Raw genomic sequence first — 57,092 nt, forward strand, 5'->3', positions numbered from 1 at the left:
CGTGTGCGCTGGCCCACCTGATCAACGACTTGATCCAGGCAGTGCTGCCGTCGATCTACCCACTGCTCAAAGCCAACTACGACCTGAGCTTTGCCCAGGTGGGCATGATTACCCTGACGTTCCAGGTCACAGCATCGCTGTTGCAACCCTGGGTAGGCTTCTATACAGACCGCAAACCGATGCCGAACCTGCTGCCGCTGGGTACGCTGTGTACGTTGGTGGGGATCGTCATGCTGGCTTACGTCGGCAGTTTTGCCATGATCCTGCTTGCGGCGGCCTTGATAGGTATCGGTTCTTCAACCTTCCATCCGGAAACTTCGCGTATTGCCAGACTGGCCTCGGGCGGTCGTTTTGGCCTGGCGCAGTCGACTTTCCAGGTGGGTGGCAATGCCGGCTCGGCTTTCGGCCCGCTGTTGGCGGCAGCGATCATCATTCCGTTTGGTCAGGGTAATGTGGTCTGGTTCGGCCTGTTCGCGGTCTTTGCGGTGCTGGTTACCTATGGTTTGAGTCGTTGGTACCGCGAGCACTTGAACGTGTTCAAGGCCAAGGCTGGCCAAGCGGCGACTCATGGTTTGTCGCGCGGTCGAGTGACCGGAGCGCTGGTGGTGCTTGCGCTGTTGGTGTTCTCCAAATACTTCTACATGGCCAGTTTCACCAGCTATTACACCTTCTACCTGATCGAGAAGTTCGATCTGTCGGTTGCCAGTTCACAGATGTACCTGTTCCTGTTTCTTGGCGCTGTGGCCGCCGGGACGTTCTTCGGTGGACCGATTGGTGACCGTATCGGACGCAAGGCGGTGATCTGGTTCTCCATCCTCGGTGTTGCCCCGTTCACTCTGCTGCTGCCTTATGTCGACCTGTTCTGGACCAGCGTCCTCAGCCTGGTCATTGGCTTCATCCTGGCTTCGGCTTTCTCGGCCATTGTGGTGTACGCCCAGGAATTGGTGCCGGGTAATGTCGGCATGATCGCCGGGATCTTCTTTGGTTTGATGTTCGGTTTTGGCGGTATCGGTGCCGCATTGCTTGGCTACCTGGCCGACTTCAAAGGCATCGAATACGTCTACAGCTTGTGCTCATACCTGCCGTTGTTCGGCCTGCTGGCGATTTTGCTACCGTCTACCGCAAAGCGCTGAAGGCTCAAGATCGGGCTATTGACGGGTGGCATTGGTTCTCCTAGAGTGCCGCCCGTCCTCACATGTGTAACCGATTGATGAATCGCTCCCAACACTCCTACCAGTTCTGCCAGCCGGTCATCCTGACCCGCTGCTGCGATTGGCCGAGCGATACTGTCCTCAAGCGTCGGCGCAGTGTGCTGTTCGCCTTTACCTTCTCCCCACACCTCCACGCCCTCTAACAAGGCCGTTATTCGCCCGGTGTCTAGCCGTGGCCGGTCGTTGTGCACCTGAACATTTTCATGGTCGTGTCTAGCCGCGCCCGGGAGCGATATCGCGCCGGAGGCGGTGAGTGGAGTAGTAATGAACAAGCGTTTTCTGGCGGGCCTGTTGTTCGCCGTTTCGGTGGTTGGTTTCAGTCTTGGGGCAAGCCTGCCATTGGTGTCCCTGCGACTGCTCGAGGCAGGTGCCAGCACCCTGCAGATCGGCATCCTCTCGGCGATTCCGGCGGCAGGAATGATGCTCTCGGCTTTCATGGTCGATGCCTGTTGTCGACATCTGACTCGGCGCACTATCTATTTGCTCTGCTTTGGTCTGTGCACCTTGAGCATCGGCCTGCTCGAATGGGCGTTCTCATCGCTCTATTTGCTGGGGTTGCTGCGCCTGGGGCTGGGTGTCGGTATGGGCATTGCGATCATTCTCGGCGAGTCATGGGTCAACGAACTGAGTCCGGAGCACAACCGCGGCAAAATCATGGCCCTGTACGCCACGGCCTTCACCGGCTTCCAGATGCTTGGCCCGGCAATGCTGGCCCTGGTCGGCGCGCAAAGCGCCTGGGTGACAGCAGTGGTGACTGCCTGCTATGGCGTGGCCCTGATCTGCATTGTGTTGACCGTGCCAGACGACCACGTGGAACATGGTGAAGAAGCCGAGAAGAGTTTTTCTCTGGCAGGGTTCTTCAAGGTGGCACCGGCCCTGTGCATGGGCGTGCTGTTCTTCTCTTTCTTCGACGCGGTGATTCTTTCGCTGATGCCGGTGTATGCCTCAAGCCATGGCTTTGCGGTGGGCGTGGCAGCGTTGATGGTCACGGTGATTCTGACCGGTGACATGCTGTTCCAGTTGCCGCTTGGCTGGCTGGCGGACCGCAGTGAGCGAACCAGAGTGCACCTGATCTGTGGCGTCGTGGCGATGCTCATCGGCATTGCCTTGCCATGGCTGTTGCAAGTGCAATGGCTGCTGTGGCCGGCGCTGGTGGTGCTGGGTGCTGTTGCCGGTGGGGTCTACACTTTGGCGCTGGTTTTGATTGGCCAGCAGTTCAAGGGGCAGGATCTGGTCACGGCTAACGCTAGTGTTGGTTTGCTGTGGGGCGTCGGCAGTCTGGTCGGGCCGTTGGTGAGTGGCGCGGCAATGGAAGTTGCTCCCCATGGCTTGCCCATGGCACTGGCGGCCATGGCGGCGCTGTTCGTCTGCTTTGCTCGCAATGCCAATCGCAAGGCCTACCGGCTCAGAGCAGCGGCTCGGTAGGCGATGCTATTTAAGGTTGTGGCGGCATGGGCTGCGTAGAGTCTGGTGTCAAAAGGTTCCGCGCAATGTCACGTTGAAGTTGCGAGGGTCGCCAAAGTAGTAGCCGGTTGCTGTCGGCCGAGCTTGGCGATAGTACTTTTTGTCGAAAACATTGTTGGCGTTGAACTGCAGCGAGTAGTGCTCGTTGAAGCGGTAACCGAGCAGGGCGTTGTACACCGCATAGCCCGATTGCGAGGCTTCGGCATTGCCGCTGCGTGCATAAATATCACTCTGGGCCTGGACACCGCCGCCGACTGTCCATGCACTCAGCTCACCCGGCAAACGGTAGCTGGTGAACAACTTGAGCATACGCTTGGGGTCGGTAGTGCGGATTGCGTTGCCGGTGTTGCTGACGGTGTCTTTCAGGTACTCAGTGGTGTTGTAGGTGTAGCCACCGGAGACCTGCCAGCCCGGCAGCACTTCACCTGAAACTTCCAGTTCGAAACCATCGCTGCGGTTTTTGCCCCCTGCCACTTTGCAGTAGCCGCTGGCGTAGTTTGGCGGGCAGGGGAAGGGCCCGCTGAGATCATCGAGAGGATTGCCGACCTGGTTGATACGGAAGATCGCGAACGAAGTGTTCAGCCGACCCTCATAGAACTCACCCTTGATCCCCATTTCGTAGGCTTCGCCCGTTACCGGGTCGAGCACGCCGCCGCTGATGTCGGTGGCGGTCTGTGGGTTGAAAATCTCCGTGTAGCTGGCGTAGGTACTGAAATTGTCATTGAGGTCGTAGATCAGTGCGGCATAGGGCACGATTTTATTGTCGACGCTGAATTTGCCATTGCTACGGGTGTTGTTTTCCTGCTCGTAGTCATACCAGTTGGCACGAGCACCGATGATTGCGGTCAGCGGTTCGGCCAGTGAAATACGCCACGTCGCATAGGCGGCTTGCTGCGTAGTACGCGTTCGCACGGGATGGGCGGTGATATTGATGTCCGGTTCAGGCAGGCTGTACTTGGGGTCCCATTCGCGAATGTCGAATACACCTGAGGTGGTGAAATTGGTGGCCGAGGCGTAGGAGTCGTTGCGGATACGCTCAACCCCGACCATCAGTTCGTGTGTGCGGCCGAACAACTGGAAGGGGCCATTGAGGGTGGCGCTGAGGTTGTTCTGCTTGCTTTCACCACCATCGCCTTCAGTGACCTGATAGTTCATCAGGTAAGGATTGTTGGTCGGGTTGGCGGTGCCGCTGGCGCGGGTGAAATAGGTTTGCTTGAAGCCGTGGTCATCCAACTGGAAATGAGTTTGGGTGGCCATCAGTTTCAGCCGCCAGTCGTTGTCGAAAAAGTGCTCCAGCTCGGCGAAGCTTTGCAGGTTGCTTCGGTCCCAATGGTTCCAGTCGGCCCCCAGGTAGGTGCTGCGACCCAGTGGCAGGGGAGATCCGTCGTAATTGGCCGGTAGGTTGCCCCAGGCCCCGGTAGCGTCCAGAGATGCATATTCAAGGCCGGTGGTCAGGGTGGTCTGCTCGTCCAGATCGAACGCGAGCACTCCGTAGAAGGTTTCCTTGCGCTCCATTCGCGCATCCTGGAAATGGTCCTTGTCATCATGCACGGCGATGACCCGTCCGCGCACGTTGCCTGTCTCGGTCAGTGGTCCGGAGAGATCGGCAACGTAGCGCTGGGCATTCCACGAACCAAGCGTGACGCTGCCTTCTCCCTGGAACTCGCGCGTAGGGCGTTTGCGCACCAGGTTGACAGTGCCCGAAGGGTTACCAGCGCCGCGTAGCATGCCGGTCGCTCCGCGCAGGATTTCGGCGCGGTCGATGATCGCAGCATCACTCTGGATGAACGACCCGCCGCCACTGCCCTGCACCACAGTCGCGCCGTCGTACTGGATGGCGTCGATTGTATAGCCGCGGGAAATGTAATTGACCCGCTCACTGTCGGTGAAGTCCACCACGACGCCAGGGGTTTGTTCGAGCAGGGTGGTGAGGTTGGTGATGTTCTGGTCATCCAGGCGCTGGCGGGTGATCACCGTCACCGATTGCGGGGTTTGTCGCAGGCTTTGGGGCATCTTGCCGATGGTCACCGCCCCGGTGGTATATGAGCCGGTATTCTCGGTGGTTTCACCCAGGCGTTCGGCACCAATGCTGGTAGGGGCCAATTGCATGGCGCTGCCCGCATCGATCGGAGCAAGCAACAGATAGCTGCTGGCACCTTGTTGCTGGATCTGCACGCCGGTGCCTTGTAACACCAGGCTCAACGCCTGGCTGCTATCGTAATTGCCCCGTACGCCGGAGGTGTGTTTACCCTGCAGATTGCTGGCGTCAAACGACAGATTCAGATGGCCCTGGCGCGCCAACTGGTCCAGTGCCGGGGCCAAGGGGCCCGCGGCGATGTTCCATTGTTGGGTCTGGCCGCTGCCCTCGGGGGCAGCATGGGCCAGCTGCGGAACAACAACGGCACTGGCTATCACTGCACCAACCAGTGCGGCATGTACGGCCCGTCGCAAACGGGTGCGTTGAATGAATCGAGGGGACATCATGCACAACTCCTGAAGGTACAAAGTGGCAGCGTTTTGGCTTTATTCCTTCAGGCCGAACAGAAATGAGATTCCACCTCATTTATTTTTCTGCAATTTTCAGGATGCTGAAATGCTTACCCAAAAGCGCGTGCGGTAGTCGACGCGGATTGGCAGCGATTGGGCAATCAGGTTGAGGATCTGGTCGGTATTGGCCAACTGGTAGGTGCCTGAGACCTTGAGCGCCGCGACCTCATCGGCGCAACGCAGCAGCCCCGGCCGATAACGGCCAAGTTCAGTGACAAACTCGCCCAACGGCATCTGCTGGACGCTGAGCACGCCATCGCTCCAGCCCCAGGGGTCACTGTGAGTCAAGGCTTGGCGAACTTGTCCCTGGGCATCGAACAACAGCGTTTCGCCCGGATAGACGATACGCGGCACATTGCTCGCCGAGGCGGCGCCTGGATACATCTTCACTTCGCCGCGCTTGATTGCCAGGAGCATGCCGTTGGAGTTTTCACGTACCAGCAGATGGCTGTCGCGAGTTTCCAGATAACCATCTCTGGTCTGGATACGAAACGGCCGGGCGTTGCCATGGGCAGTATCGTTGCTGACATCGACAATGATTTCGCCACGCACCAGCGTCAGCAAACGTTGGTGCGGATTGAAATGCAGATCGATAGCGCTGTCGGTGTTGAGTTTGATCTGGCTGCCATCCTGGATGTCGAGCGTACGCTGCTCGCCAGTACCGGTGTGATTGTCAGCCAGCAGCGGTGAGAGCCCGAGCCGATCACGATTGATCCAGCCCAAGCTGCTAGCCACTGTGAGTAGACCCAGCAGCTTGAGGCTGTCCCGCCGACTAATACGTCGGCGTTCGGTGGTTTGCAGGGTGTTGCGAGCGAGCGACGCAGGCAGGCTGGTGATTTCATCACTCATCTGGGCAACCCGTTGCCAGGCCTGAGCGTGTTCGGGCTGCTCCAGCCAGCGTTGAAAGCGCTGGTTGGTCTGTACTGTCGGGGTGTCGAAACGCAACTTCACCAGCCATTCGATAGCCTGGTCGACATGCTGCTGCTTGGGAGATGAATCAGGCGTCGGCATAGCGCATCCGATAACAGGTGGACAGGGCCTTGGCTAGGTCACGCTCCACCGTTGCCCTGGACACCCCCAATTGCTCCGCGATATTCGGACAGCTCATGCCGTCGAGTTGGGCCAGTAGAAAGGCTTGGCGCGTGCGCGGTTTGAGTTGCTGTAACAACTGATCAAGACGTTCCAGGGTGTCGAGAATGATCAGGCGTTGTTCTTCGCTCGGCGTTTCGCACTGCGGTAGTGCCGCTAGGCTTTCAAGGTAGGCCTGCTCCAGTGCCTTGCGCCGGAACTGGTCGATCATCAAACCCCGGGCGATGCTGCTCAAGTAGGCTTTGGGTTGCTTGAGTGGCGCAGCGTGGCGTGCCTTGAGCAGGCGAACGAAGGTGTCCTGGGCAAGATCGGCAGCATGCTCCTGGCACCCTACTTTGCCTCGAAGCCAACTGCGCAGCCAGGAATGATGGGTGCGGTAGAGCAGGTCGACATCGGTCGACTGCAGTGTCTCACTGGACTGCATCGTCGCGGGAACCTTGATAAAAACATGATTGTTAATCGTTCTCATTCTAGCAATCATGATCCGCAAGCAGCAATGCTTTTGCTGCATGTGATCGTACAACCGATTGCGCTATCATCCGGGTTGAAGAATATTCGGGACAGATGTTCGATATGAAAGACCACAGTGCACTGCCGCGAGCCCGCAGAAAGCCGCGTAGCCTGGCTCAGGAGCTGGTGACCATCCTCACCGAGCGCATTCGCGACGGCCACCTCAAACGCGGCGACAAGTTGCCGACCGAATCGGCGATCATGGAAGAGCAGGGCGTCAGTCGTACGGTGGTCCGCGAGGCAATTTCCCGCTTGCAGGCTGCAGGGCAGGTGGAGACTCGTCATGGTATCGGCACCTTTGTGCTCGATACTCCGAGCCCCAGTGGCTTTCGCATCGACCCGGCGACTATCGTTACCTTGCGCGAAGTGCTGGCGGTGCTGGAGTTGCGAATCAGCCTGGAAACGGAGTCGGCGGGTCTGGCTGCCATGCGCCGTAGTGCCGAACAGCTGGCAGCGATGCGCGAGGCGCTGGATACACTCAATGAAAGCGCGGCCCATGCCAGCGACGCGGTGGCTTCAGACTTTCAGTTTCACTTGCAGATTGCCATGGCCACCGGCAATCGCTATTTCACCGACATCATGTCTCACCTGGGTACCAGCGTTATTCCGCGCACCCGCTTGAACTCGGCACGGCTGGCCCATGATGACCAGCAGCACTACATGAGCCGGCTGAGCCACGAACACGAAGCCATTTATGAGGCCATCGCCCGCCAGGACGCTGATGCGGCGCGTGCAGCCATGCGCCTGCACCTGACCAACAGCCGCGAGCGCCTGCGCCTGGCTCACGAAGAGGCCGAGGCGCAACAGCAGTAGGCATGAGGGCGGTTCCAACCGCCCCTTGCGAGGTGCCCGTTCTTGGCGGGCCGGACCTGAAGCTCATTCAGGCAATCGGATCTGCCGACCATTCACCGTTGACCAGGCGTTTCAATCCCAGTGGATTACTGTTGCGCAAGGCGTCTGGCAGCAAGGCCTCCGGATAGTTCTGATAGCACACTGGGCGCAGGAATCGGTCTATTGCCAAGGTGCCAACCGAGGTGCCACGGGCATCGGAAGTAGCTGGATACGGGCCGCCATGGACCATGGCATCGCAGACTTCGACCCCGGTTGGATAGCCGTTGACCAGAATCCGCCCAACCTTCTGTTCCAGCAGCGGTACCAGCCACTGATAGTCCTGCAAGTCGCCGGGTTCGCCAATCAAAGTCGCTGTCAGCTGGCCGCGAAGGCCCTGCAGGGCAATCTTGAGTTCGGCATCATCGCGCGCTTCGACAACGATGGTGGTGGGACCGAACACTTCTTCTTGAAGCAGCTCATCACCTTCAAGCAACAGCGCAACATCTGCTTTGAACAACTGCGCGTGAGCTTGATTGCCCTCTTGAGGCTGTCCTGCCAGATGGCTGATACCTGCATGAGCGTGCAAGTGTTCCAGGCCTTTGCTGTAACTGCGCAAGCCTGCGGCATTGAGCATGGTCTGTGGCGCCTGAATTGCCATCTGCTCCTGCAGATGCGCTTGGAAAGCGCTGAACGCTGGTGAGCTGACACCCAGCACCAGTCCAGGATTGGTGCAGAACTGGCCGCAGCCCATGACCACCGAGGCTGCCAACTCGCGAGCAACGGTTTCACCACGACTGGTCAGCGCCTCGGGCAGCAGGATGACTGGGTTGATGCTCGACATTTCGGCGAATACTGGAATCGGTTGCGGGCGTTCGGCGGCCATTTTACACAGGGCATTGCCGCCGCTCAGTGAGCCAGTGAAGCCAACCGCCTGGATTGCTGGATGCTTGACCAACCATTCGCCGACACCGGCACCGAAAATCATGTTGAACACACCTTTAGGCATACCTGTACGCTCGGCGGCGCGAACGATGGCGCAACCAACGTGGTCAGCCGTGGCCATATGGCCGCTATGCGCCTTGAACACCACTGGACAGCCCGCGGCCAGAGCGGCGGCGGTATCACCACCGGCGGTGGAGAAAGCCAGTGGAAAGTTGCTGGCGCCGAACACTGCGACCGGGCCTACACCCATGCGCACCTGGCGCAGGTCGGCCCGTGGCATTGGCTTGCGCTCGGGCAGCGCAAGGTCGATGCGCGCGCCAAGAAAGTCGCCGCGTTGCAACACGTTCGCGAACAGGCGCATCTGTCCGCTGGTACGCGCGCGTTCGCCTTGGATACGTGCCGGGGGTAGGGCGGTTTCCTGACAGACAATGGCGACGAAGTCATCGCCCAGGGCGTCTAGCTCGTCGGCGATGGCCATCAGAAACTCACCGCGATGGGCCGGGCTCAGTTGACGGAATTGTACGAAAGCGGCTTCGGCTGCGCGCGCAGCACTGTCCACTTCAGCTTCAGTGGCCTGGATGAAGGTGAACGGCAGGACTTCGCCACTGTGGGCGTCGCGGCTTTGCAACTGCTGGGTACCTGCAGCGCTGCGTGCGCCGGCAATGAAGTTGTGGCCGAGAACGGTGGGCATGGAAATCTCCTGGCTCTGTAAGTAAGGTTGGATAACCGACATCGTATGACTCTACGAGACTCAAGCGGTGCGCAAGGCTGTGTACAGCGCCTTGTGGCTAATTTGCTGTCAGGTGATGGGTGCAGGATTGAACAGGGTTATGTCGTTATGCAGCTTGTAGCGTTCGGCCCAGGTTTGTTGGCGGCCGCTGGCTACATCAAGGTAGTAGTGGAACAACTCCCAGCCCAGCTCTTCGATGCTGGCGCGCCCGGTTGCGATGCGCCCGGCATCGATGTCGATCAGGTCAGGCCAGCGCTCGGCAAGCTCGGTACGGGTCGAGACCTTGACCACCGGTGCCATGGCCAGCCCGTAAGGTGTGCCGCGCCCGGTGGTGAACACATGCAGGTTCATCCCGGCCGCCAGTTGCAGCGTACCGCAGACAAAATCGCTGGCCGGGGTGGCGCAGAATACCAGGCCCTTGCCGGTAACACGCTCGCCAGGGCCAAGCACACCGTTGATGGCGCTGCTGCCGGATTTGACGATCGAGCCCAGGGACTTCTCGACAATATTCGACAAACCGCCTTTCTTGTTGCCTGGCGTGGTGTTGGCGCTACGATCGGCCTCGCCGCGTTGCAGGTACTGATCGTACCAATCCATCTCGCGTACCAGCGCCTGCGCGACTTCCGGCGTTTGCGCCCGAGAGGTGAGCATGTAGATGGCGTCGCGTACTTCGGTGACTTCCGAGAACATCACCGTCGCGCCAGCGCGAACCAATAGATCCGAGGCGTAGCCCAGTGCAGGGTTGGCAGTGATGCCGGAAAATGCATCGCTGCCGCCACACTGCATGCCGAGGATAAGCGCCGAAGCCGGGACTGTTTCGCGGCGGCGCTGGTCGAGTTTTTTCAAGCGAGTTTCAGCCAGCGCCATGATCTGCTCGATCATTTCGCCGAAGCCATGACTGGCGTCCTGCAGGCGGTACAGCCAAGGTTCGCTGAGGTCGACGCTAGCATCATCCTCGTGCATCACTTGCCCGGCTTGCAGCTTCTCGCAGCCCAGGCTGATGACCAGTGCTTCGCCGCCCAGGTTGGGATTGCGGGCCAGGTTGCGCACGGTGCGAATCGGAATGTAGGCATCGCGGGCGTTGATCGCCACACCGCAACCGTAGCTATGGGTCAAGGCGACCACGTCATCGACATTGGGGTAGCGGGGCAGCAACTCGTTGCGAATGCGGTTGACTGCATGATCCAGTACCCCGGTCACACACTGCACCGTCGTGGTAATACCGAGGATGTTGCGGGTACCGACGGTTCCGTCGGCGTTGCGGTAACCTTCAAAGGTGTAGCCTTCCAATGGCGGCAGTGCAGCGGGGACCGCGTCAGACATCGGCAGACTGTCGAGTGCTGGCGCCGATGGCATGGCCAGCTGGGTTTCCTTCACCCAGCTACCTTGAACCAGGTCTTGCAGCGCGTAGCCGATTACCTGGCCATAGCGCACCACCGGTTCGCCCTTGGCGATGTTTACCAGTGCCACCTTGTGGCTTTGCGGAATCCCTTCGACCACCGTCAGGCCATCGGCAAAGCGGCTGCCTTCAGCGACCCCCTGATCATTCACCACGACAACAACGTTGTCCTGTTCATGCAGGCGTACGTAGCGTGGTGAGTCAGCGTGTTCGATCATGTGCATGGGTTGGCCCTTCTTGTACTTTATTCAGGCTGATCAGCAGGCCTGCAACCGCGGTCGCAGGCGTTTTACTCAATGACGGGATTCAGCCAGGGTACCGCTGGCTGGTTGCGCCTGGGCATTACCGTTCTTGCTGGCATCTTCGCGCAGTTCGATGCGCTTGATAGGACCGACTATCACGAGGTAGCTGAACACGGCTACCAGGGCGTTGGCGCCGACGTATACCAGTGCCCACTTGAACGACCCGGTGGCGCTGATGATGTAACCAATGATGATCGGCGTGGTAATCGAGGCGATGTTGCCGAAGGTGTTGAACATACCCCCCGACAAGCCGGCGATCTGTTTTGGCGAGGTGTCGGATACCACTGCCCAGCCGAGCGCACCGAGGCCTTTGCCGAAGAACGCCAGGGCCATAATGGCGACCACCATCCATTCGGCATCGACATAGTTACAGATGATCATCGACGTCGAGAGCAGCAGGCCGATAACGATCGGTGTCTTGCGTGAGAAGGTCAACGAGTGGCCACGGCGCAGCAGGTGGTCGGAAATTATCCCGCCCAGCACTCCGCCGACGAAGCCGCAGATCGCTGGTAAGGAGGCAATGAAGCCGGCCTTGAGGATCGACATGCCTCGCTCCTGCACCAGGTACACCGGAAACCAGGTGAGGAAGAAATAGGTGATTGCGTTGATGCAGTACTGTCCCAGGTAGATACCGAGCATCATGCGGCTACTGAGCAACTGTTTGATGTAGTCCCATTTCGGTCCGCTCTTGCCAGCCTGCTTGGGTTTGTCCATGTCCACCAGGCCGCCGTTCTGCTCGATGTACTCAAGCTCGGCAGTACTGACCATCGGGTGTTCCTTGGGGTTGTAGATCAGTTTGAGCCAGGCGACGGAGAACAGAATGCCCAGCACCCCCATCACGATGAATACGTGCTCCCAACCCCAGGAGTGAACGATCCAGCCCATCAACGGGGCGAACAGTACGGTGGCGAAATATTGCGCTGAATTGAAGATTGCAGAAGCCGTGCCGCGTTCGGCTGTCGGAAACCAGGCCGCGACGATTCGGGCGTTGCCAGGGAACGACGGCGCCTCGGCGAAACCGACCAGAAAGCGCAGCATGAACAGAGCAATGATCGCATTGGCCACCGGCAGATAGCCGACAAAGCCTTGCAGTACGGTAAACGCAGACCAGGTGAAGATGCTCAGAGCGTAGACCTTCTTTGAACCAAAGCGGTCAAGCAGCCAGCCACCGGGAATCTGTCCCAGCACATACGCCCAACCGAAAGCCGAGAAGATGTAGCCAAGGGTGACCGCATCGATACCCAGATCCTTCTGCAAGCTGGAGCCAGCAATGGAAATGGTGGCTCGGTCGGCGTAGTTGATCGTGGTCACGATGAACAGCATGAACAGGATCAGATAGCGTACATGCGTCTTTTTAGTCGCTTGCATGCAGATGTACTCCCACTAATTATTTTTGTGCGGGGTTCTGGTTGTGTGGAGCCGAAGCGCTCAGGCTTCGGCTCCGGCGACCCTTGGCCGCCAGGGTGCGTCAGCCGTTATTGCGCACCCTGCTTGTCGATCAGCGCGGCCAGCATCTCGTACTCCTGGGTTGTCAGTTCGGTCAGTGGCGTACGTACCGGGCCGGCATCGTAGCCAGCGATCCTGGCCCCGGCCTTGACGATGCTCACGGCGTAACCGGCCTTGCGATTACGGATGTCCAGGTAGGGCAGGAAGAACTCGTCGATGATCCTGGCCACGGTAGCGTGATCGTCCCGGGCGACGGCGTGATAGAAATCCATCGCTGTTTTCGGAATGAAGTTGAACACTGCCGAGGAGTACACAGGCACGCCCAGGGCCTTGTAAGCCGCGGCGTAGACCTCGGCAGTCGGCAAACCGCCGAGGTAGGTGAAACGATCACCGAGGCGGCGGCGAATCGACACCATCAACTCGATGTCACCCAGGCCATCCTTGTAGCCAATCAGGTTCGGGCAGCGTTCAGCCAGTTGCTCCAGTTGCGTGGCATTCAGGCGGCAGACGTTGCGATTGTAAACCACCACACCGATATCCACCGAGCGGCACACCGCTTCAACGTGGGCGGCAACGCCGTCCTGGCTGGCTTCGGTGAGGTAGTGCGGCAGCAGCAGCAGGCCTTTGGCGCCCAGGCGCTGCGCTTCTTGCGCGTACTCGATGGCTTGACGGGTCGATCCGCCGACACCGGCCAGAATCGGCACGCTGGTGGCGCAGGTGTCGACCGCAGTTTTGATGATTTGCGAATATTCACTGGCAGCCAGGGAGAAGAATTCGCCGGTACCACCGGCCGCAAACAGGGCGCTGGCGCCGTATGGGGCCAGCCATTCCAGGCGCTTGATGTAGCCCGAGCGGTTGAAGTCGCCCTGGGCATTGAAGTCGGTGACCGGGAAAGACAACAGGCCGCTGGAGAGGATGGATTTCAGTTCTTGTGGATTCATTGTTGTAGAACACCCTGTAGGACACATTGGGAAACGCAGTGGTACTCGAGTAGAGATACGTTATCGTACAACTAAAAATGTGCCTAGCCCCGCTGGTCCTCTTTTTTCACTCTGCGGTAGTGAGTCGCCGGTGCGCGGGTGGCGCTGATGAGGCAAACAAGCCTCGTCTTGCACGCCACCGAGACAGGCCTTAAATCAGTAGCTCAACAACGCCGTATACCTTCGCCTTCCAGGACTCTCGGCCCTGGGCCTTCTTTGCCCAAGGTGTCATCAGGGTTGCGCAGCGGGCAGTCATCCAGGGACAGGCAGCCGCAGCCGATACAATTGTCCAGGCTGTCGCGCAACGCTTCCAGGGTACGGATGCGGGCGTTCAAGTCTTCTCGCCAGGCTGATGACATTTCCCCCCATTGAGCCGCCGTCACTTTGCTGTTGGGTGGGTACTTGCCGATGGCGTTCTTGATCTCCTCCAGTGGAATACCGGTGCGTTGCGCCACTTTGATAATGGCGATGGTGCGTAGCACCAAGGCTGGGAAGCGCCGTTGATTGCCGGCGCTTCGCGTACTGGCGATCAAGCCTTTGGACTCATAGAAGTGCAGGGTGGAAACAGCCACACCGCTGCGTCTGGCCACTTCACCGATGGTGAGTGACCGCGAGCTATCCGTTCTTTCGTTCCCCGCCACAGTTGTTGACCTCAAGTTAAGTTGAGGTTTTATAGTCCGCTCCGATCTTTCCTGCAACTGGCAGTGAGCACACCCCTGAGGATCGGAGCAAGGCATGGGCAAAAGGATGTATTTGGCTGTGGGTGCCGCAGTGGTCGGCGGACTGGCCAGTGTGTATGCATTTACTGGCAACCGTTCGGCAGAGCAGGAATTTGCTGCGTGGCCGGCAACCAAGGTGGCACTGGCCAAGGTCGTGCGCCTGGATATTCCACGCCAGTCCCTTGCCGCAGGAGAGTTGGAAGCCGCCAGCCAGGTTCTGGTGGCGGCGGAGGCGGCGGGTCGTATCACTCGCATTGCCTTCGAATCCGGGCAAGTGATCAAGGCTGGGCAGTTGCTGGTCCAGCTCAACGACGCGCCGGAGCAGGCCCAGCGTGTGCAATTGCGAGCCAAATTGCATAACAGCGAGACGTTGTTGCAACGTACACGCAAGCTGCGAGCAGAAAATGTCGCTACGCAGGAGCAGTTTGAGAGCGCGTCGACCGCTGTGGAGGTGGCCAAGGGAGAGCTGCTTCAGATCGAAGCGTTGATTGCGCAGAAGGCGATCCGTGCACCTTTTGCTGGAACGGTCGGAATTCGTCGAGTTCACCTGGGGCAGCATTTGAATGCTGGCGAAGCCGTTGTCAGCTTGGTGGACGCACGTTATCTGCACGTCAATTTCTCGCTGGATGAGCAAGATGCGCCAGTGCTGCGCGTCGGACAACCGTTGGCACTTGCGGTCAATGCGTTTGCACAGCGGCAGTTGTCCGCCGAGGTGACGGCGGTCGATCCGATGATCAGCCAGGCACGCCAGGTGCAGGTGCAGGCAACCTTGGCCAATCCGGATGGGCAGTTGCAGCCCGGCATGTATGCAAGTGTCCGTCTCAATGCGCTGCGACCGTCTTCGGTGCTTGCCGTGCCTGAGACGGCGATTACCTACACCGCTTACGGGCAAACGGTATTCATCGCTACCGAGGATGATGAGCGCGGCATTGTCGTCAGTCGCACCGGGGTCACCACGGGGGAGCGCTGGCAGGGACAGATAGAGGTCAGTTCGGGATTGAAGGAAGGTGATCGGGTGGTCGTTTCCGGTCAGCTCAAACTCAGTGATGGCATGCACGTTGAAACGGTGCCCGCGGACACTCTGCAAAGCGCCGTCGGGGAGCACCGTCGTGAGGTTCACTGACCTGTTCGTTCGTCGCCCAGTGCTGGCGTTGGTGGTCAGCAGTCTGATCGTGCTGGTGGGGCTGTTCGCCATGGCCAAACTGCCCGTTCGTCAGTACCCACTGCTCGAAAGTTCGACCATCACCATCACCACGCAGTACCCGGGGGCGTCCGCCGAGTTGATGCAAGGCTTTATCACTCAGCCGATCACTCAGGCCGTGTCCTCGGTGGAGGGCGTTGATTACTTATCTTCTTCGTCGCTTCAGGGGCGCAGCCTGATCACCCTGCGCATGACCCTCAATCGGGACTCGACCCAAGCCCTGGCCGAAACCATGGCCAAGGTGAACCAGGTGCGCTACCGGTTGCCGGAGAAGGCATACGACCCGGTCGTGGAACTGTCCGCGGGCGACTCGACAGCGGTGGCCTACGTAGGCTTTGCCAGCGATACATTGTCGACCCCGGAACTGAGCGATTACCTCTCACGCGTGGTCGAGCCGCAGTTTTCAGGCATCGAGGGTGTTGCCAAGGTGCAGACCTTTGGCGGGCAGAACCTGGCCATGCGTTTGTGGCTGGACAGCGAGCGCATGGCGGGGCGTGGGGTAACGGCCGCAGATATCGCTCAAGCCGTGCGCAACAATAACTACCAGGCCACGCCGGGGCAGGTTCGCGGGCAGTACGTACTTGCCGACATCAGTATCGATACCGATATGACCAGCGTCGAAGAATTTCGCGACTTGATCATCCGCAACGACGGTACCGATCTTGTGCGCCTGCGTGATGTGGGCACCGTCGAGCTTAATGCTGCCGCAACCCAGACCAGTGCAACGATGGATGGCAAGCCGGCAGTGCATCTGGGACTTTTCCCCACGCCGTCGGGCAACCCCCTGGTCATTGTCGATGGCATTCGTGAGCTGCTGCCGCAAATCGAGAAAACCCTGCCTCCTGGGGTAACTGTTGCGCTGGCCTACGAGACGGCGCGCTTTATCGAGGCTTCGATCCACGAGGTAATTCGTACACTGCTCGAAGCGATGCTGATTGTGGTTGTGGTGATTTGGCTGTGTCTGGGCTCGCTGCGTAGCGTGGCGATACCGGTCATGGCTATTCCGCTGTCGATGCTGGGGGCTGCGGGGTTGATGTTGATGTTTGGCTTCAGCCTCAACTTGCTGACCTTGCTGGCGATGGTGCTAGCCATCGGTTTGGTGGTGGATGACGCCATCGTCGTGGTTGAAAACGTTCATCGGCATATCGAGGAGGGTCAGTCGCCGGTTGCCGCTGCCTTGGCCGGTGCGCGTGAAATCGCAGGTCCGGTGGTCGCCATGACCCTGACGCTGGCGGCTGTATACGCCCCGATCGGCTTGATCGGCGGGCTGACCGGTACGCTGTTTCGTGAATTCGCCCTGACTCTGGCGGGTGCAGTAATCGTTTCTGGGGTGGTGGCGCTCACCTTGTCGCCGGTGATGAGTTCGCTGTTGCTCAAACCGGGTCAGCAGGATGGACCAATGGCCAAGTTGGCCGAGAAGCTCTTTGGAGGGCTGGCGGCGGTTTATGGACAGGCACTTGGCCATTCCCTTTCCAGGCGCTGGATCAGCGGTGGTGTGGCGTTGCTGGTGTGCATGAGCCTGCCCTGGTTGTACCAGTTGCCGCAGCGCGAGCTGGCGCCACCGGAAGACCAGGCGGCGGTGCTGACTGCAATCAAGTCGCCCCAGCATGCCAGCCTTGAATACGTGGAACGCTTCGCCAGCAAGCTGGATCAAGTCATGAAGTCGATTCCGGAAACCACCGACACCTGGATCATCAATGGGACGGATGGACCGGCCAGCAGTTTCGGCGGTATCAACCTGACGACCTGGGAAGCGCGCAAGCGCTCGGCGGCGCAAATTCAGGCCGAGCTGCAGCATGCGGCGAGTGACGTCGAGGGCAGCAGCATTTTCGCTTTCCAGGTGGCTTCGCTACCAGGCTCCAGCGGTGGCTTGCCCGTGCAAATGGTGTTGCGCAGCGCTCAGGATTACCCCGTGCTGTATCAGACTATGGAAACGCTCAAGCAGCGCGCTCGCGAGAGTGGCCTGTTCAGCATGGTCGACAGCGACCTGGACTACAACAATCCGGTGGTGAAAATCAGCATCGACCGAGCCAAGGCTGCCAGCCTGGGTATCAGCATGGAGGATATCGGCGAGTCGCTTGGCGTGTTGGTCGGCGAGCAGTACATCAATCGTTTCGCGCTCTATGGCCGTTCCTATGACGTTATTCCGCAAAGCATCCATGATCAGCGATTGAGCCCCGCGGCGCTTGCCCGTCAATACGTGCGTGCCAGTGACGGTCGACTTGTGCCGCTGTCGGTGGTGGTGCGCCTGGAAATGACGGTGGCGCCAAACCGCTTGCTGCAGTTCGATCAGCAGAATGCAAGCACGCTGCAGGCGATAGCCGCACCCGGTGTCTCAATGGGCAAGGCCGTGGATTTTTTGCAGCAGCTCGCTGCCGAGTTGCCGCCGGGCTTCAGTCATGACTGGCAATCGGAATCCCGTCAATACGTGCAGGAAGGCTTTGCCTTGATGTGGGCTTTTCTTGCCGCCTTGGTGGTGATCTATCTGGTGCTTGCTGCGCAGTATGAAAGCCTGATGGACCCACTGATCATTCTGGTGACGGTGCCCTTGTCCATTTGCGGCGCCTTGCTGCCACTGGCACTGGGCTGGGCCACGCTCAATATATATACCCAAATAGGCCTCGTTACCCTGATTGGCCTGATCAGCAAGCACGGCATTTTAATGGTGGAGTTTGCCAACGAGATACAGGTTCGTGAAAACCTCGATCGAACGGCAGCAATTGTTCGCGCTGCGCAGATTCGCTTGCGTCCGGTACTGATGACCACGGCGGCGATGACATTTGGTGTGGTGCCACTGTTGTTTGCCAGTGGGGCCGGAGCCAATAGCCGTTTCGGCCTTGGCGTGGTGATCGTCTGTGGCATGGTGGTGGGGACCCTGTTCACCCTGTTTGTACTGCCGACGATCTACGTCTGGCTGGCGCGGGATCACCGAGTCCACAGCCCGCGCCAACAGCAACTTGAAGAAGCCGAACGGCGTCTTGGCATCCGTGCTGTCTGAGGAGCGACCATGAACAACCTGAAACGTTATCCGGTCCTGCTGAGTGCGCTGCTGAGCCTTGCTGCTTGCTCGGTCGGCCCCGAAGGCAAGGCCCCGCAGGTGGCGCCAATCGAATACGTCAGTCCCCAGGTGCGGGAGTTTGCAAACACGGCCATACAACCTGACGCAGCCTGGTGGACGTTTTTCGACGATGCTCAGCTGGAGCAACTGATCGCTACCGCTGTGGCGCACAACCGCGATGTACGTCAGGCCCGAGCGAGCCTGTTGCTGGCGCGGGCGAACTTCGATGAGCAAGCGCTGCAACGACTGCCGGTGGTTACCAGCGAGCTCACCTATCAACGCAGCATTGAGCAACGGGAAGCGCCGGACACTCGACCGCAGCGCAGTTTGTCCGAATCATGGCGAGCAGGGCTCGACGTGCAGTGGGAGCTGGATCTGTTTGGCCGTCTCGATCATTTGAGCAGCGCTGCGCAGTCACGAGTCGAAGCGTCGCAGGCCGATGTCGAACAGGTGCAACTGAGCATTGCCGCTGAAGTGGCGCAGACCTATTTCGCGGCGCAAGGTTTGCGCCAGCAATTGTTGTTGGCCAATGATGAAGTGCGCAGTTGGGGGGAGACTGTGCGCATGGTCGAAGCACAGATGCTGCTGGGCAGTGGCTTGCCTGAAGACCGTGAAAGCGCCCAGAGCAAGTTGCTGCTTGCGCAGGCGGCGATTGCGCCACTCCAGGGCCGATTGCAAAGAAACCTGTATCGCCTGCAAGTGCTATCTGGCCAGCGTCCAGGCAGTGCTCCTGTGCCGCTTGAGGACGCGCCACCACTACCATTGGCCCGGCAGATGCCACTCGGGGATCCGAATGCCCTGATTCTCAATCGTCCTGATGTGATTCGCGCTCAGCGGCTGCTGGCGGCGCGGGTCGAGGAAGTGGGCGCGGCAACCGCAGATTTCTATCCCCGACTCAGTCTTGGCGGCTTTATCGGCTTTTTTGCCTTACGCAATGCTGATGTCGGCAGCGCCTCGCGCGCGTTCGAACTGACCCCCGGAGTGACCTGGCCGGCGTTTGATCTAGGGAGCGTTCGGGCGCGTCTGCGCGCTGCGCAAGCATTGTCCGAAGCTGAAACCGAACGCTTCGAGCAGGTGCTCCTGCTCGCTATCGAAGAGGTGGAAGGGGCGATTGTGCAGCTCACCGAGCATCAGCGGCACCTGCAAACCCTGGTGCGTTCAGCCCGGCATGCCGAGGTCTCGTTCGATATCGCCAGTCGGCGTTATGACAGCGGATCGGGCAGCTATCAGGCAGTGCTGGAAAGCCAGCGCGAGTTGCTCCGAATGCGCCAGGACATCTCCCAGGCAGAAACCGCGTCTTATCGAAATGTCGTCGATCTGTACAAAGCACTCGCTTGGAGAACGCCTGCAACCAGCACGCAGCTCCAGCAGGCAATGGCCTCTCAATAATTAATTTGCAAGGACTTGTGATGGATACGGAAACCTCGCAGCTGTTTTTTCTGGCTGTCCACTTCCTGGGGTTCAGCCTGTGGCTGAGTATTGCTCTGATCAACAACCTTCAGGCGTTTTCCGCTTCGGTGGGGGCCGTTGGCGCCACCTTGTCGATGGCTCCGCTCAAGCAGCACCCGCGGATCGATATTCCGTTGCTCAAGCGAAGCATGGACTCTCCTGCTCTGCACAAATTGGCCCTGTCGATCATTGTGTTGCTGCAGTTGGCAGCAGTCGTCAGCGCGTGGACGGGCTGCTACAACCTTGTATTTGGCGATAGCTTGGAAGTCGCTCGGTCGTGGCTGAATCTTTCCTTGAGTGCAGCGCTGGGTTCTATTTTTGCCATGTTGCTGGGAGGACTCTGGTTTGGCTACTGGATACGCCAGGAGGGCCTGCAGTTAACCCATCTGGCACTCGTATTATGGATGATGCTCAGCTTTATATTGCTCAACTCGAGTTGGCTGAGTTAACCCAGCGAGTCGCCGGATTGTTACTGTTTCATCAACATTGTTTTCCAGTCTTTTGGAATTATCCCAAAAGGCCATCGCGATAAACTGTCCCTAGAGTCAGGGCGCGCAGCTATCTATCCAAACCGGTAGCGGCCGCCTTGACTCCATCTTGAATATCGAACTCGCGTCGAGTTTCGATTCCAGACTGCCGGGTTGCGGCGACCTAACGTCAGCATCCGGGCCTAAACGTATTGGCGGCAATGTGCGCCGCTGATCTTCCATGCTTACTTGCCTCGGCAGGGTAGTGCATAGGGATTTTGAACTAACCACGCGTAGCCAGATACAGGACGGTCCGATCATTCGGCCGATTTTCTCACCTTCTGTGGGAGCCGTTCTGTATTCACCAACAGGGCATATTTACATATGACGGACGACAATCTTTCCCATAAGGGAAGACGCTCAATCAGTGACGTCGCAAGGGTGCTGTTTTCTTTGCTGGCTTTTATCGTGGCGCTTGCATTGATCTATGGCGGGATCAAATTGCTGGCGTTGGGCGGATCAAGTTATTACTTGATAGCAGGCTTGGCGTATTTGCTGTTAGCTGCACTTTATCTACTTCGCAAGCGACTTGGCCTTGCACTTTCTGTGGTTATATTCCTGGCGACATGTGTCTGGGCCTTTTACGAAGTACGCCAGTTCAGTTACTGGCAATTGCTTCCGCGCCTGGTCGTTCCGGCCGTTATTCTCACGCTTAGTCTGTGGGTAAGTGCAGCACTTGCTGGCACTTCCTTGCGCACGCGGCGCTTGGCTAATCGTTTTGGTTTTGCCGTGTTCCTGGGACTGATCGCCACATTTGTTGCGGCGTTTTTTCCGCACGGTGCGGTCTCCAACCCAGTGGCTACGACGGCCATGCCTGCTTCGAAGGCATCCCAATCAGCCCCGGAAAACTGGGAGTTCTTTGGCCGCAATGCGTCGGGCACCCGGTTTGCACCCTACACGCAAATCACTCCGGAAAACGTCAATAAGCTCCAGGTTGCCTGGACTTACAGAACAGGCCGCAGAACCACTGGCGCGGGCGCGGGTGTGGACGAAAACACCCCGCTGCAGATTGGTAGTGTTCTGTACTCCTGCACCCCGGAAAATCTGATTACAGCGCTCGACGGTGACACAGGCAAGCCGATCTGGAAGTTCGATCCGCATGCCAAAAGTGAAGAGCACGTAACCTGTCGTGGCGTCGGTTACTACGATATCGACAAGGACGACAGTCTCACGGCCGAGGTCAAGGCGTCGTACAGCAACGACCAGCAATGCCGCCAGCGCATTCTGGTGTCGTCGGTGGACGCCCGCTTGTTCGCGCTCGATGCCCACACCGGCGAGCTGTGCCCAAGCTTTGGCGACAACGGCTATGTCGACCTCAAGAAAGGCATGGGCCCGACAGAGAACAGCAAGCGCTATCACCCAACCTCGCTGCCGGTGGTCATGGGCCACCTGACCGTCGTGGGTGGCTGGGTACGCGATATCGTCGCAAACGAGCCTTCAGGCGCTGTGCGGGCGTTCGACGTGCTCACCGGCAAGTTGGTATGGGCTTGGGATGTAGGCGCGCCTGAGAGCGCAGATGCAGCCGCCGACGATCATCAGTTCTCGCTCGAAACGCCGAACGTATGGACCATTCCGACCTACGATAAAGCGTTGAACCTGGTCTACCTGCCAACCGGTAACGGCCCACCCGACTATTGGGGGGGTGATCGGAACCAGGCCAAGGAAAAATACGGCTCGGCAGTGGTCGCCGTCGACGCGTCCACAGGCAAGGCCAAATGGGTCTACCAGATCGTCCACCACGATGTGTGGGACTACGATCTGCCTTCGCAGCCTGTTCTTTATGACATGAAGAATGCTCAGGGCGAGACCACCCCGGTGCTGATCCAGACTACCAAGACCGGTCATATCTTTGTATTGGATCGGCGTACCGGCAAGCCGGTGACTGAAGTTCAGGAGCGTCCAGTACCGACCTCGCCAGCAGCCGAAGGCGAGCACCTGTCGCCGACGCAGCCGTACTCGGTTGGCATGCCGGTGATCGGTGCCGAGCCACTGACGGAGGAGTCCATGTGGGGCGTGAGTACCTTCGATCAACTCTATTGCCGAATCATGTTTAAGGACTCGGTCTACGTTGGACCCTTCACGCCGCCAACTGAAAAGCCCTACATCGAATGGCCAGGCTTGTTGGGTGGCATGAACTGGGGTGGCATCTCCATCGACGAAAACACCGGCATGATGTTCGTCAATGACATGCGTGTGCCGCTGCGAATGTCCTTGGTCACCAAGGAAAACACCAAGAAATTCAAAGTTTCGACTGATGAAGTACCAGGCTTCATGGGCACAATTCGTCCACAAGTTGCCGGTATCTATGGTGGTATCAGAATCGACATTCTGCAGTCGCCACTGGGCGTGCCATGCAACAACCCGCCTTTTGGCAGCATGAGCGCCATCGATCTGAACACGCAGAAGCTGGCCTGGCAGGTTCCATTGGGAACCGTCCAGGACACCGGGCCTCTGGGTATCAAGACGAAGATGCCGATCCCCCTGGGCATGCCGACACTCGGTGGCCCAACCTCGACCGCGTCCGGCTTGGTGTTCTTCGCCGGTACCCAGGACTACTACCTGCGTGCACTCGATTCGGCAACCGGTAAAGAGGTGTGGAAAGCGCGTCTGCCAGTTGGCGCAGTGGCGGCTCCGTTGATCTATAAGTCACCCGCCACAGGCAAACAGTACGTGGTCATCTCCGCCGGTGGGATGAGCCATTCCCCGGATGTGGGCGACTACATCATCGCCTATGCGCTGCCCGACAGCGTTAGCAAGTAACGCCTCGGCTGACCTTGTTGAAAAATAATCCCCGTTTACGGGGATTATTTTTGCAGCACCCACATCTTTGAAACGGAGCACATCTGGGATGTTTTTTTCTTTCCGCGCACTGCTGACCAGCAGCCTGTGCAGCGGTCTGTCGCTATGCATCTTGCCACTATCCTCAGCACAGGCTGACACTTCCGACCTGATGAGTCGTTCGACACTCACCGGCGACTGGGGGGGCGAACGCCAGAAACTGGCCGACGCGGGGGTCAAGCTCACGGGGGACTACAGTTCTGAAACCATTTCCAACCTGCACGGCGGAATCAAGCGCGGTACACGCTATGCCCAACAAATTCGCATTGGCGTCCAGTTCGATCTGAGCAAACTGCTGGACACGCCTGATGCGGGAGTGGTGCAGATCATCGTCAATGATCGTCGCGGACACAGCGCTACGGAAGACTTGCTCGGCAATCGCCTTTCAGCGCAGGAGAACTACGGTGGCCAGTACACCCGCCTGACCGAGTTCAGCTATCAGCGCAATCTGTTCTCGCCAGACCTGTCGACCAAGGTTGGCTTCATGGTAATGGGCACCGACTTTGGCGGCATGCCAATCCTGGCCAACTTTGTCAGTGCAGGCTTCTGTGCACATCCGCTGACCATGGGCAGCGGCAGTGGCTGGGGCAATTATCCGACGGCACATTGGGGCGGTGAGTTGCGCTACAACGTCAACCCATCACTGACCCTACAAACGGCTGTATTCCAGGTTAACCCTGAGTACAACATGCGCTCCTCCAAAGCCTTTTCCATGCCCAGCAACGGCACCACCGGTGCAATTTTGCCCCTGGAAGCGATCTTCAATAACGATGATTTTCTTGATGGCCAGTACAAGGTGGGGTGGTACTACGACACCTCCGACGCTGCCAAAATTGGCAGCACGGAAAAAAGCAGCAACCGCACAGGCGCCTACGTGTTGATGGACCAGGCAATCTGGAAAGATGAGCAAGATCCGGAAAGCGTGCTGCGCCTTTTTGGCCAGGCGGCCACCAGCAATGCGGCAACCTCGCCGATGCGCCGCTGGTACTCGATAGGACTGGTCAAGCAAAAGCCTTTTGCAAGTCGTCCGAAAGACTCCATCTCGTTTGGTTACGGCCGTGCGGTGCTCAACTCGCGCACGCGAGACGTACAGGAGGCGGCTGCCGGCAGCCCGGGGGAATACGACATGATCGCGGGGCTGGACAATGCAGAGCAGATGCTGGAGCTCAACTATGGTGCGCAAGTCACACCCTGGCTGCTGCTGCGTCCCGACCTGCAGTACTACATTGAACCTGGTGCGTTCTTTGGCAAGAAAAGGGGTAATGCATTGGCGCTAGGGTTACAGGTCAAAGCGACGTTTTAACGGCATCCAGAAACAGAAAAACCGCGACCAGGCGCGGTTTTTCAGGGAGCAGTTTCTCAGTGTGTGAGTTAACACACTGAGACGGGATGCTCCAATCAGACGTTGGCTGCGCACCGACTAATGTGCAGTCATGGACATTAACGTAAATTATTGATGTAGAAGAAAATCTTTCTTGGGTGATAGTGTCCACAGACACTTACCTTTTTTTGAGGATTTTTGTGCCGGATGTCCACACCCACTTTATTGCTACCAAGCTGGCAGTAGTAATTGTGGGGCGGGCGCTTTAATCAGTATTTATCTACAGCGACTTACTCTGGTAACCGATCCGCTTTTCCTGCCAGACGATGTGGATGGTCGTGTGCTGTTCGAGAGGGTTACGGAACGCTGGAGAGCCCAGAGGGAAGGGCGAGTCATTGATCAGCACGTCGGGGGGGGGATGTCGTGATGGTGCCGCCTGTGGTCGAGGCACGTGAGCGGGACGTACTGCACGCTGTGCGCCCCTTTGTGCGCTTTACACCTGATGGTGTGGTCTGGGCCGATGGTTCGGAGACGGCAGTCGATGCGGTGATCTGGTGCACCGGATTCAAGCCAGCTTTAGGGCACCTGGCCAGCCTTGGGGTGGTTACCGAGGAAGGGCGTGTGGAGGTCGAGGGGACTCGTGCTTTGAACGAACCCAGGCTATGGCTGGTGGGCTATGGCGAGTGGACGGGATCGGCGTCGGCGACTTTGATCGGGGTTACCCGTACAGGCTGCAGCACCGTCACTGAAATCGAACAATTACTGGTAAAGGCGGAGGCATGAGAGCCCCCGCCTGATGGTCGCTGGTCAGCTTGGCTGCTGTGTGGTGTCGCCGTGCCTGGGCAAAGCGATCGAGATGAGGGCGGCAGCCAGTACAAAAGCGCTTGATACCCACAAGCAGGCCTCTAGGCCATAAGCTTGGAACACCCAGCCGGAAAGCAGCGTGCCGACCAGCCGTCCCAGAGCGTTGGACATGTAGTAGAAGCCCACGTCCAGGGATACCCCATCCTCCTTGGCATAGCTGACGATCAGGTAGCTGTGCAGAGATGAATTCACTGCGAACAGTATGCCGAACAGCATCAGCCCACCAAGCAATACCACCTGAGCCGACCAGCTTGTGGTCAACCCCAGAGCAATGAGTACGGGCAGTCCGGCCAGCGCGATGGCCCAGGTAAAGGCTGCTCGGCCGTCCGGCACATGACCGCGCTTCTTGCCGGTGATGTTGGGGGCAAACGACTGCACGATGCCGTAGCCGATGATCCAGGCGGCAAGAAAGCCGCCGACCAACCAGAAGTCCCAGCCAAACGCGGTGCTCAGGTACACCGGCAGTGCCACGACGAACCACACGTCTCGGGCGCCGAAGAGAAACAGTCGTGCAGCTGAGAGGATGTTGATCGCCCGGCTCTTGGACAGCATGTCGCGGAACTTCGGCTTGGCTTTGGCCTTGCCCAAGTCCTTTTTAAGCAGGATCAGACTGCCGATCCAGATCAGGGCCAGTACTGCCGCCATGGCCAATACCGCCTGGGGGAAGCCGAGCAGCGCGAGCAATGCTCCCCCGAGGAAGAAACCCACACCTTTGAGCGCGTTTTTCGAGCCTGTGAGGATGGCCACCCATTTGTAGAGGGTGCCTTGCTGGCTGTCCGGTACCAGGAGCTTGATGGAGCTCTTGGCGCTCATCTTGTTCAAGTCCTTGGCGATACCGGAAAGCGCTTGGGCGGCCATCACCCACGGCACCGTCAGCCAGGCTGCCGGTACCGTGAGCATCAGCAGGGCCAGGACCTGCATGCCCAGTCCGATGTTCATGGTGCGATTGAGCCCCAGGCGGGCGCCGAGGTAGCCGCCCACCAGGTTGGTGATCACGCCGAACACTTCGTAGAACAGGAACAGCGCCGCGATCTGCAGCGGCGTGTAGCCCAGCGAATGGAAGTGCAGTACCACCAACATGCGCAATGCGCCGTCGGTTAGGGTGAAGGCCCAGTAGTTGCCGGTAACCAGCAGGTACTGACGCACTTCCGCAGACAGGGCTGACAACGCCTTCATGATCGCCGCTTACTCCGCGATGCCGACCAGTCGTGCCAGTTCCGCCGCACGGTTGGCGTACCCCCACTCGTTGTCGTACCAGGCGTAGATCTTCACCTGAGTACCATTGACCACCAGGGTCGACAGCGCATCGATGATCGAAGACCGCGGATCGGTGCGGTAGTCGATGGACACCAGTGGGCGTTCTTCGTAGCCCAGGATGTCCTTCAGCGGGCCTTCGGCAGCAGCCTTCAGCAGCGAGTTAACCTCTTCAGCCGTGGTCTCACGCGCCACCTCGAACACGCAGTCGGTCAGCGAGGCGTTTGCCAGCGGTACGCGCACGGCGTGACCATTCAGCTTGCCGCGCAGTTCGGGGAAGATCTCGGCGATCGCTGTGGCCGAACCGGTGGTGGTCGGGATCAGACTCATGCCCGAGGCACGGGCGCGGCGCAGGTCCTTGTGCGGTGTATCAAGGATGCTCTGGGTATTGGTCAGGTCATGGATGGTGGTGATCGAGCCGTGGCGGATGCCCAAGTTCTCGTGAATCACTTTGACCACCGGAGCCAGGCAGTTGGTAGTGCAGGACGCGGCGGTGACAATGCGGTGCTGGGCCGGGTCGAACAGGTGCTGGTTTACGCCCATCACCACGTTCAGCGCGCCTTTTTCCTTCACCGGGGCACAGACCACCACGCGTTTGACGCCCTGATCCAGGTAGGCCTGGAGCACGGCTACCGACTTCATCTTGCCGCTGGCTTCGATGACCAGGTCGCAGCCCGACCAGTCGGTGTCGGCAATGGTCTTGTTCGCCGTGACCTTGATGCGCTTGCCATCGATCACCACCGAGTCGCCGTCTGTACCTGCTTCGCGGTGCCAGCGTCCGTGGATCGAGTCGAAGTTGATCAGGTGGGCGTGAATCTCAGCGTCTCCGGCCGGGTCATTGATCTGCACAAATTCGAATTCAGGCCAGTCCCAGGACGCGCGTAGCGCCAAGCGACCGATGCGGCCAAACCCATTGATGCCTACTTTGATTGCCATGTTCTTGTTCTCGAGTCGCGGTTCGCGAGCGGTCAGAGGGTATTGGTGAACTGATTGATGTAGCTGACGTGTGCAGGGTTTTGAATCGCTCGCGGGCGCAAGGCCTGAACCTGAGCGATGGCCTCGTCCACAGGGATGCCGCACTCGATCATCAGGCGGGCTGCGAACAGGCCGGTACGGCCCGAGCCACCCTTGCAGTGAATAGCGATCGATTTGCCTGCCATCACCAGCTCTTTTAGGCGCTCCCGATGGGTTTCCCAGGCAGCAGCAAAGGGCTCGCCGGGAGCCTGATCATCCTCCACCGGCAGGTGGAACCATTCGAGGCCCAAAAGCTGGCATTCCTCAGGCAACAGATCGACTTCGTTCTGCAGCAGTTCTTCATTTGGCATCAGGGTTACCAGTGCGCTCGCGCCGGCATCGCGCAGTGTCGCCAGAGCCTGGGAGACCGATGTGTCCTTGGTGCCAGGGCACGGGGTGAAGATCAGTTGGCCGATCAACTGGGGAGTAGTCAGCACGGAATACGGGTGCAGTTGCATGCTCAAAAGCCTCAGATGGAGCGTTGATTGACGCGCTTCGACAGTTCTTCAGCGGACTCTTTACGTTCGGAATAGCGATCAACCATGTAGTCCGCACGATCACGAAGCAGCAGGGTGAATTTCACCAGTTCCTCCATCACGTCGACGACACGGTCGTAGTAGGCAGAAGGCTTCATGCGGCCCGCCTCGTCGAACTCCAGATAGGCCTTCGGCACTGACGATTGGTTAGGGATGGTGAACATGCGCATCCAGCGGCCAAGCACGCGCAGCTGGTTGACCACGTTGAACGACTGCGAGCCCCCGCAGACCTGCATCACAGCGAGGGTTTTGCCCTGCGTCGGTCGCACGGCACCCATGCTCAGCGGAATCCAGTCGATCTGCGACTTGAACACGCCGGTCATCGCACCGTGGCGTTCTGGCGAACACCAGACCATGCCTTCCGACCAGAGCACCAGGTCGCGCAGCTCTTTGACCATGGGGTAGTCGTCGGGTACGTCATCCGGCAGCGGCAGGCCGGACGGATTGAAGATCCGCGTCTCGGCACCGAAGTGCTCCAGCAGGCGGGCTGCTTCCTCGGTCAGAAGGCGGCTGAAAGAGCGTTCTCGGGTTGATCCATACAGCAGCAGGATGCGCGGTTTGTGAGTGGACTGCTGCTCGATAGCCAGCTTTTCGGAAGACGGCAGATCGATCAGATCACTGTCGATGTTGGGGATATGGTGTTCGGTCATGATTTCACTCCTGGGACAAGGCACCAGATGGCTGATCGAACCAGCGACGCTTGAGCCACAAGGCAACGCCGACCAGGGAGATCAGTACCGGTACTTCCACCAAAGGCCCGATGACGGTGGCAAACGCTACCGGCGAGGCAAGGCCGAAAGTGGCAATGGCCACGGCAATGGCCAGTTCGAAGTTGTTACTGGCAGCGGTAAATGCCAGCGCGGTGGTGCGTGGGTAGTCGGCCTCCAGCAGCTTGCCCATCCAGAAGCTGATGAAGAACATCACCACGAAGTAGATGGTCAGTGGGATGGCGATGCGCAGCACATCCAGAGGCAGTTGCAGCACCATGTCGCCTTTCAGGCTGAACATAGCGACGATGGTCAGCAGCAACGCTACGAGTGCCAGCGGGCTGATCTTCGGAATGAAGCGCTCCTCGAACCACGCGGAGCCCTTACGGCTGATCAGGATCTTGCGGGTCAGGAAGCCAGCCAGGAATGGGATACCCAGATAGATCAGTACCGATTGGGCAATTTCGAGGAAGCTGGTTTCGATGATGCTACCTTCCAGGCCGAACAGAGGCGGCAGAAGGCCCAGGAAGATCCAGGCATACACGCTGAAGAACAGAATTTGGAAAATGCTGTTGAAGGCGACCAAGCCCGCAACGTACTGGTTGTTGCCGCCCGCGATCTGGTTCCACACCAGCACCATGGCGATGCAGCGTGCCAAGCCGATGAGGATCAGGCCGGTCATGTACTCGGGCTTGTCGGAGAGGAATACGACAGCCAGCCCGAACATCAGCACCGGGCCAATCACCCAGTTCTGAATCAGCGACAAGGCGAGGATGCGCTTGTCTTTGAAGACCTGTGGCAGCTCCTCATATTTCACCTTCGCCAATGGCGGGTACATCATGACGATCAGGCCAATGGCAATGGGGATGTTTGTCGAGCCAACCGACAGGCTGTTCAGCCATGCAGGCAGTCCCTGGAAGAGACTGCCGAGGCCAATGCCAAGGCCCATGGCCAAAAAGATCCAGACCGTTAGGTAGCGATCGAGGAATGAAAGGCGGCTCTTGCTCATGGTGAATCTCCCTTAACGTCAGAGCGTTCCGATGCGTGCCAGCTCGGCCTTGAGCTGGGCGGCATCCAGTTGTTCAAAAGGCAATGCGAGGAATGCCGTAATGCGGCGCTTGATGTGCTCAAGCGTGGCGTCGAAAGCCTCATCCAGTTCGGCGGCGCTACCTTGCAGGTCCGACGGATCAGAAAGGCCCCAGTGGGCCTTCACTGCCGGCCCAAAGAACACGGGGCATGCTTCGCCAGCGGCTTTGTCGCAGACGGTGATGACAAAGTCCGGGGCGAGCTCGGCGTGTGCATCACTGGACTTGCTGCTGAGACCATCGGTGGAAATACCGGCGCGCTGCAGCGCGGCGATGGACAACGGATGCGCCTCGCCCTTGGGCTGGCTGCCGGCGCTGAAGGCCTTCATACCGGTCGGGGCCAGGTGGTTGAACATGGCTTCAGACAGGATGCTGCGGCAGCTATTGGCGGTGCAGAGGAACAGAACTTTCATCGGCTTTTCTCGGCAGTGATCAGCAGCAGGAGGCCACGCGCTGTGGGCGGTCACCCATGGTGTCCAGTCGTTTGGAGCTGGTGCTCAGCCATTCGCGATTGGCCTCCAGCGTCGTTGCCAGGACCTCGCGTACCCAGGCGGGCAGCTCGGGATGTAGCCGGTAGTAAACCCATTGACCCTGGCGGCGGTCTTCCAGCAGGTCACACGTGCGCAATTGCGCTAGGTGCCGGGAAACCTTGGGCTGGCTTTCTTCCAGCGCACAGGTCAGTTCACAGACGCAGAGCTCTTCCTCGCGAGCGATCAGTAACATCATCCGAATGCGGGTCTCGTCGGCGAGACATTTGAAAACCTTGGTTGGGGTCAGCGAGTCAGTCATAGCGGTTCTCAGTGTTTGGTTTTCACGAGGACGAACATCTTGATGCGCTCATGAATCTCGTGGAGCGTGTGGCGGAAGGCGTCGTGTTTGTCGCTGGTGACAGGGTCTTCGAAGCTCCATACCAACTGCTCGCCAAAAGCCGGAAGCGTTTGGCATTCCTGGGCGGCCTTGTCACAGAGGGTAATGACGTAGTCGAAGTGATCACCGGCGAACTCGCCGATGGATTTGCTACGCAGGGCGCTGGAGTCGATGGCGAGGTGCTCAAGGGCGGCATAGGTTCGCGGGTCGACTTCGCCAGGCTGAGTACCTGCGCTGAAAGCCTCGAAGCGCACAGGGTCTGTGTGTCGGAGCAATGCTTCGGCGAGCTGGGAGCGAGCAGCGTTGGCGGTGCAAACAAACAGTACGCGGATCTTGCCAGTCATCACTAGATACTCTGCGTGCATATGGTTTTCCGAATATACGCTTTTCCGAATGTATCGCAAGCTTGTTATGATGGGTGGCTTTACATGTGCGTCTTCATGCACATATATTGCTCTCATGACGACTACCGATAATCTCCGCGCCCAAGCTATCGATGCTGCCATCGAGTCGCTGGATGAAGCCTTCTTCAAAGCGCTCTGCGAACCCTCTAGGGTCGCGGTGTTTAAGCGCGTGCTTCAGTTAGGGAGGGCGGATGTCGGCGAAATCGCCAAAGCCTTGCCGCAGGAGCGCTCTGTGATTTCAAGGCACTTACAGGTGCTGCACGACGCTCACATCGTGAAAGCCACCAAAGTGGGCAGACAGGTTTTCTATGAAGTGAATGGCGGGGCGATCGTCGAGCGTTTGGAGGACCTCCTCCAGCGAACCAAGGGTCTGGTTTCGCTGTGCTGCCCGTAGCTAGGCTTTTTTTCTCTTGATATATGCATGAGTGTGCACATATGAATGAATTGAGTCGTACTTTGGATGTGGTTGTCATTGGGGGAGGCCAAGCAGGTTTGGCGCTTGGTTGGCACTTGCAGCAACACGGCTTGGATTTTCTCATCATCGATGAGCAGGCACGCCCAGGCGGAAACTGGCGTAACTACTATGACAGCCTGCAGTTGTTCTCGCCGGCGGAATACTCGGCGTTGCCAGGGCTGCCGTTTCCTGGTGACCCCAAGAGCTATCCACTACGAGACGAGGTAGTGAAGTACCTGGAAGCCTACGCTGCCGAGTTTCGACTTCCTTTTCAGGGAGGTACCCGAGTGGTGGGCGTAGCGCAGAAGGAAAAGGTGTTTGAGATTCGCTGCGACACCGGAGTGATCTTCACCGCACGTTCTGTGGTCGTAGCATCGGGAGGATTTAGTCGTCCGTTTACGCCCAGTATTCCTGGGCTGGAGGGTTTTACAGGGACTTGTCTGCACAGCTCGGCTTATCGAACGCCAGAGCCCTTTGCTGGCCAGCGCGTTGTAGTGGTTGGAGCTGCGAACTCGGCTGTTCAGATTGCCTATGAGCTTGCAGGCGTCGCTGAGGTAGTGCTGGCTACCCGCGAGAAAATCCGTTTCTTCCCGCAGCGAATACTCGGACTCGATTTTCATACCTGGCTGAAATTTACCAGGTTGGAGCAAACGCGATGGTTGAGTGACCAGAGCACGCCCGTGCTCGACACCGGCAAGTACCGGAAGGCCTTAGACACCGGCCGATTCCAGCGCAGAGCCATGTTCCAGCAGGTGCTGCCCGACGGTGTGGTCTGGCCAGACAGAAGCACCACCCAGATCGGTGCGCTGATCTTTGCGACGGGCTTCCAGCCAAACCTCGATTTCCTGTCAGACCTCCCGGTTGAAGACCGGAGTGGGCGTGTGTTGCAGAACAACGGTGTGGCCAGCCAGATGCCCGGCTTGTACTTCGTGGGCTTGCCTAAACAAAGAAACTTCGCTTCGGCAACACTGAGGGGCGTGGGTGCTGACGCGGGTTACCTGATGCCCCGACTGCTTCAATACCTGAGCAAGGGGCGTTCGTCTCACCTGTCAGCTTCGCCCCGTCAGGTTTAACCTCTGGTAATCCGAGTCCCACCACGGTGATGATGAGGACGCTGACCAAGAGAACCAGCGCAGTAAATTGAACTGCACAGCGCTGGCCATCAGGTCATTTCCGGAAAATAGCCTGCCTAACCCGGATGCAAGATTCATAACGAATCCCTGTCTTGAGATAGACGGTTTATAGCGCAATTCGGTCATTTACCTATATGACTGATTGCACTTAGCCATTAGAGATTTTTTGGCGCTTATCTCTATCCGCAATTGATCATTGTGACCAAGGCAAGGTTGAGACCGCGTTACGGTCTCAACCACTGCCAATCAGTCGTGCGAATGCCCATGGCCTCCACTGTCGGAGGTCGTCTCTGTTTCGCCGCCACTGCAAGCAGTCATCAGGCCAAGAAAGCAGATCAACAAAACGGAGCGAAGCAGCACTGCTGGGGTTTTCATATAGTTCTTTTCCTAAAAAAAGCGAAGGCAAATGGCGCCCCAGCGGTTCGCTGGGGCGCAGTGTCGGAGGGTTACTTTTTGACAGTCAGGTAGTCGCCAGAGGTTTTTAGCGAGACTGTCACGTCACTGTTGGTGCGGTTACGCCAGAACCATCCATGTGTGCCGTCGAATAGAGCGGTGATCTCTCCTTTGTCACTCTTCACCTGCTTGGCTTTGCTGTAGCTGTGGAAATCGCCTTGAGCTGCGTTATAGGTTTCACCATGAGTGTCATGGTTGACCGGCCCAGTCGTGGTCCACTCGTAACTGGCTGTACTACCCTTGCGCATCTCCAGCTTGATTTCTCGGCCTTCGCCTGGCTTTAGCGTCAACGTCATGTAATCAGCCTTCACCCCAGGCGTTGCTGTGGTGGGTTGTACAACCGGAGTGGCTTGAGGCTGCACTTGAGCCACTGGTTGCGGCGCTGGTGCGACCACAGGAGTTGGAGCAGCAGCGCTCGGTTGTGGTGGCGCAGCATCGGCCAATGCCTCTTGCGCCAAGATGATTTTCAGCTCACCCATTTGTGTCAGACCCAAAGCTCGACCAACCCCGGTGGGATCAATCGCGTACTCAGAGGGCATCACTACCGTCACCAGCAACCCCAAGGCAGTGGCCAAAGCAATGACGGTGGAACGGACGAGCTGACGGCTGCTGGGCAGCTCACTTGCAGTTGGAAGCGGGGTATTGAACATAGTCAGAATTCCTTACGAGGAAACAAGCAGGCCGGTCAGCTGGTAACCCATAAGCAGGAAACCGGCACTCATCATGGCGACGTTGGCGGTGTAGGCATGGCGCCAAAAGCTGGCTGTCCGCCGCCAATAGCCCATCAGGATGAGAATGCTGCCAAGCGCCAACAGTTGGCCAACCTCAACGCCAACGTTAAAGGCAATCAGGTTGGGGATCAGGCCATCCGCAGAGATTTCGTACTCCTGGATCTTGGTCGTCAGGCCGAAGCCATGCAGCAGGCCAAACACCAGCGTGGCCACCTTGGTATTTGGCTGGAAGCCAAACCAGCGTTGAAACGCGCCAAGGTTGTCGAGCGCCTTGTACACCACAGAGAAACCGATGATGGCGTCAATCACATATGAACTGATGCTGATTTCCGTGAGTACGCCCAGTAAGAGGGTGACCGAATGCCCAACGGCAAATAGCGTGACGTAGAGCCCGACGTCCTTCATTCGGTACAGGAAGAAGATCACTCCGAAGAGGAAGAGCAGGTGATCGTACCCCGTCATCATGTGCTTGGCGCCCATATAGATGAACGGCAATAACATCACGCCGGAGCTTTCCTGGATGAAGCCTTTATCACCCTCGGCGACGGCATGAGCCAACGCCTCGGGCATGACTAAACAAAGCGATGCAACAAGTATAAAGAGCAGCAATAGAGGTCGGCGTGAGCGCATAGCGAACACATCCCCGCTACTCGTTGGGTGCAAGTGCATGGATCAATCCTACGTTGCAATGAACTTAAGCCGCTGTGCGGCCATGGTCAGGAAGCAATCGGAGGACGGGGGGGACGCTCGATCAGGAATATTGGTGATCGGGGAAGTGAATGTCCTGGCGCGGCGAGCCGTAGGAATGGCTTCTGTTGCGCAGCAAGCTGCGCCGTAGAGCTCAGCTGAGGGGTTTCGTGCTGGTGATCAGGGGTAAGTGGCGAGTGGTAATGGTCGGAGCACTGCGTACAAGACGATGCACCATGGCTGTGATCACTCTCAGCTCCTTGCACCACCTCTGCTACAGGATGTTTGCCAGGTACTGACAACGTATAGGCATGCCCCGTCCAAGCCGAGATAACGGCCAGAGCGAGAGCAAGAATCACCATCGTTGAGAGAGAACGACTAAACATCACAGGTGCCTTTCAGGCCAATTCCAAAGAATCTGAAGCGCGCTTGACCTATCCCCCCCAGGGGGATAAGATGCCAGCGTAATTCATCGGAACCAGAGACTCAAGTCATGACTGAGCATGAGCACCTCCATGCCCATGACCACCCGCATGGTCATACACACTCTCACCAAAGCCACGAAGCAATCATCAAACGCCTCAAGCGTGCGGACGGCCACCTGCGAAGCATCATCACGATGATCGAGGAAGGCCGGGAGTGCGTCGACATCGCACAGCAGTTGCATGCTGTTGAAAAAGCGGTTTGCCAAGCCAAGCGGACACTTATTCAGGATCACATCGACCACTGCCTGGAAGACACCGTTGCGGCATTGAGTAACGGTGATCGCTCCTCGCTTGAAGAATTCAAGCAAATCACTAAGTACCTTTAGGTTCCCCATGCCGAATTTCGCAGAGTTGCTGCAGCAGGGCGGAGCCCACGCCTGGCTTTATTTCCCCAGTGCCATCCTACTTGGTGCTCTCCACGGGCTTGAGCCTGGTCACTCTAAAACCATGATGGCCGCGTTCATCGTTGCTATTCGTGGATCGGTGAAACAGGCGATTCTGTTGGGCCTTGCTGCCACGATCTCCCACACGTTGGTGGTATGGCTGGTTGCTATTGGGGGGATGTACCTGGGTAAGGGGTTGGATGCACAGACTACTGAGCCTTACTTCCAGCTCGCGTCTTCTGCCCTGATCATTGTGATTGCCCTGTGGATGCTCTGGCGGACATGGCGTGGCGAGCAGATGTTCAAGTTCGAGCAAGGCGATCATCACCATCATGGCGATCATGATCACGGCCATCATGATGAGACTCACCGTATTGATACCGGCCATGGCCGGATCGAGCTTTCCATCTTCGAAGACGGTGTACCCCCGCATTGGCGGATGAAAGTACTCAGTGGCCATGCCTGGTCGGCTGCCCACGTTCTATTGACTACCACCAGGCCCGACGGTAAGTCCCAGCAGTTCGCCTTCGTCGAGCGAGAGGGGTACCTCCAGTCCACGGTTGATATTCCTGAACCCCATGAATTCAGCGCACGACTCAGCCTCGGCCATGCAGGTCATTCGCATGACTATGATCTCGCTTACCGCGAGCACGATCATGGTCACGTCAACTCTGAGCTTGAGGGTTTAGAACTGTCAGTCGATGGCTACCAGGACGCGCATGAACGTGCCCATGCCAACGACATCCGTAAGCGCTTTACCAACCGAGAAGTGACAACAGGTCAGATCATCATGTTTGGCCTGACCGGTGGCCTCATTCCATGCCCTGCCGCCATCACCGTATTGCTGCTCTGTCTTCAGGTTAAAGAGGTCGCACTGGGCGGCATGCTGGTTCTGTGCTTCAGCATTGGGTTGGCGCTTACCCTAGTGGCCGTAGGAAGCGCAGCAGCAATTGGCGCAAGACAAGCCTCCAATCGCTGGCCATGGCTGGGTACCGTGGCGCGGCGTGCGCCGTACCTCTCCTGCGTCCTGATTATCGGTGTCGGCCTCTATGTGGGCTTCCATGGCTGGATCGGTCTGAACAGCTGAGGGGGGCTGCACAGTGTTCGAACTGACCAGCTACATCGGCCTGTTTCTGGCGGCACTCGGGGCCGCCACCCTGCTGCCCATGCAGTCAGAGGCAGTGCTTGTCGGCATGCTTGTCTCCGACAAATTCGTGCCCTTGACACTGCTGCTGGTGGCTACTGCTGGCAACGTCCTGGGCTCGTTGCTGAACTGGATACTTGGGCGCAGCATCGAGCACTTTCGGCATAAGCGTTGGTTTCCGGTCAGTGAGAGCAAGCTCGAAAAAGCCCAACAGTTCTATCAGCGCTACGGCCACTGGTCCTTGCTACTCAGCTGGGCCCCCATCATTGGCGATCCACTGACACTGGTCGCAGGCATCATGCGTGAGCCTTTGTGGCGTTTCCTTCTGATTGTCACCCTGGCCAAGGGAGGGCGGTACCTGTTGCTAACTGTGCTGGTTCTGGGAGGCTCGTGATGAGCGCGTATGAGCCAACAGCACCAGCTTTCAAGCACCGCAATGCTGGCCAGGACCTAATCAAGTGGTTGGCCATGATCACAATGGTCATCGATCACCTGCGTTTGGTGTGGCCCGAAATGGGCGACTTATTTATCGTCGGGCGGCTCGCCTTTCCGCTGTTTTGCGTAGCAATTGCCGCCAATGTGGCGCGCACAAGACCCGGTGAACTGCTGACAGCGACCAATAGCAGATACCTCATCTTGATGATCCTGTTCGCGATCATCTCCGAGGTGCCCTATCGATACATCAGCACGTCCGGCTTGTTCAACGTACTGATTACCCTGACATTGGGACTGCTGGTCACCTGGGGGGTTCACCACCGCACATGGCTGGCCGGAGCCATGGCTATAACTACGGGCGTGCTTGCTTACCTGCTCGACGATACGCTGATGTACGGGCTCTACGGCGTCCTTGTACCAGCGGTAGTGCTCGTTGCAATCAAGCGGCCAGGTATACTGTGGTTACTGCCTGCGCTTCTGTGCGTGTTAATCAATACGCGCAGCAGCATCGTTGCCAAGGCTCTGGATTTCGACCCTCCGTCGATTTTAGCCTTGGGCACCGCTTTTGCTGCTCCGCTTCTAGGACTGTGGCTGCTACGTCAGAGCCTGCATTTTAATGTGCAACCGGTTCGCCAGTGGGGGTATTGGTTCTATCCTGGGCACTTGGTTGCGTTGCAAGCCCTTCGCTTGTGTCTTTGAGGCACAAAAATGCCTTTCATCGGCTTACCCATAACCGAGTCCGCAAATTCTTGTCGGATAAAGGCGATTGGCCATAACCTGTGCGCGGTGGAAGGTTCCACCTACAAAAATTACGCATGGAGTTAGCCTGATGAAAGTCGTTTCCCTCGTGATTGCCGCTGTCCTTTCGTTCTCCTCGGTAGCCGCATTCGCGCACAGTGGTGGTACCGACGCTAAAGGTTGCCACACCAACCACAAAACTGGCGGCTACCACTGCCACTAAGCGGCAAAGCCCAGCGGTTGCTGGGCTTCTCCAATGGTGGTCATCAGGGAAGGTCGAATCAACCATCCATGCCATTGTTACTTCAGGGGCTTGATCGACACGATAGTGGCTGCCATTCCCTCGGCACGAAACTCAAACGCTACTTGATCCCCAACTTTCAGGCCTGCCAGTTGCTTGGTTGTCGCATTGAATGCCATGGTCATGGCGGGCCACTGCAGGGCTGGCACGGCGCCATGCGCAATCGTCACTGTGTGCTTCGTGGTATCGACAGCCTTGATCGTTCCCTCGGCTTTGGCCACTGGAGCCTGCTTGGTTTCTTGTTTCATCGGCATGCCCTCCATGGGCATAGCGTCCTTCTTCATACCCGGCATGTCCTCCGCCTGGGCGGACAGTGCGACAACGGTACTTGCAACGGCGATCAGGGTCAGTTTCATACGACTTTTCCTTGAGGGTGGGTGGATACGTTGGGGAGGTGCCGACGGCGCATCAAGCGGTAGGCCGCCGGAATGACAAAGAGAGAAAGCAAGGGCGCGGTGACCATGCCACCGACCATCGGCGCGGCGATGCGACTCATCACTTCACTACCGGTGCCGCTGCCCCAGAGAATCGGCAACAAGCCGGCGATGATCACTGCCACGGTCATGGCTTTGGGGCGAACCCGCTGCACCGCACCTTCGCGAATCGCGGCCAACAGTCCGCATTCAGTGTTGTCACCGAGGTCTTCACGTTCGGCCCAGGCGTTCTTCAGGTACAGCAGCATGATCACGCCAAATTCGGCAGACACGCCGGCCAGGGCGATAAAGCCGACGCCGGTGGCCACCGACAGATTGAAGCCCAGCAGATAGAGGAACCATGCTCCGCCGGTCAGAGCGAATGGCAGCGTGGCCATGATCAACAAGGCCTCGTCAAAGCGGGCAAAGGTCAGGTAGAGCAACACGAAGATGATTACCAGCGTGGCCGGCACCACCAGCTTGAGCCGGGCATTAGCCCTTTCGAGGAACTCGAACTGCCCTGAGTAGCTCAGGCTCATCCCTGGCTGTAACTTGATCTGCTCACTGACGACTCGGCGCAAGTCGGTGACCACCGAAGCAATATCCCGGCCGCGTACATCGATGTACACCCAGCCAGACGGCCGAGCGTTCTCGCTCTTGAGCATTGGCGGACCGTCACTGACCTTGATCTTCGCTACTGTGCCAAGGGTGATCTGACTACCCAAAGGGGTGTAGATCGGTAATTGCTCCAGAGCGCCGAGGGAATCACGCCATTCACGGGGATAACGGACGTTGATCGGGAAGCGCGCTAGCCCTTCAATAGTCTCTCCAACGTTTTCACCGCCTATAGCACCGGCCACAATCGACTGTACATCGGCGATGTTCAGCCCGTAGCGAGCGGCAGCTTTACGGTCGATATCCACGTCGATATAGCGACCACCGGTCAATCGCTCGGCCAGGGCCGAACTGACACCGGGCACATCCTTGGCCACGCGCTCGACGGCCTGTGTCGCGGCATCAATCTCCGTTAGGTTGGTGCCGGAAATTTTCACCCCAATCGGACTCTTGATACCGGTCGCAAGCATGTCGATGCGGTTGCGAATTGGCGGTATCCAAATATTGGTCAACCCCGGGACCCGTACCACTCGATCCAGTTCTTCCACCAATTTCTCTTGGGTCAATCCAGCTCGCCATTGCTCGCGTGGTTTGAACTGGATGGTAGTTTCGAACATTTCCAACGGGGCCGGATCGGTGGCGGTTTCGGCGCGACCCGCTTTACCGAAGACGTGCTCGACTTCGGGCACCGTTTTGATCAGGCGGTCGGTCTGCTGTAAAAGCTGTGCTGCCTTCTGTGCTGACAGCCCCGGTAAGGCCGAAGGCATGTAAAGCAGATCACCTTCGTCCAGTGCCGGAAGGAATTCGCCGCCTAACCGAGACATTGGCCAGAGCGCGCTGAGAAACACCATAAACGCGACCAGTATGGTGATTTTTGGCCGGCGCAGCACCGCATCCAAGGCTGGTTGATAGATCCTGATCAGCCAGCGATTCAGCGGGTTCTGCTCCTCATTGGGGATTCGTCCACGAATCCAATAGCCCATCAGCACCGGCACCAGGGTTACCGACAATCCGGCCGCCGCCGCCATGGCGTAGGTTTTGGTGAGGGCCAGCGGACCGAACAAACGACCTTCCTGAGCCTCCAGGGTGAACACTGGAATAAACGACAGAGTGATGATCAATAGGCAGAAGAACAGCGCCGGCCCTACTTCAGCCGCTGCTTCGGTCATCACATGCCAGTGATGTTCGCCCTTCAGTTCTGCCCCTGGATTGGCCGCGTGCCAAGCTTCGACCTTTTTGTGGGCGTTTTCGATCATCACCACGGCGGCATCGACCATGGCGCCGATGGCGATGGCAATCCCGCCCAGGGACATGATGTCGGCGTTGATTCCCTGGTGGCGCATGATGATAGAAGCAATCAGTATCCCAACCGGCAGGGAGATAATGGCCACCAAGGATGAGCGCAGATGCCAAAGGAAGATCACGCAGACCAGAGCGACGACGATGAACTCCTCTAGAAGTTTGTAGCTGAGGTTTTCCACTGCGCGGTCGATTAGCTTGCTGCGGTCGTAAGTGGTGACGATTTCTACACCCGCCGGCAGGCTACTTTTCAGTTCGTCGAGTTTGGCCTTGACCGCCGTGATGGTTTCACGAGCGTTCTTGCCGCTGCGTAGTATCACCACTCCGCCGACAGTCTCGCCTTCGCCGTCGAGTTCAGTAATGCCGCGACGCATCTCTGGACCCAACTGGATCGTCGCGACTTCGCCGAGGGTTACTGGTACGCCACTGGCATCGAGCTTGAGCGGAATTGCTCGAAAGTCATTCAATGTCTTCAGGTAACCGGAGGCGCGAACCATGAACTCGGTTTCCGCCATCTCTAACACGGCGCCACCGGTTTCTTGGTTGGCCTTGCCAATCGCCTCGCGGACCTGCGCCTGGGTGATACCCAGGCTGGCCAGTTTGAGTGGGTTGAGCTGCACCTGGTACTGCTTAACCATACCGCCCACGGTGGCCACTTCCGCCACATTGGGTAAGCTCTTCAGTTCAAATTTGAGAAACCAGTCCTGAAGTGCACGGAGTTGCGCCAGGTCGTGCCCACCGGTGCGATCCACTAGGGCGTACTGATAGATCCAACCCACCCCAGTGGCATCTGGCCCCAAGGCCGGTTTGGCGCTGGTGGGCAAACGGCTTTGTATCTGGCTGAGGTATTCCAACACTCGCGAGCGAGCCCAATACATATCGGTACCGTCTTCGAACAGCACGTACACGAAGCTGTCGCCGAAGAAGGAGTAACCGCGCACAGTTTTGGCGCCGGGTACCGAGAGCATGGTGGTAGCCAATGGGTAGGTCACCTGGTTTTCAACAATCTGTGGCGCTTGCCCCGGATACGGGGTGCGAATGATCACTTGCACATCGGACAAATCCGGCAGCGCATCGATGGGCGTGCTCTGCACCGACAAGACGCCCCAGGCCGTGACAAACAGCGTGGCCAACAGCACCAGGAAGCGGTTAGCCACTGACCAACGGATAAGGGCGGCGATCATGGCTGGCCCCCAGTTTTCTCCAAGCGTTCAACGCGAAAACCATCATCGGTTTGGCTCACTGAGACCCGGACCTTGTCGCCCCTCTTGAGCCCTTGCATCAGGGCAGGGGCCGCCAATGGAAAGCTCATGGTCATGCCCGGCATGCCCAGTGTCTTGAAGGGACCATGGGCGAGGGTCACGTCTTTGCGATTAATCTCAATGATTTCCCCATCCGCCTCATGAAAAGAAGAGGCTGCTGTGCGAGGTGCTGACATTTCCAGCGTACTTGCGGCGATACCCTTGAGGCTGGCCTCGGAGTCGAGCAAGAATTGTCCAGAGCTGACCACCTGTTGACCTTCTTGCAGACCTTTCAATACCACCGTCTTCCCATCGTTTTCCTGCCCGAGCTGCACCTCTACCGGACGGTAGCGCCCCGCATCTTCAGCGAGCATCACCAGCGTGCGCCGGCCGGTACGGATGACCGCCTCGCTCGGTACCCATAACGTACTCTGATCGGTCGTATGGGTCAGACGCACCTGCGCTGTCATTCCCGGTCTGAGTCGCCCGTCAGAGTTTGGGAGCTCGACTCGCACACGAACGGTGCGGCTGTCCGGATTTGTTTCCGGCAGAATTGCACTGACCGTGCCGTTGAGTACTGTCCCTGGGAAGGCTGGCAGGCGTGCTTCTACCGTCTGTCCGACGATGATCGATCCAGTTTCTGACTCTGGAACGGCTACCGCCAGCCAGACGCTGCTCAAACCATTGACTCGGGCCAGCGTCGCGCCGACTGTTACGGTCATCCCCGTACGGACATTCAACTCCTGAAGCACACCGCCAATGGGGCTGGTAAGGGTCATGTTTGGCTGGACCTTGCCGCTGCGATCTACCTGAGTAATCAGTGCCGGCGGCATTCCCGTGAGGCGCAGCCGTTGGCGCGCCGCCATCAACAAGTCGGCATCGCCATTACGTTTAAGTGCGAGGAATTCTTCCTGAGCAGCAGCCCACTCCGGTACCAGGATATCCGCTAGTGGTGCATTGGCCTTGAGCACGTCGCCTGGAGCGCGGGCATAGACCCGCTCCACAAAGCCTGCGGTACGAGCCTGGATCACCGCAACATCCCGCTCGTTGAACGCCAGCAATCCGACAACATCCAAGCTGGAGGCGAGGGCTCCACGAGTGACTGTCGCAAAACGCAGGCCGAGGTTCTGGGCCAGGCTCGGGTCGATGCTGATGCCTGAGCTGTCCACCGCAGAATCAGCATATTGGGGCACCAACTCCATATCCATGAAGGGCGATTTGCCCGGTTTTTCGAACCTTTGCTGCGGGGACATCGGGTCGTACCAATACAGCACCTTGCGTTGATCTTTTGCCTTGGAGCCTTGCTCGGCGAACGTACCAGTCATTGGGCTCATACGTTGCTGAGCGAACCAGTATCCACCAGCAAGCCCCAGGGCCGCCGATAAGCCAGTCAACAAAACCCCTCTCCAAATTCGAGTGCTCATTGGCTGTTGTCCCCGTAGTTGAAATACAAGCGAGCATTCGTCAGCGCTCGCTGTTCTTCGACGTCGATTTGTTTGAGGCGAGCCTCGACGAGTTCACGTCGGGCTGCGATAACAGACGCCAGGTCGCCTTTCCCGGCGCGGTAGCTGGCCATACTCAGCCCAACTTTTTCCTTGGCCAGGGGGACCAGGGTTTCCTGGCTGCGGCTCACGGCACGGTTCAGACGCTCGTAGTCAGCGAGATCCGCCTCCAGTTGCTGGGTACGCTCGCGCGTAAGAGCTTCGCGCTCGGCTTCCAATTGATTCAGCTCAGCGTGTTTGGCAGCGATCCCGGGATTTTGTCGGGAGCCGGGGAACAACGGCAGGTCCCATGAAAATTCCACGCTGACCATGTCGCCGAACTCCCGTCCGCGGTGCTGGTAATCGACTTCCCAGCTCCAGTCGGGCTGCTTTTCCGCTTCGGCTTCGCGTACCTTGGCTTCAGCCTCGCGGGTCTTCGGTACAAACGCTGCCAGTTCAGGGTGATGTTGCAACTTGTGGGAAAAGTCTGAAGTATTGAAAGGCCATTTCGGCAGACGGCCCACCGGCTGGTCATTGGCGGCGGCGCCAATCCAGCGCTTGAGAGCAGCTCGAGCTTGTGCGCGCTGAAGAGTTAGATCGTCCTGTTGTTCTGCTAACCGCGCTGCTTCCTGCCTGGGTGTGACTGCATCGGCAGGCTGGGCGCGGCCACCGGCGATCTGCGCATGGACGGTATCGCTCAACAGACGATTTTCTTTATAAAAGTCCTGGAATAGCACCTCTTTACGCTCGACGGAATAGCTGCTGATCCAGGCTGAAGCCGTGGCCTGTCGGACATTCAATCGCTCGATTCGACCTTCAGCCGCGGCTCGATCAACGGCCGCTTCAGCGACCTCGGTACGCGCCCGGCGCTTGTTACTGTTGGGCACTTCCTGCATAACCCCAATCATTCGCATGGTCATGAAGTCCTGGTCAATGCTCCAACGATCGGCGCCGCCAATCGGGTAGTTCTGTACCCCTAGTATCAACTTGGGATCGGGTAGTTCCCCGGCGGGGATTGCGGCGTTACTGGCAGCTTGCAGTTTGGCTGCCTGGGCCGTCAGTGAGGGCGCGTTGTTCTCGGCCAACCGTAAGGCTTCATCGAGAGTCAGAGGGGCAGCAACGCTCGGCAATGCCAGTACACTTGCCAGCAGACCGGCCACGAGGGGCCAACCTGTGCAATAGCACTTGGAGTTCATGTTCACGATTCCTGTGATGAATCACGGCGTGTCTCTTCAGAGATGCACGCAGGTATGCCATCGCATCAATGGCGATGAGACTCAGTCTGGTACAGGAATCAGGCGCAGGGCGGTCGCCATACCCCTGAAGGGGGCTGCGTAAGTAGGAAATCGACGAAGAGGGTCGCCACGACGGGGCTGGACAAGGTAACAGGAGGTTTGATGATCGAGACTTGTAGCATGCCGCCAGTCTTGCATTCCTGGCCCGGCTTGCAGGGCTTGCCGTGTTCGACTGGGCTTTTCATATCGTTGCAGCAGTCCATGCCCATGTCGTCCATCATCGCCTTGTCCATGGTTTTCATTGGGCAGGGTTCAGTCGGTACCTCTATGCCCGCCATCCCACTGAGGGGAAGCGCCAGGCTAATCAGGAAAATGACGCAACACCGTAGGTAGCGTTTCATGCTTGGGAGTCTAGTCGCTGCTAAAGCACCGGACAATTACAAATCCCTCAGGAAGAGCCCATTGACTAGATTTTGAGAGTCCACGAATCTTTTTGAGTTTCGCAGACACCACCATGCCTCGGAAAGAAGCCAACTAGGAGGCTTGGGCAGTCGGCGCTTCCCCGAAGTTGTCAAAATTCAGGCCCCCAGGCATCACGCTTGGCTGCACAGTGGTGACATGTGGGCGAATGTAGGCGAAATTGGTTAGTTGAATATTAATGGCAAAAGCGCTTGCTACCCGACTGCTTCCCTTTGATTGGCAGGAAAAGCAAAGTGAAAGGCGGTCATACCTTCAGATGAGGTGCACCAGACTCTGCCTTTGTGTGCTTCCACAATGGAACGGGTGATCGCAAGACCGAGCCCTGCATTGCTGGGACCTCCCTCCCGCCTGGCCGGATCGGCACGGTAGAAACGATCAAATATCTTGTTGATGTGCTGCGAGTCAATTGTGGCTCCGCCATTTCGGATGGTGAGAGTCACCTTGTCTGAGGAATGCTGGATCTCCACCGCAATTTCGTTTCCTTCCGGCGTGTATCGCATGGCGTTCGAAAGAACATTGGACACAGCTCGGTCGATCATCAGACGGTCTCCAGTGATGATTCCCCTTCCATGAAGGCTTAGCCGTACTCCTCGATCTTCAGCCAGTAATTGGTAGTACTCGAAGAGTTTAGATACGAGATCTTCAAGTTTGATATCGACCTGCTCAGGAATGATGAGTCTGTTGTCAGCCTTGGCGAGGAAGAGCATGTCATCGATCATGCGGGACATCCGCTTGAGGTCCTCCAGATTCGAGTACAAGTTCTCTTCATACGCGTCCAAATCGCGTTTCCTGGTCAGCACGACCTCGGTGTGCGTCAGCAGGTTACTCACCGGGGTTCTTAACTCGTGCGCGATGTCGGCCGAAAAATTGGATAGGCGAACGAATGCGTCGTCCAGGCGTGCGAGCATTCCGTTGAAGGACAAGATCAGTTCTTGAAGTTCAAGTGGCACCGGTTCCAGGGGGATGCGTTCTTGGAGTGACCTAGCAGACATGGACGTCGCAACCTTCGTAATCTGCTCGACGGGGCGCAGCCCACTTTTCGCGACCAACCAACCTAAGCCTGCGCTGACCAACGCGCTGATAACCAGACCGATTCCGAACCACCGTTGCAGGGTTTCAAAGAAATGCACATGGCTGGTGATATCCAGCATCAGCATGACGGTACCGGGGGCTGGGTCGCCTTGGATTTCGACGCGAGACGTGACGCCGCGGAAGTTATGAGATTCGTCCTTCCATTCCCAGATGACTGCTTTGTCAGCTCGCTTGTAACGATCGGGGATCTGCAATGCTTTGAGATCTGAAAACAGCACAGTACCGTCTGAGGTGAGGATCTCCGCCGTCAGATCCTGGTGGGCGCCTAATAGTGCACGTAGTTGCGGTCGCAGTTCTTCCAGCCTCGCTACCGGCGCCTGGATCGACAGGATGTGTCTTGTCGACTCCAGCTTCTCGGATAGCGCTTGTTCATCGAGCATTCGAAAGTGATGTTGAGCCAGCATGTTGAAGCTGATGCCTGCGACCACCAGTACAGCGATGACCGCGAACATGATCATCAAGGTCAGGCGTTTGACGAGTGAGGACTGAGACAGCATCAGTCAGGTGCATCCATCATGTAGCCCATGCCTCTGGCTGTGTGAATGAGCTTCGGAGCAAAGTCGTCATCAATTTTTGCCCGCAGCCGCCGAATCGCCACCTCGATCACATTGGTGTCGCTGTCAAAATTCATGTCCCACACTTGGGATGCAATTAAGGACTTTGGCAACACTTCACCGCGCCGGCGCATCAAAAGCTCAAGAAGTGAAAATTCCTTGGCAGTGAGATCGATTCGTTTGCCGTTTCGGGTGGCTCTCCGCTTGAGAAGGTCTACCTCAAGGTCTGCCATCTTCATGATGGTTTGGGCTGAAGCACTGGTGCCTCGGCGTAATAAGGTTCGCACCCGAGCCAGTAGCTCTGAGAAGGCGAAGGGCTTGATCAGATAGTCATCGGCCCCCAGCTCAAGGCCTTTCACTCGATCGTCCACGCCATCACGAGCCGTCAGGAACAAGACAGGGACGTCCTTACCTGCTGCACGAACCATCCGCAGGACTTCCCACCCATCTAGCCCTGGCATCATCACGTCGAGAATTAGCAGGTCGTAGCTATCGCTCAGTGCATGTTGAAGGGCGTCGGTACCTGAGAGGACACGATCAACAGTAAAACCTGCCTCTGCGAGGCCCTGCTGCAAGTAGGCTCCGGTTTTGGGTTCATCTTCAGCTACTAGTATTTTCATGTGCTCCGACCCCAATGGTGTACATCTTCAGTTTGCAGCAAAAAAGTCGCCCAACCAGAACCTGACGCAAAAGTAATGTATGCATCAGGCGGCTGTAAGGGAGTCCTGTCTACGGTTTGTTATGACCGGCATCGCAATCGTGCCTGCCGTTAGCGGTAGCAGTGACCCTGACAACCTGATGGAGATCGTCCTGTGAAATCGCTCAAACCCGTGCTTTTTGCTACAGCGATGCTGCTGTCGTCAGTTGTGTTCGCTGAAGGTGGAAGCGACCGTGCGCTCGAAAGAATCCAGTTACTTCGGGACCGGGCCGAGGTCGTACTGATAAAAGCGGAGAAAGCTGACCCCAGCCAACGGCATGTACATATGAAGGAGCACATGGCCATGTTGCAGGACTTGATGAACCAGCTGCATCAAGACCATCCCAAAACCGGCATGACAAAAGATGAACATCTCGTGTGGATGGAGAAGCACGACAAGATGGTGGATGACGTCCTTGGTCAGATGGTCCGCGAGCACAAGCTAATGATGGCGGACAAGGAGTGTCATCCATAACCCTGAATTCACGGCCGTTCCCCCTTGCTCCTTTGGCCTAGCGGCGCCCAAACGGCGCCGTTTTTTTTTGCGTTGGGAGCAGTCATTTCGTTTCAGTCTCCGCAGCAGGCGTATGGCCGGATCGAAATGATCAGTCGCGAGAGCCTGACAGAACTGTAATGTCGAGCTCAGCTTTCTGAAAGCGCAGGCTAGCTAATGTGACCCTAAGCCTGAAGCCCTTGGGGCTCACCGTAACTCGTAGAGGAACAACTAATGAACTTGATCAAAGCGCTCGTGATGATGGTTACCTTTGGCATGACTAGCCTTGCTCTGGCCGAAGGCGGTGCCGACCGTACCTTTGCAAGGATGGAGGCAGCCCGTCAGACCTCCATGAGTGCGTTTCAGCTTGCACAGCAGAAGAAAGACCAGGCGCCGGTAGCAGCAGAGATTCACAAACAAGCGAAGCATGAGAGCTGCTGAGCCGAGCTTACAGAAATGTAATCACTCGGGAATCTGTTATGTGGCAGTTTCAGATTGCTTTTTCCCACCGCGGCTTGTGCTTTCTTAAAAGCCTACAACGACTATGGGAATCCTAAGGAAACCGGGACCTGCGACCTCGAACAGCCCGATTATCAGCGAATTACCTGACTGACTGGACACTTCGGCATGCAAAGCAAAACCACGAGACGATCCTTCGTCAAAGGCCTGGCCGCTACTGGACTACTTGGTGGACTGGGCATGTGGCGCACGCCGGTCTGGGCCCTGACCAGCCCTGGCCAACCTAATGTGCTGACAGGCACCGATTTTGATCTGTACATCGGCGAACTGCCGGTCAACATCACCGGAGCAGCTCGTACGGCAATGGCGATCAATGGTTCGCTGCCCGGACCGATTCTTCGGTGGCGCGAAGGTGACACTGTCACGCTCCGGGTTCGCAACCGCTTGAAGCAGGACACTTCCATCCATTGGCACGGCATCATCCTGCCGGCGAACATGGATGGTGTGCCCGGCCTAAGTTTCCATGGCATCGCACCTGATGGCATGTATGAGTACAAATTTAAGGTCCATCAGAACGGGACCTACTGGTACCACAGCCATTCTGGTCTCCAGGAACAAGTCGGGGTGTACGGTGCATTAGTCATCGATGCGAAGGAGCCCGAACCGTTCACCTATGAACGAGATTATGTGGTCATGCTTAGCGACTGGACCGATGAGGACCCTGCCAGGGTTCTGTCCAAGCTCAAGAAGCAGTCGGACTATTACAACTACCACAAGCGTACGGTTGGCGATTTCGTCAACGACGTAAGCGAGATGGGATGGTCAGCTGCCGTGGCGGACCGGAAAATGTGGGCTGAGATGAACATGAGCCCAACTGATCTAGCTGACGTGAGCGGCTATACCTACACCTATCTTATGAATGGCCAGGCCCCGGACAGCAACTGGACGGGAATCTTCAAGCCGGGCGAAAAAATCCGGCTGCGGTTCATCAACGCCTCGGCCATGACGTACTTCGATGTGCGTATTCCTGGTTTGAAAATGACTGTGGTCGCAGCCGACGGACAGCATGTCAAACCGGTGAAGGTTGATGAGTTCCGAATTGCGGTTGCAGAAACCTACGATGTAATCGTCGAGCCGGACGATGCGCAGGCTTACACCATTTTCGCGCAAACCATGGATCGTACAGGGTACTCCAGGGGCACCTTGGCCGTCCGTGAAGGTTTGCAAGCGCCCGTGCCAGCAGTTGATCCACGTCCTCTCATCTCGATGAGCGATATGGGCATGGATCACGGCGGTATGGGCGGGATGGATCACGGCGCAACGCAGGGCGGTATGCCCAGCATGGACCACAGCAAGATGGCTGGAATGGACCATAGCAGCATGGCCGGCATGGATCACAGCAAGATGGCTGGAATGGACCATAGCAGCATGGCCGGCATGGATCACAGCAAGATGGCTGAGATGGACCACAGCAGTATGGCTGGCATGGGCGGTGCCATGCAGACTCACCCAGATTCGGAGACCAACAACCCCTTGGTCGACATGCAGACGATGTCGCCGACGCCTAAGTTGAGCGATCCAGGAATCGGACTGCGCAACAATGGACGCCGTGTCCTGACGTATGCGGATCTGCGAAGCACTTTCATTGATCCAGACGGCCGTGAGCCTGGTCGTACGATCGAACTACACCTCACCGGGCATATGGAAAAGTTCTCATGGTCTTTTGATGGGATTAAGTTTTCTGATGCCGAGCCTCTGCGCCTCAAATATGGCGAGCGTCTTCGCCTCACGTTGGTCAACGACACCATGATGACTCATCCCATCCATCTCCACGGCATGTGGAGCGACCTGGAGGACGAGGACGGTAACTTCATGGTGCGAAAACACACCATCGACATGCCTCCTGGCTCAAAACGAAGCTATCGCGTGACTGCCGATGCTTTAGGGCGATGGGCCTACCACTGCCACCTACTGCTCCACATGGAAATGGGCATGTTTCGAGAAGTCCGTGTGGACGAATAAACTGGAGATCTGAGATGAGCAAACCAATGAAACGTAGCGCCTTTTTCTTCTCTGCCGCCATGGTAGGTCTTCTGGCTGTTTATGCCCCTTCCTCGTGGTCCAGTGATAATCATGAGCAACACACTCAGAAGTCTGCTAACGCCCCAAGTTCAGCTAAATCCAACGCCGGAACCAAGGGCGCACAGGGTAAGCAAGCCGAAGGCATGGATCATGGCTCTATGAAGGGCATGGATCATGGCTCTATGAAGGGCATGGATCATGGCTCGATGGAAGGCATGGATCACAGCAAAATGATGGATTCGCAAGGCGGCGAAAAAGCTAAGGCAGGGAAAGATGACCAATAGGCTGGCACGACCATCGCTCTTGGCATTGGCTGTGTCCCTCGGCGCACTGAGTGGGGCGCCCAGCTTTGCGGCTGAAGAAATGGACCATTCAGCGATGGGGCATGGGTCTATGCAAATGGATCCAGCCTCCTCACAAAGCGCGATGCAGGGTATGGACCACAGCCAGATGGGGGCAAGCAAGCAGCCGAAAAAGCCCGCTTCTGTTGATCACAGCAAGATGGATCATGGCTCCATGCAGGGAAGCATGGACTCCATGGATCACAGCAAGATGGGGCACGGTCAACCTAAGGTAAAACCTAGTTCCATGGACCACAGCAAGATGGGCCATGGGAGTATGGAAGGAATGGATCACGGAGCCATGGATCATTCGAAGATGGACCACGGCTCTGCCAATGCCCCCACGACGACCAGTCGTACTCCGATTCCTGTATTGACCGACGCGGATCGAAAAGCGGCGTTTCCCCCACTGGGCGGTCATGAAGTCCACGATAGCGGTATCAACAGCTTCTTCTTGTTGGATCAGCTTGAGTACCAGAATGCAGACGAAGGCAGCACGCTGGCTTGGGATGCTTCGGGATGGGTTGGAGGTGACATCAATCGGCTATGGATCCGTTCTGAGGGCGAGCGCATGAATGGCGTTACCGAGGATGCTGAGCTGCAGCTTTTGTACGGGCGCTCAATCGGTCCTTGGTGGGATGTGGTTGCTGGGGTTCGCCAGGATTTCAAACCAGAATCTCCCCAGACATGGGCAGCTTTCGGTATTCAGGGCATGGCGCTATACGAATTCGAGGCTGAAGCCACCGCTTTCATTGGTGAGAATGGTCAGAGCGCCGCACGGCTGGAAGGCGAATACGACATCCTCCTGACCAATCGCCTGATCTTGCAGCCAACCGCTGAAGCTAATTTCTATGGCAAAAACGATCCTGAGCGCGGTGTAGGCTCCGGCCTCGCCAACACCGAAGTTGGACTGCGCTTACGATATGAACTTGTTCGCCAATTTGCACCCTACATAGGCATCACCTGGAGCCGCTCCTACGGCAAAACTTCCGACCTGATTCGAGACGAAGGTGGGGATGTGGACGAAGCCCGATTCGTTGCCGGTATTCGGATGTGGTTTTGAGAACCTGACATGAAGAAAACAATTACAACGCTTGTGGCAGCAGGCGCCGTGGGTAGTGCGGCTGTGCTGGGGGTCGCGTATTTCGGCCTGGTCAACGTCGGTGCTGATGATCCTCACTTTCCGGCAGTCCATGCATTCCTCTCCATGGCGCGGGATCGCTCTATCGAGGTTCGTGCAAGAGATATCGAGGTACCGAATCTAAAGGATGAAACCCTTATTCGTACTGGCGCCGGGAACTACAATGCTATGTGTATCGGTTGTCACCTCGCCCCAGGGGTTGATAAGACTGAGCTCAGCCAAGCACTTTATCCGTCTCCTCCCAACCTCACCAAGATTGGCTTAGACGATGGTCCCGCCGCTGCGTTCTGGACCATCAAGCACGGTATCAAGGCCACCGGCATGCCTGCTTGGGGCAAGAGTATGGGTGACCAATACATCTGGGGCATTGTCGCCTTCCTGGACCAACTACCGCAGATGAACGCTGAACAGTACAAAGCGCTGGTAGCAACCAGTGGCGGGCATCAGCACGGCGGTGGGGAAAGTGAGATGCACAACCATGAAGGCCAGCATGGCGGGAATGAGTCTGACCACCACAGCAAGCCTGCCTCCGCAGGAGGCCATCACGATATGGAGCAAGCGGAGGCACATCATTCACCTTCCGCTGATCCCACCAGCGCCAAGCCTGGCACCGACCATCACAGTGGTCATGACGCGGCCGAAGCTGATAGTGATCATCACTCCAAGCCGACTCCGAAGACTCATACTCACAGCGATGGAAAGGAGCATTCCCATGAAAGCTAAAAGCCGCTTCCTGAGGTTGACCGCCCTTGCTGCTTTTCTATTGCTACCGCCAGTTTACGCAGCCGTGCCAACCACGATCGATGTGCACCGGGATGCAAATTGCGGGTGCTGTAAAAAGTGGGTTGCACACATGGAACAGAATGGTTTCAAGGTCATTGATCACGTCGAAACTGACATGAGTGCTGTAAAGCAGAAACTCGGGGTCGCGCCACGTTTAGCGTCCTGTCACACCGCAGTGTTCGACGGAAAGTTTGTCGAGGGACATGTCCCAGCTGAACAGGTTCGTGAGCTAGCAAAACGAAAAGACCTGCTTGGCATTGCCGTACCAGGGATGCCCGCAGGCTCCCCAGGGATGGAAGTGGATGGCGTCATGCATGCTTATCAGGTCATCGGCCTCACCAAGAGCGGAGGTGATGAAGTGGTTGCAGAATATCCAGGCCACTAACCCTCCCCACAACAAAAACGGCGCCTTGGAGGCGCCGTTTTTGTTGTGGGGAGGCCACTATGATTGGTCAACTCTGACCACGGCAACCTATGCCGGCTGTACGGTACTCAAGGATGTTGAGCTTTCCAGTCGAGTCTTCATAGGTCATTTGCGCCGGCATCACGTCACAGGTACCCCGGTTCGAGGTCACATTGATCACTTTCGCAATGTCGAGTTGCATCCCGTAGCGATAGTGGGTTACCTCTGGTGGGGTTTTTCCATTAGCAGTGGCATAAGCGCGCATAGCTTGTTCATTTGCCTGAATCATCTTCCCGTGCAAACGGTCGGAGCCGCCCTCAGCTAGTGCGGCCGAAGAAGCCGTCAGGATCAGTAAAGCGGCAACACCTTTGATAGTTTTCATATTCATCACTCCGATTTGGCGTGACTGAATCTTAAGGGGATGGAGCTGTCGCTCGAGTGATGGGCCGATTACATCTTCGTAAGTCGAGCTCAAGCATAGCGGAAGGGTATCCGAGATTAAAAAAGACGTTGTATATCATGTAGTTAAAATTCTACGGCTTTTTTTATTCTTTAGATCCAGTGCGCATAAGGCTGCATGGGCGGGCAGCCGTTTTGATTCGCTGAGATGGCTCCCAAATCTAGGGTTGATTTCTCCGGCGAGCAGATTGTTGACGTGTCCACGTTTCATGGAATGTGGACAGTCGGGCTGAAGGCCCGCTGTCAATTTAGGTTGCATTGGAGAAGGGTGGCCCCGGGACGGAAGTTGGTGACATAGATTGAACTCTGTGGACCCTAAAGCGAGCAGTACAGGTGAGTTGGCCAGACGGATTTCTCCCATCATCACTTGCTTTGATTTAGAGGTTGCCTGACTCCTCTAGCGTCTCCATGAAATGAGCGATCAATCTGGCGTCCAGAAGCGCATGATGCGGAAATTCTAAATTTCTCAACAATTTTTGGTTTGCATAGGAGATCGAGCGAGCAACAATGCCATTCGGAAGTCCTTGAGGACCGGCCAGGCGCACCAGCAGTGGCCAATCCAACTGTGGGGCATCGCTTATGATTTCGAGGCGAGCAAACTGTCCTAACCAATCCTGAAGTTCATTAGTCGCTGCGGATAAAGATCTGCCGTGCCTTTCCCAATCGAGCTGGGGAAGCACCACCCGCTGGACAAAATTCGAACAATCATTTCTAACCCAGCCGCCTTCAATTTCGACATAAAACTCAGGCCCATTGGGTACAACCAGTGCCAGGCTAAGGAGCTCCCTGTAGTCATCCAGCGAGGTGAACTCACAATCAAGATAAGCTCTCCTGATTTGCTCAGGCGGTACCGACACTGACCGGTAGTTGTTCATACGGAAGCTTGCTGCTTAGCGGAGTCGCAGCTTCGAAGGCTGAAAATAACCTCCGGCTCTTCTTCGCTAGCATCCTGGTCAAGGTCATTTTCAAAGTAATCGACACCCGGATGAACGCTGTATACCAAGCATTGGCGTTCCGACCCGTAGGCTCGCTTAATTTCGATCAACTCATCCATCTTCCAACTGCCGGAGCCGTTCAAGCTACCTGGGCTAACCAAAAAGACGTGAAGAATGCTCAAGCCTTGATCGTCAGCTTGCACCAGCTCAAGCAGGTCCTCCAACAAGGGGATTAGGTAGACGGTCTGCCGAACTGAATCTTCATCAGATTCAATCAGGGTAACGTAGAACCAAGGGTGCTCCGTCAGGTATTCGACGTAGCGCCACATGTGCCCGCCACGCATCAGTGCGCCCACGGGTGACTCTGCATGCTCGAAGGTGAGGAACATAGTGACCTCTGATTCAAAATGAATACTATAGATTGTAGCTCTAAAGTGTTCATTGACGCTTCATCGTTCCTTTTGTCAGGTGTTACAAATGGAACTGAATGTCGCTTTCGGCGAGGCTTTGAAGCGGGTTCGCAACCTTCAAAAAAAGACTCAAGAGGACTTCTCAGATGTGAGCAGTCGGACCTACATGAGCACGCTCGAGCGCGGTTTGAAATCGCCAACTATTGAAAAGGTTGATGCCATCTCAGCAGCCATGGATGTGCATCCTTTGACGCTGCTTGCGGCTGCCTATTTGATTCAGGGGCAGATAGACGTGTCCGTTTTATTGGCTCAGATTCAAGACGAATTGTGCTCCATGGGCTGGCAGGACAGATCTCCAAATGCATGATCGAGGAGGCCGGTCGGGAGATATTGAACGATTTGCTAATTTGATGGAGAAAGTAAATCCAAGCCTTATTCAGTTATAAAGGCCAGCTGGTAAGCAGCGCAAGCGTGCTTCGAAGCTTGTGAAGAAAATGTCTGTCAGCAGAGCTCCTCGAGACCTCGCTTGAAAAATCAGCCTTAGCGCGTGCCGGGAGAGTCAGGCAATGTCGTTGGCAGGGGGCGTCGCTTCAAGTCTATGACTGGTTGCAGTATTGCCAGCTGCTCTTTAACTAACAGTAATTCTGACGTGAGTTCGAGCACGCGCTGCTGTGCACTAATTAACTGTGATTGAGCAATGTCTCGCTGAGCAGTAACGACGTTTAAGCGTATCCTGAGGTCAGATCGGAGTTCACGTTGTCGGCGCTGGGCCTTTCTCTTTGACGGCCTTTCTGCTGAACTGATTTCGACATACGCTTGGATTTCTCGAATTAGCGAAGGAAACCGCGATTTGCGAAGGGCACTTGGATCGCATTCGGCTTCTCTAGCCACATTATTCTGCGAAACCTGACTGCCTCGCTTTAGAATTTGTGGGGCATTGGCTTTAAGACGCTCAAATGCTTGGCGAAACCGTTGTTCCGCAGTTAGAGGCTCATTTTTTAACGACATTCAGAAAGTTCTCCATGCCTTGTCGCTCCGCCAGGAGCGATTTGTATTTAGGGCTGTCTGATGCAATGATGGGCAGTTCTTGGTTGATTTCTTCAATTTCTCTCTCAATTGCAACTGCTTTACTACGATCATAGAGTGCATCGGGGCAGGGCGGATTGCCGTCACCGCCGGTGCACGGTGAAACGGATTCGATACCCCCGTACAGGCATGTGCCTCGAAATGTACATGCCCCAACAATTGTTTCTCGCAAGTAAACTTGACCTCGACGAGCGGCGGCAGTTAAAGACTTGATATCTTTCCCGGTGATCAAGTTAATAAAGATGGCGTCTTTATGCTCTTCTCCGTATGGAGATACAAAATTTTTATTGAAGGCTAGTTGTAGCTTATTTGCTAGTACTTCGTACATGGTGCTAGTTATGACGGCTGCTACTTCTTCATTGAGTAGTAGCTTGGAATAGCCGCTACCATAGTATAGCGGCATCAATCTTGAGACATGTTTCATTAAGAATTGTAGTGTTGGATTCGAAATTAAGCCACTTGCAAACATATTGACTGCGCTAGTGCGTCTGAGTTGATGCCAACTTAACCTCCAGATACATCCTGCCGAAAATTCTTCATTTAAATTTGGCGTAAGCATCTTGGCGATGCGCAGATCTTCTTCAGTTATGCGAAGTTTGTCATTGTCGAATAGCAGTTTGAATCGTCCGCAGAGCGACTTGTAATCGGTTATGTGTACTCTGGTGGAGTAAGATTGGAATAAGTTTTTATTGCTGCCCCACGGCTCTGAGGCACGGTCAAAAATATACGGGTTTTCAATGTCGTATTTCTTTACCTGCGTAGCTGGATTTGCCGCTATACAGCGCATTCGGAGTTTTGCTATTGAAGTGGAAGCTTTAACTGCAAATTCTACGCTTGGGCTAGTTGGCCATCGTGCATCGCTGTCTTGCTCAGTCTTTGTGGTTTCGCCGCAAATTATAGGTATTCGCCCTAGCTTTTCATCAGTCTCCCAAATAAGACAGTCGGTGCGCAAGGAGCCGGCTTCGTTACGGCGTTGAAGCGTAAAGTTGGCAATATAAATCGTGCATACAATCTGAACTAATGAAAAATAAGCCGAAAAACTTTTAATTTTCATTCCTTTCGGAGAAACGCTAATCCACCGGCTAATAAGATCAAAGATCCCGAAGCGCTTTGCGGTCGTGTCAAAGCGGCCATAATAAATATGCGTCGACTTA

Annotated in this window: 54 protein-coding genes and 1 pseudogene (2 of these 55 running past the window's edge); 26 read left to right on the forward strand and 29 right to left on the reverse strand. The window is 57.0% G+C overall.

Annotated features, from left to right (window positions below):
- The 3 genes from V0R60_RS13125 to V0R60_RS13135 all read left to right on the forward strand — a co-directional run.
- Window positions 1-1,133: the 3' portion of an MFS transporter gene (locus tag V0R60_RS13125; protein ID WP_136478196.1), read on the forward strand. Its footprint begins 85 nt before the window's first position; the window shows 1,133 of its 1,218 coding nt (coding positions 86-1,218); its start codon lies beyond the left edge, outside the window; its stop codon occupies window positions 1,131-1,133.
- A gap of 77 nt (window positions 1,134-1,210) precedes the next feature.
- Window positions 1,211-1,354 (forward strand): hypothetical protein, encoded by a 144-nt coding sequence (locus V0R60_RS13130; RefSeq protein WP_168198419.1) that lies wholly within the window; start codon window positions 1,211-1,213, stop codon window positions 1,352-1,354.
- Window positions 1,355-1,475: 121 nt separating this feature from the next.
- On the forward strand, window positions 1,476-2,636 hold the full coding sequence (locus V0R60_RS13135; RefSeq protein WP_203543378.1) for an MFS transporter: 1,161 nt from the start codon (window positions 1,476-1,478) through the stop codon (window positions 2,634-2,636).
- 48 nt (window positions 2,637-2,684) lie between these two features.
- Here the strand turns inward: V0R60_RS13135 and V0R60_RS13140 are convergent, their stop codons facing one another.
- From V0R60_RS13140 to V0R60_RS13150, 3 genes are all read right to left on the reverse strand, one after another.
- Window positions 2,685-5,159 carry a TonB-dependent siderophore receptor gene (locus V0R60_RS13140; RefSeq protein WP_136478194.1) on the reverse strand — a complete coding sequence of 825 codons (2,475 nt, stop codon included), beginning with the start codon at window positions 5,157-5,159 and terminating at the stop codon, window positions 2,685-2,687.
- Window positions 5,160-5,255: 96 nt separating this feature from the next.
- Entirely contained in the window at window positions 5,256-6,233 is a 978-nt protein-coding gene (locus V0R60_RS13145) for a FecR domain-containing protein (protein WP_330079846.1), read from the reverse strand.
- Entirely contained in the window at window positions 6,220-6,735 is a 516-nt protein-coding gene (locus tag V0R60_RS13150) for a sigma-70 family RNA polymerase sigma factor (protein WP_136478192.1), read from the reverse strand. The genes V0R60_RS13145 and V0R60_RS13150 overlap by 14 nt, the downstream gene beginning before the upstream one ends.
- Before the next feature lie 149 nt (window positions 6,736-6,884).
- On the opposite strand from V0R60_RS13150, the gene V0R60_RS13155 reads away from it, so the two are divergent.
- Window positions 6,885-7,634, forward strand: a complete 750-nt coding sequence (locus V0R60_RS13155; protein ID WP_136478191.1) for a FadR/GntR family transcriptional regulator — start codon at window positions 6,885-6,887, stop codon at window positions 7,632-7,634.
- A 67-nt stretch (window positions 7,635-7,701) separates the two neighbouring features.
- Here V0R60_RS13155 and V0R60_RS13160 read toward each other — a convergent pair whose 3' ends face one another.
- From V0R60_RS13160 to soxR, 5 genes are all read right to left on the reverse strand, one after another.
- On the reverse strand, window positions 7,702-9,285 hold the full coding sequence (locus V0R60_RS13160) for an aldehyde dehydrogenase (NADP(+)) (protein WP_330079847.1): 1,584 nt from the start codon (window positions 9,283-9,285) through the stop codon (window positions 7,702-7,704).
- Between the two features lie 108 nt (window positions 9,286-9,393).
- Complete coding sequence (gene garD, locus V0R60_RS13165; protein ID WP_136478189.1) at window positions 9,394-10,947, reverse strand: galactarate dehydratase; 1,554 nt, start codon at window positions 10,945-10,947, stop codon at window positions 9,394-9,396.
- A gap of 69 nt (window positions 10,948-11,016) precedes the next feature.
- Entirely contained in the window at window positions 11,017-12,393 is a 1,377-nt protein-coding gene (locus V0R60_RS13170) for an MFS transporter (protein WP_136478188.1), read from the reverse strand.
- Between the two features lie 107 nt (window positions 12,394-12,500).
- Window positions 12,501-13,412 (reverse strand): 5-dehydro-4-deoxyglucarate dehydratase, encoded by a 912-nt coding sequence (kdgD, locus tag V0R60_RS13175; RefSeq protein WP_136478187.1) that lies wholly within the window; start codon window positions 13,410-13,412, stop codon window positions 12,501-12,503.
- A 203-nt stretch (window positions 13,413-13,615) separates the two neighbouring features.
- Complete coding sequence (gene soxR / locus V0R60_RS13180) at window positions 13,616-14,050, reverse strand: redox-sensitive transcriptional activator SoxR (RefSeq protein WP_375547277.1); 435 nt, start codon at window positions 14,048-14,050, stop codon at window positions 13,616-13,618.
- Window positions 14,051-14,186: 136 nt separating this feature from the next.
- Between soxR and V0R60_RS13185 the strand changes: the two genes are divergently transcribed.
- The 7 genes and pseudogenes from V0R60_RS13185 to V0R60_RS13215 all read left to right on the forward strand — a co-directional run.
- On the forward strand, window positions 14,187-15,293 hold the full coding sequence (locus V0R60_RS13185) for an efflux RND transporter periplasmic adaptor subunit (RefSeq protein WP_330079849.1): 1,107 nt from the start codon (window positions 14,187-14,189) through the stop codon (window positions 15,291-15,293).
- On the forward strand, window positions 15,280-18,369 hold the full coding sequence (locus tag V0R60_RS13190) for a MexW/MexI family multidrug efflux RND transporter permease subunit (protein WP_330079850.1): 3,090 nt from the start codon (window positions 15,280-15,282) through the stop codon (window positions 18,367-18,369). Before V0R60_RS13185 ends, V0R60_RS13190 begins: the two co-directional genes overlap by 14 nt.
- Before the next feature lie 9 nt (window positions 18,370-18,378).
- Window positions 18,379-19,818: a TolC family protein gene (locus tag V0R60_RS13195; RefSeq protein ID WP_330079851.1), complete on the forward strand. Its 1,440-nt coding sequence runs from the start codon at window positions 18,379-18,381 to the stop codon at window positions 19,816-19,818.
- Between the two features lie 20 nt (window positions 19,819-19,838).
- Window positions 19,839-20,327 (forward strand): DUF2165 family protein, encoded by a 489-nt coding sequence (locus tag V0R60_RS13200; RefSeq protein WP_136478182.1) that lies wholly within the window; start codon window positions 19,839-19,841, stop codon window positions 20,325-20,327.
- Between the two features lie 402 nt (window positions 20,328-20,729).
- Entirely contained in the window at window positions 20,730-23,165 is a 2,436-nt protein-coding gene (locus tag V0R60_RS13205; RefSeq protein WP_330079852.1) for a membrane-bound PQQ-dependent dehydrogenase, glucose/quinate/shikimate family, read from the forward strand.
- An 88-nt stretch (window positions 23,166-23,253) separates the two neighbouring features.
- The gene (locus V0R60_RS13210) at window positions 23,254-24,546 is read left to right on the forward strand and encodes a carbohydrate porin (protein WP_330079853.1); all 1,293 of its coding nucleotides are present in this window, start codon (window positions 23,254-23,256) and stop codon (window positions 24,544-24,546) included.
- A gap of 256 nt (window positions 24,547-24,802) precedes the next feature.
- Window positions 24,803-25,347: pseudogene (locus tag V0R60_RS13215) on the forward strand (pyridine nucleotide-disulfide oxidoreductase); the annotation flags it as partial.
- A gap of 24 nt (window positions 25,348-25,371) precedes the next feature.
- Here the strand turns inward: V0R60_RS13215 and arsJ are convergent.
- The 8 genes from arsJ to V0R60_RS13255 are packed head-to-tail and all read right to left on the reverse strand — an operon-like array spanning window position 25,372 to window position 31,235.
- Window positions 25,372-26,604, reverse strand: a complete 1,233-nt coding sequence (gene arsJ / locus V0R60_RS13220; RefSeq protein WP_302028842.1) for an organoarsenical effux MFS transporter ArsJ — start codon at window positions 26,602-26,604, stop codon at window positions 25,372-25,374.
- 9 nt (window positions 26,605-26,613) lie between these two features.
- A complete protein-coding gene (locus V0R60_RS13225) occupies window positions 26,614-27,618 on the reverse strand; it encodes an ArsJ-associated glyceraldehyde-3-phosphate dehydrogenase (protein WP_302028841.1) in 1,005 nt (334 codons plus the stop codon).
- A gap of 32 nt (window positions 27,619-27,650) precedes the next feature.
- A complete protein-coding gene (locus V0R60_RS13230) occupies window positions 27,651-28,154 on the reverse strand; it encodes a cyclin-dependent kinase inhibitor 3 family protein (RefSeq protein WP_302028839.1) in 504 nt (167 codons plus the stop codon).
- Between the two features lie 11 nt (window positions 28,155-28,165).
- Entirely contained in the window at window positions 28,166-28,882 is a 717-nt protein-coding gene (gene arsH, locus V0R60_RS13235) for an arsenical resistance protein ArsH (protein WP_302028838.1), read from the reverse strand.
- Between the two features lie 4 nt (window positions 28,883-28,886).
- The gene (gene arsB, locus V0R60_RS13240) at window positions 28,887-29,948 is read right to left on the reverse strand and encodes an ACR3 family arsenite efflux transporter (protein WP_302028836.1); all 1,062 of its coding nucleotides are present in this window, start codon (window positions 29,946-29,948) and stop codon (window positions 28,887-28,889) included.
- An 18-nt stretch (window positions 29,949-29,966) separates the two neighbouring features.
- Complete coding sequence (locus V0R60_RS13245) at window positions 29,967-30,437, reverse strand: arsenate reductase ArsC (RefSeq protein ID WP_302028834.1); 471 nt, start codon at window positions 30,435-30,437, stop codon at window positions 29,967-29,969.
- Window positions 30,438-30,456: 19 nt separating this feature from the next.
- Entirely contained in the window at window positions 30,457-30,813 is a 357-nt protein-coding gene (locus V0R60_RS13250; RefSeq protein ID WP_028944961.1) for a metalloregulator ArsR/SmtB family transcription factor, read from the reverse strand.
- Between the two features lie 8 nt (window positions 30,814-30,821).
- Window positions 30,822-31,235, reverse strand: coding sequence for an arsenate reductase ArsC (locus V0R60_RS13255; RefSeq protein ID WP_302028831.1), 414 nt, complete (start codon window positions 31,233-31,235; stop codon window positions 30,822-30,824).
- A 115-nt stretch (window positions 31,236-31,350) separates the two neighbouring features.
- Between V0R60_RS13255 and V0R60_RS13260 the strand changes: the two genes are divergently transcribed.
- Window positions 31,351-31,689 carry an ArsR/SmtB family transcription factor gene (locus V0R60_RS13260; protein ID WP_302028830.1) on the forward strand — a complete coding sequence of 113 codons (339 nt, stop codon included), beginning with the start codon at window positions 31,351-31,353 and terminating at the stop codon, window positions 31,687-31,689.
- A gap of 41 nt (window positions 31,690-31,730) precedes the next feature.
- Complete coding sequence (locus V0R60_RS13265; RefSeq protein WP_302028829.1) at window positions 31,731-32,822, forward strand: flavin-containing monooxygenase; 1,092 nt, start codon at window positions 31,731-31,733, stop codon at window positions 32,820-32,822.
- Between the two features lie 506 nt (window positions 32,823-33,328).
- On the opposite strand, the gene V0R60_RS13270 is transcribed toward V0R60_RS13265, so the two are convergent.
- Both V0R60_RS13270 and V0R60_RS13275 read right to left on the reverse strand, forming a co-directional pair.
- A complete protein-coding gene (locus V0R60_RS13270; protein ID WP_302028828.1) occupies window positions 33,329-33,985 on the reverse strand; it encodes a transmembrane anchor protein in 657 nt (218 codons plus the stop codon).
- Window positions 33,986-33,997: 12 nt separating this feature from the next.
- Window positions 33,998-34,735 (reverse strand): HupE/UreJ family protein, encoded by a 738-nt coding sequence (locus tag V0R60_RS13275; protein ID WP_330079854.1) that lies wholly within the window; start codon window positions 34,733-34,735, stop codon window positions 33,998-34,000.
- A 511-nt stretch (window positions 34,736-35,246) separates the two neighbouring features.
- On the opposite strand from V0R60_RS13275, the gene V0R60_RS13280 reads away from it, so the two are divergent.
- The 5 genes from V0R60_RS13280 to V0R60_RS13300 all read left to right on the forward strand — a co-directional run bounded on the left by V0R60_RS13280 (window position 35,247) and on the right by V0R60_RS13300 (window position 38,161).
- Window positions 35,247-35,564: a metal-sensing transcriptional repressor gene (locus tag V0R60_RS13280; RefSeq protein WP_302028825.1), complete on the forward strand. Its 318-nt coding sequence runs from the start codon at window positions 35,247-35,249 to the stop codon at window positions 35,562-35,564.
- A gap of 7 nt (window positions 35,565-35,571) precedes the next feature.
- On the forward strand, window positions 35,572-36,708 hold the full coding sequence (locus V0R60_RS13285; RefSeq protein WP_302028824.1) for a nickel/cobalt efflux protein RcnA: 1,137 nt from the start codon (window positions 35,572-35,574) through the stop codon (window positions 36,706-36,708).
- Between the two features lie 13 nt (window positions 36,709-36,721).
- Window positions 36,722-37,159 carry a YqaA family protein gene (locus tag V0R60_RS13290; protein ID WP_302028822.1) on the forward strand — a complete coding sequence of 146 codons (438 nt, stop codon included), beginning with the start codon at window positions 36,722-36,724 and terminating at the stop codon, window positions 37,157-37,159.
- Entirely contained in the window at window positions 37,159-37,899 is a 741-nt protein-coding gene (locus tag V0R60_RS13295) for a TraX family protein (protein ID WP_302028820.1), read from the forward strand. Before V0R60_RS13290 ends, V0R60_RS13295 begins: the two co-directional genes overlap by 1 nt.
- Before the next feature lie 130 nt (window positions 37,900-38,029).
- On the forward strand, window positions 38,030-38,161 hold the full coding sequence (locus V0R60_RS13300; protein WP_191832992.1) for a YHYH domain-containing protein: 132 nt from the start codon (window positions 38,030-38,032) through the stop codon (window positions 38,159-38,161).
- Between the two features lie 77 nt (window positions 38,162-38,238).
- On the opposite strand, the gene V0R60_RS13305 is transcribed toward V0R60_RS13300, so the two are convergent.
- The 7 genes from V0R60_RS13305 to V0R60_RS13335 all read right to left on the reverse strand — a co-directional run bounded on the left by V0R60_RS13305 (window position 38,239) and on the right by V0R60_RS13335 (window position 47,269).
- The gene (locus V0R60_RS13305; RefSeq protein WP_330079855.1) at window positions 38,239-38,595 is read right to left on the reverse strand and encodes a copper-binding protein; all 357 of its coding nucleotides are present in this window, start codon (window positions 38,593-38,595) and stop codon (window positions 38,239-38,241) included.
- A complete protein-coding gene (locus V0R60_RS13310) occupies window positions 38,592-41,750 on the reverse strand; it encodes an efflux RND transporter permease subunit (protein WP_302028816.1) in 3,159 nt (1,052 codons plus the stop codon). The genes V0R60_RS13305 and V0R60_RS13310 overlap by 4 nt, the downstream gene beginning before the upstream one ends.
- On the reverse strand, window positions 41,747-43,231 hold the full coding sequence (locus tag V0R60_RS13315; RefSeq protein WP_302028814.1) for an efflux RND transporter periplasmic adaptor subunit: 1,485 nt from the start codon (window positions 43,229-43,231) through the stop codon (window positions 41,747-41,749). Before V0R60_RS13315 ends, V0R60_RS13310 begins: the two co-directional genes overlap by 4 nt.
- A complete protein-coding gene (locus tag V0R60_RS13320; RefSeq protein ID WP_302028813.1) occupies window positions 43,228-44,484 on the reverse strand; it encodes a TolC family protein in 1,257 nt (418 codons plus the stop codon). Before V0R60_RS13320 ends, V0R60_RS13315 begins: the two co-directional genes overlap by 4 nt.
- A 98-nt stretch (window positions 44,485-44,582) precedes the next feature.
- A complete protein-coding gene (locus V0R60_RS13325; RefSeq protein WP_302028812.1) occupies window positions 44,583-44,924 on the reverse strand; it encodes a hypothetical protein in 342 nt (113 codons plus the stop codon).
- A gap of 273 nt (window positions 44,925-45,197) precedes the next feature.
- A complete protein-coding gene (locus V0R60_RS13330) occupies window positions 45,198-46,592 on the reverse strand; it encodes a heavy metal sensor histidine kinase (protein WP_302028810.1) in 1,395 nt (464 codons plus the stop codon).
- Complete coding sequence (locus V0R60_RS13335; protein WP_302028808.1) at window positions 46,592-47,269, reverse strand: heavy metal response regulator transcription factor; 678 nt, start codon at window positions 47,267-47,269, stop codon at window positions 46,592-46,594. The genes V0R60_RS13330 and V0R60_RS13335 overlap by 1 nt, the downstream gene beginning before the upstream one ends.
- Before the next feature lie 192 nt (window positions 47,270-47,461).
- On the opposite strand from V0R60_RS13335, the gene V0R60_RS13340 reads away from it, so the two are divergent.
- From V0R60_RS13340 to V0R60_RS13370, 7 genes are all read left to right on the forward strand, one after another.
- Window positions 47,462-47,821, forward strand: a complete 360-nt coding sequence (locus V0R60_RS13340; protein ID WP_302028806.1) for a co-regulatory protein PtrA N-terminal domain-containing protein — start codon at window positions 47,462-47,464, stop codon at window positions 47,819-47,821.
- 252 nt (window positions 47,822-48,073) lie between these two features.
- Complete coding sequence (locus tag V0R60_RS13345; protein ID WP_302028805.1) at window positions 48,074-48,280, forward strand: co-regulatory protein PtrA N-terminal domain-containing protein; 207 nt, start codon at window positions 48,074-48,076, stop codon at window positions 48,278-48,280.
- Between the two features lie 186 nt (window positions 48,281-48,466).
- On the forward strand, window positions 48,467-50,320 hold the full coding sequence (locus tag V0R60_RS13350) for a copper resistance system multicopper oxidase (protein WP_330079856.1): 1,854 nt from the start codon (window positions 48,467-48,469) through the stop codon (window positions 50,318-50,320).
- Window positions 50,321-50,334: 14 nt separating this feature from the next.
- Complete coding sequence (locus V0R60_RS13355; RefSeq protein WP_302028803.1) at window positions 50,335-50,664, forward strand: hypothetical protein; 330 nt, start codon at window positions 50,335-50,337, stop codon at window positions 50,662-50,664.
- On the forward strand, window positions 50,654-51,784 hold the full coding sequence (locus tag V0R60_RS13360; protein WP_330079857.1) for a copper resistance protein B: 1,131 nt from the start codon (window positions 50,654-50,656) through the stop codon (window positions 51,782-51,784). The genes V0R60_RS13355 and V0R60_RS13360 overlap by 11 nt, the downstream gene beginning before the upstream one ends.
- 9 nt (window positions 51,785-51,793) lie before the next feature.
- The gene (locus V0R60_RS13365; RefSeq protein ID WP_302028799.1) at window positions 51,794-52,585 is read left to right on the forward strand and encodes a c-type cytochrome; all 792 of its coding nucleotides are present in this window, start codon (window positions 51,794-51,796) and stop codon (window positions 52,583-52,585) included.
- Window positions 52,575-53,030: a DUF411 domain-containing protein gene (locus tag V0R60_RS13370; RefSeq protein WP_302028798.1), complete on the forward strand. Its 456-nt coding sequence runs from the start codon at window positions 52,575-52,577 to the stop codon at window positions 53,028-53,030. The genes V0R60_RS13365 and V0R60_RS13370 overlap by 11 nt, the downstream gene beginning before the upstream one ends.
- A gap of 67 nt (window positions 53,031-53,097) precedes the next feature.
- Here V0R60_RS13370 and V0R60_RS13375 read toward each other — a convergent pair whose 3' ends face one another.
- The 3 genes from V0R60_RS13375 to V0R60_RS13385 form a co-directional block, all read right to left on the reverse strand.
- On the reverse strand, window positions 53,098-53,430 hold the full coding sequence (locus tag V0R60_RS13375; protein WP_302028797.1) for a DUF2790 domain-containing protein: 333 nt from the start codon (window positions 53,428-53,430) through the stop codon (window positions 53,098-53,100).
- Between the two features lie 454 nt (window positions 53,431-53,884).
- Window positions 53,885-54,382, reverse strand: coding sequence for a hypothetical protein (locus V0R60_RS13380; protein ID WP_302028795.1), 498 nt, complete (start codon window positions 54,380-54,382; stop codon window positions 53,885-53,887).
- Complete coding sequence (locus tag V0R60_RS13385; protein ID WP_302028794.1) at window positions 54,379-54,831, reverse strand: hypothetical protein; 453 nt, start codon at window positions 54,829-54,831, stop codon at window positions 54,379-54,381. The genes V0R60_RS13380 and V0R60_RS13385 overlap by 4 nt, the downstream gene beginning before the upstream one ends.
- A gap of 88 nt (window positions 54,832-54,919) precedes the next feature.
- On the opposite strand from V0R60_RS13385, the gene V0R60_RS13390 reads away from it, so the two are divergent.
- A complete protein-coding gene (locus V0R60_RS13390; RefSeq protein ID WP_302028793.1) occupies window positions 54,920-55,219 on the forward strand; it encodes a helix-turn-helix domain-containing protein in 300 nt (99 codons plus the stop codon).
- Between the two features lie 624 nt (window positions 55,220-55,843).
- On the opposite strand, the gene V0R60_RS13395 is transcribed toward V0R60_RS13390, so the two are convergent.
- Window positions 55,844-57,092: the 3' portion of a hypothetical protein gene (locus V0R60_RS13395; protein ID WP_302028791.1), read on the reverse strand. It continues 800 nt past the right edge of the window; only the last 1,249 of its 2,049 coding nucleotides appear in the window; the start codon falls outside the window, past its right edge — the gene reads right to left on this strand; it ends in the stop codon at window positions 55,844-55,846.

Source organism: Pseudomonas auratipiscis, assembly GCF_036324085.1.
In the GTDB taxonomy this organism is placed as follows: domain Bacteria; phylum Pseudomonadota; class Gammaproteobacteria; order Pseudomonadales; family Pseudomonadaceae; genus Aquipseudomonas; species Aquipseudomonas auratipiscis.

Bases quoted from the DNA above. Each gene is read 5' to 3' on its own strand.
- V0R60_RS13170 (WP_136478188.1), bottom strand. From the start codon at position 12,393: ATGCAAGCGACTAAAAAGACGCATGTACGCTATCTGATCCTGTTCATG.
- V0R60_RS13350 (WP_330079856.1), top strand. From the start codon at position 48,467: ATGCAAAGCAAAACCACGAGACGATCCTTCGTCAAAGGCCTGGCCGCT.
- V0R60_RS13385 (WP_302028794.1), bottom strand. From the start codon at position 54,831: ATGTTCCTCACCTTCGAGCATGCAGAGTCACCCGTGGGCGCACTGATG.
- V0R60_RS13160 (WP_330079847.1), bottom strand. From the start codon at position 9,285: ATGCCCACCGTTCTCGGCCACAACTTCATTGCCGGCGCACGCAGCGCT.
- V0R60_RS13265 (WP_302028829.1), top strand. From the start codon at position 31,731: ATGAATGAATTGAGTCGTACTTTGGATGTGGTTGTCATTGGGGGAGGC.
- V0R60_RS13210 (WP_330079853.1), top strand. From the start codon at position 23,254: ATGTTTTTTTCTTTCCGCGCACTGCTGACCAGCAGCCTGTGCAGCGGT.
- kdgD (WP_136478187.1), bottom strand. From the start codon at position 13,412: ATGAATCCACAAGAACTGAAATCCATCCTCTCCAGCGGCCTGTTGTCT.
- V0R60_RS13375 (WP_302028797.1), bottom strand. From the start codon at position 53,430: ATGAAAACTATCAAAGGTGTTGCCGCTTTACTGATCCTGACGGCTTCT.
- V0R60_RS13345 (WP_302028805.1), top strand. From the start codon at position 48,074: ATGAACTTGATCAAAGCGCTCGTGATGATGGTTACCTTTGGCATGACT.
- V0R60_RS13365 (WP_302028799.1), top strand. From the start codon at position 51,794: ATGAAGAAAACAATTACAACGCTTGTGGCAGCAGGCGCCGTGGGTAGT.
- V0R60_RS13315 (WP_302028814.1), bottom strand. From the start codon at position 43,231: ATGAGCACTCGAATTTGGAGAGGGGTTTTGTTGACTGGCTTATCGGCG.
- V0R60_RS13140 (WP_136478194.1), bottom strand. From the start codon at position 5,159: ATGATGTCCCCTCGATTCATTCAACGCACCCGTTTGCGACGGGCCGTA.
- V0R60_RS13285 (WP_302028824.1), top strand. From the start codon at position 35,572: ATGCCGAATTTCGCAGAGTTGCTGCAGCAGGGCGGAGCCCACGCCTGG.
- V0R60_RS13250 (WP_028944961.1), bottom strand. From the start codon at position 30,813: ATGACTGACTCGCTGACCCCAACCAAGGTTTTCAAATGTCTCGCCGAC.
- V0R60_RS13360 (WP_330079857.1), top strand. From the start codon at position 50,654: ATGACCAATAGGCTGGCACGACCATCGCTCTTGGCATTGGCTGTGTCC.
- V0R60_RS13245 (WP_302028834.1), bottom strand. From the start codon at position 30,437: ATGAAAGTTCTGTTCCTCTGCACCGCCAATAGCTGCCGCAGCATCCTG.
- V0R60_RS13305 (WP_330079855.1), bottom strand. From the start codon at position 38,595: ATGAAACTGACCCTGATCGCCGTTGCAAGTACCGTTGTCGCACTGTCC.
- V0R60_RS13230 (WP_302028839.1), bottom strand. From the start codon at position 28,154: ATGCAACTGCACCCGTATTCCGTGCTGACTACTCCCCAGTTGATCGGC.
- V0R60_RS13135 (WP_203543378.1), top strand. From the start codon at position 1,476: ATGAACAAGCGTTTTCTGGCGGGCCTGTTGTTCGCCGTTTCGGTGGTT.
- arsH (WP_302028838.1), bottom strand. From the start codon at position 28,882: ATGACCGAACACCATATCCCCAACATCGACAGTGATCTGATCGATCTG.
- V0R60_RS13325 (WP_302028812.1), bottom strand. From the start codon at position 44,924: ATGAAACGCTACCTACGGTGTTGCGTCATTTTCCTGATTAGCCTGGCG.
- V0R60_RS13390 (WP_302028793.1), top strand. From the start codon at position 54,920: ATGGAACTGAATGTCGCTTTCGGCGAGGCTTTGAAGCGGGTTCGCAAC.
- V0R60_RS13260 (WP_302028830.1), top strand. From the start codon at position 31,351: ATGACGACTACCGATAATCTCCGCGCCCAAGCTATCGATGCTGCCATC.
- V0R60_RS13155 (WP_136478191.1), top strand. From the start codon at position 6,885: ATGAAAGACCACAGTGCACTGCCGCGAGCCCGCAGAAAGCCGCGTAGC.
- V0R60_RS13205 (WP_330079852.1), top strand. From the start codon at position 20,730: ATGACGGACGACAATCTTTCCCATAAGGGAAGACGCTCAATCAGTGAC.
- V0R60_RS13255 (WP_302028831.1), bottom strand. From the start codon at position 31,235: ATGACTGGCAAGATCCGCGTACTGTTTGTTTGCACCGCCAACGCTGCT.
- V0R60_RS13195 (WP_330079851.1), top strand. From the start codon at position 18,379: ATGAACAACCTGAAACGTTATCCGGTCCTGCTGAGTGCGCTGCTGAGC.
- V0R60_RS13200 (WP_136478182.1), top strand. From the start codon at position 19,839: ATGGATACGGAAACCTCGCAGCTGTTTTTTCTGGCTGTCCACTTCCTG.
- V0R60_RS13150 (WP_136478192.1), bottom strand. From the start codon at position 6,735: ATGCAGTCCAGTGAGACACTGCAGTCGACCGATGTCGACCTGCTCTAC.
- V0R60_RS13280 (WP_302028825.1), top strand. From the start codon at position 35,247: ATGACTGAGCATGAGCACCTCCATGCCCATGACCACCCGCATGGTCAT.
- V0R60_RS13145 (WP_330079846.1), bottom strand. From the start codon at position 6,233: ATGCCGACGCCTGATTCATCTCCCAAGCAGCAGCATGTCGACCAGGCT.
- V0R60_RS13270 (WP_302028828.1), bottom strand. From the start codon at position 33,985: ATGTTCAATACCCCGCTTCCAACTGCAAGTGAGCTGCCCAGCAGCCGT.
- V0R60_RS13185 (WP_330079849.1), top strand. From the start codon at position 14,187: ATGGGCAAAAGGATGTATTTGGCTGTGGGTGCCGCAGTGGTCGGCGGA.
- arsB (WP_302028836.1), bottom strand. From the start codon at position 29,948: ATGAGCAAGAGCCGCCTTTCATTCCTCGATCGCTACCTAACGGTCTGG.
- V0R60_RS13275 (WP_330079854.1), bottom strand. From the start codon at position 34,735: ATGCACTTGCACCCAACGAGTAGCGGGGATGTGTTCGCTATGCGCTCA.
- V0R60_RS13335 (WP_302028808.1), bottom strand. From the start codon at position 47,269: ATGAAAATACTAGTAGCTGAAGATGAACCCAAAACCGGAGCCTACTTG.
- V0R60_RS13130 (WP_168198419.1), top strand. From the start codon at position 1,211: ATGAATCGCTCCCAACACTCCTACCAGTTCTGCCAGCCGGTCATCCTG.
- V0R60_RS13310 (WP_302028816.1), bottom strand. From the start codon at position 41,750: ATGATCGCCGCCCTTATCCGTTGGTCAGTGGCTAACCGCTTCCTGGTG.
- V0R60_RS13225 (WP_302028841.1), bottom strand. From the start codon at position 27,618: ATGGCAATCAAAGTAGGCATCAATGGGTTTGGCCGCATCGGTCGCTTG.
- V0R60_RS13295 (WP_302028820.1), top strand. From the start codon at position 37,159: ATGAGCGCGTATGAGCCAACAGCACCAGCTTTCAAGCACCGCAATGCT.
- V0R60_RS13370 (WP_302028798.1), top strand. From the start codon at position 52,575: ATGAAAGCTAAAAGCCGCTTCCTGAGGTTGACCGCCCTTGCTGCTTTT.
- V0R60_RS13355 (WP_302028803.1), top strand. From the start codon at position 50,335: ATGAGCAAACCAATGAAACGTAGCGCCTTTTTCTTCTCTGCCGCCATG.
- garD (WP_136478189.1), bottom strand. From the start codon at position 10,947: ATGCACATGATCGAACACGCTGACTCACCACGCTACGTACGCCTGCAT.
- V0R60_RS13320 (WP_302028813.1), bottom strand. From the start codon at position 44,484: ATGAACTCCAAGTGCTATTGCACAGGTTGGCCCCTCGTGGCCGGTCTG.
- V0R60_RS13330 (WP_302028810.1), bottom strand. From the start codon at position 46,592: ATGCTGTCTCAGTCCTCACTCGTCAAACGCCTGACCTTGATGATCATG.
- V0R60_RS13300 (WP_191832992.1), top strand. From the start codon at position 38,030: ATGAAAGTCGTTTCCCTCGTGATTGCCGCTGTCCTTTCGTTCTCCTCG.
- arsJ (WP_302028842.1), bottom strand. From the start codon at position 26,604: ATGAAGGCGTTGTCAGCCCTGTCTGCGGAAGTGCGTCAGTACCTGCTG.
- V0R60_RS13380 (WP_302028795.1), bottom strand. From the start codon at position 54,382: ATGAACAACTACCGGTCAGTGTCGGTACCGCCTGAGCAAATCAGGAGA.